The organism is Campylobacter sp. RM16189 (assembly GCF_012978815.1).
GTDB lineage: Bacteria > Campylobacterota > Campylobacteria > Campylobacterales > Campylobacteraceae > Campylobacter_A.
Genome location: NZ_LIWR01000007.1, coordinates 57,672 through 106,918, shown reverse-complemented (window position 1 = coordinate 106,918; position 49,247 = coordinate 57,672). Strand labels below are relative to the sequence as shown.

62 protein-coding genes and 2 pseudogenes (1 of these 64 only partly in view) are annotated in these 49,247 nt (G+C 36.6%); 23 read left to right on the top strand and 41 right to left on the bottom strand.

The window, feature by feature from the left end; genetic code table 11:
• The 5 genes and pseudogenes from CDOM16189_RS06765 to pgp3 form a co-directional block, all read right to left on the bottom strand.
• Nucleotides 1-620: pseudogene (locus tag CDOM16189_RS06765) on the bottom strand (sensor histidine kinase); the annotation flags it as partial.
• Nucleotides 589-1,251: a response regulator gene (locus CDOM16189_RS06760; protein ID WP_169975032.1), complete on the bottom strand. Its 663-nt coding sequence runs from the start codon at nucleotides 1,249-1,251 to the stop codon at nucleotides 589-591. The pseudogene CDOM16189_RS06765 and the gene CDOM16189_RS06760, both read right to left, overlap by 32 nt.
• 104 nt (nucleotides 1,252-1,355) lie before the next feature.
• Nucleotides 1,356-1,871 carry a DUF1104 domain-containing protein gene (locus CDOM16189_RS06755; RefSeq protein ID WP_169975030.1) on the bottom strand — a complete coding sequence of 172 codons (516 nt, stop codon included), beginning with the start codon at nucleotides 1,869-1,871 and terminating at the stop codon, nucleotides 1,356-1,358.
• A gap of 192 nt (nucleotides 1,872-2,063) precedes the next feature.
• Nucleotides 2,064-2,411, bottom strand: coding sequence for a DUF1104 domain-containing protein (locus CDOM16189_RS06750; protein ID WP_169975028.1), 348 nt, complete (start codon nucleotides 2,409-2,411; stop codon nucleotides 2,064-2,066).
• Between the two features lie 67 nt (nucleotides 2,412-2,478).
• Nucleotides 2,479-3,285, bottom strand: coding sequence for a peptidoglycan metallopeptidase Pgp3 (pgp3, locus tag CDOM16189_RS06745; RefSeq protein WP_169975026.1), 807 nt, complete (start codon nucleotides 3,283-3,285; stop codon nucleotides 2,479-2,481).
• A gap of 92 nt (nucleotides 3,286-3,377) precedes the next feature.
• On the opposite strand from pgp3, the gene CDOM16189_RS06740 reads away from it, so the two are divergent.
• Entirely contained in the window at nucleotides 3,378-4,034 is a 657-nt protein-coding gene (locus CDOM16189_RS06740) for a lipid-binding SYLF domain-containing protein (protein WP_169975024.1), read from the top strand.
• Nucleotides 4,035-4,058: 24 nt separating this feature from the next.
• Here the strand turns inward: CDOM16189_RS06740 and CDOM16189_RS06735 are convergent, their stop codons facing one another.
• Entirely contained in the window at nucleotides 4,059-4,268 is a 210-nt protein-coding gene (locus tag CDOM16189_RS06735; protein ID WP_169943090.1) for a hypothetical protein, read from the bottom strand.
• Nucleotides 4,269-4,448: 180 nt separating this feature from the next.
• Here CDOM16189_RS06735 and CDOM16189_RS06730 point away from each other — a divergent pair, with 180 nt between their 5' ends.
• The 10 genes from CDOM16189_RS06730 (at nucleotide 4,449) to modD (ending at nucleotide 12,319) form a co-directional block, all read left to right on the top strand.
• Nucleotides 4,449-4,883 carry a Fur family transcriptional regulator gene (locus CDOM16189_RS06730; RefSeq protein ID WP_169975022.1) on the top strand — a complete coding sequence of 145 codons (435 nt, stop codon included), beginning with the start codon at nucleotides 4,449-4,451 and terminating at the stop codon, nucleotides 4,881-4,883.
• Nucleotides 4,880-7,048 (top strand): heavy metal translocating P-type ATPase, encoded by a 2,169-nt coding sequence (locus tag CDOM16189_RS06725; protein ID WP_169975020.1) that lies wholly within the window; start codon nucleotides 4,880-4,882, stop codon nucleotides 7,046-7,048. The genes CDOM16189_RS06730 and CDOM16189_RS06725 overlap by 4 nt, the downstream gene beginning before the upstream one ends.
• Before the next feature lie 78 nt (nucleotides 7,049-7,126).
• Complete coding sequence (locus CDOM16189_RS06720) at nucleotides 7,127-7,465, top strand: HMA2 domain-containing protein (RefSeq protein ID WP_169975018.1); 339 nt, start codon at nucleotides 7,127-7,129, stop codon at nucleotides 7,463-7,465.
• Nucleotides 7,455-8,159, top strand: a complete 705-nt coding sequence (locus CDOM16189_RS06715; protein ID WP_169975016.1) for an aminotransferase — start codon at nucleotides 7,455-7,457, stop codon at nucleotides 8,157-8,159. Before CDOM16189_RS06720 ends, CDOM16189_RS06715 begins: the two co-directional genes overlap by 11 nt.
• Nucleotides 8,160-8,181: 22 nt before the next feature.
• A complete protein-coding gene (locus CDOM16189_RS06710) occupies nucleotides 8,182-8,508 on the top strand; it encodes a hypothetical protein (RefSeq protein WP_169975014.1) in 327 nt (108 codons plus the stop codon).
• Nucleotides 8,508-8,807, top strand: a complete 300-nt coding sequence (locus tag CDOM16189_RS06705; protein ID WP_169975012.1) for a magnetosome protein MamC family protein — start codon at nucleotides 8,508-8,510, stop codon at nucleotides 8,805-8,807. Before CDOM16189_RS06710 ends, CDOM16189_RS06705 begins: the two co-directional genes overlap by 1 nt.
• A 2-nt stretch (nucleotides 8,808-8,809) precedes the next feature.
• Nucleotides 8,810-9,154, top strand: a complete 345-nt coding sequence (locus CDOM16189_RS06700) for a YtxH domain-containing protein (protein WP_169975010.1) — start codon at nucleotides 8,810-8,812, stop codon at nucleotides 9,152-9,154.
• Nucleotides 9,138-11,213: a heavy metal translocating P-type ATPase gene (locus CDOM16189_RS06695; protein WP_169975008.1), complete on the top strand. Its 2,076-nt coding sequence runs from the start codon at nucleotides 9,138-9,140 to the stop codon at nucleotides 11,211-11,213. Before CDOM16189_RS06700 ends, CDOM16189_RS06695 begins: the two co-directional genes overlap by 17 nt.
• On the top strand, nucleotides 11,207-11,476 hold the full coding sequence (locus CDOM16189_RS06690) for a helicase (protein ID WP_169975006.1): 270 nt from the start codon (nucleotides 11,207-11,209) through the stop codon (nucleotides 11,474-11,476). The genes CDOM16189_RS06695 and CDOM16189_RS06690 overlap by 7 nt, the downstream gene beginning before the upstream one ends.
• A gap of 3 nt (nucleotides 11,477-11,479) precedes the next feature.
• Nucleotides 11,480-12,319, top strand: a complete 840-nt coding sequence (modD, locus tag CDOM16189_RS06685; protein WP_169975004.1) for a ModD protein — start codon at nucleotides 11,480-11,482, stop codon at nucleotides 12,317-12,319.
• Nucleotides 12,320-12,358: 39 nt separating this feature from the next.
• Here modD and glyS read toward each other — a convergent pair whose 3' ends face one another.
• The 12 genes and pseudogenes from glyS to CDOM16189_RS06630 form a co-directional block, all read right to left on the bottom strand.
• Nucleotides 12,359-14,386 carry a glycine--tRNA ligase subunit beta gene (glyS, locus tag CDOM16189_RS06680; RefSeq protein ID WP_169975002.1) on the bottom strand — a complete coding sequence of 676 codons (2,028 nt, stop codon included), beginning with the start codon at nucleotides 14,384-14,386 and terminating at the stop codon, nucleotides 12,359-12,361.
• A gap of 30 nt (nucleotides 14,387-14,416) precedes the next feature.
• Entirely contained in the window at nucleotides 14,417-14,539 is a 123-nt protein-coding gene (locus tag CDOM16189_RS09975) for a hypothetical protein (RefSeq protein ID WP_257792998.1), read from the bottom strand.
• Nucleotides 14,536-15,840 carry an endonuclease/exonuclease/phosphatase family protein gene (locus tag CDOM16189_RS06675; RefSeq protein ID WP_169975001.1) on the bottom strand — a complete coding sequence of 435 codons (1,305 nt, stop codon included), beginning with the start codon at nucleotides 15,838-15,840 and terminating at the stop codon, nucleotides 14,536-14,538. The genes CDOM16189_RS09975 and CDOM16189_RS06675 overlap by 4 nt, the downstream gene beginning before the upstream one ends.
• A 9-nt stretch (nucleotides 15,841-15,849) precedes the next feature.
• Nucleotides 15,850-16,317, bottom strand: a complete 468-nt coding sequence (locus CDOM16189_RS06670) for a tRNA (cytidine(34)-2'-O)-methyltransferase (RefSeq protein ID WP_169974999.1) — start codon at nucleotides 16,315-16,317, stop codon at nucleotides 15,850-15,852.
• A complete protein-coding gene (gene purU / locus CDOM16189_RS06665; RefSeq protein WP_169974997.1) occupies nucleotides 16,317-17,150 on the bottom strand; it encodes a formyltetrahydrofolate deformylase in 834 nt (277 codons plus the stop codon). The genes CDOM16189_RS06670 and purU overlap by 1 nt, the downstream gene beginning before the upstream one ends.
• Nucleotides 17,151-17,211: 61 nt before the next feature.
• A complete protein-coding gene (locus CDOM16189_RS06660; RefSeq protein WP_169974996.1) occupies nucleotides 17,212-18,324 on the bottom strand; it encodes a tRNA nucleotidyltransferase/poly(A) polymerase-related protein in 1,113 nt (370 codons plus the stop codon).
• Nucleotides 18,287-18,454 (bottom strand): annotated as a pseudogene (locus CDOM16189_RS10080) (CiaD-like domain-containing protein); the annotation flags it as partial. The gene CDOM16189_RS06660 and the pseudogene CDOM16189_RS10080, both read right to left, overlap by 38 nt.
• A 137-nt stretch (nucleotides 18,455-18,591) precedes the next feature.
• A complete protein-coding gene (locus tag CDOM16189_RS06650) occupies nucleotides 18,592-18,837 on the bottom strand; it encodes a hypothetical protein (RefSeq protein ID WP_169974993.1) in 246 nt (81 codons plus the stop codon).
• A complete protein-coding gene (leuB, locus tag CDOM16189_RS06645; protein ID WP_169974991.1) occupies nucleotides 18,834-19,907 on the bottom strand; it encodes a 3-isopropylmalate dehydrogenase in 1,074 nt (357 codons plus the stop codon). Before leuB ends, CDOM16189_RS06650 begins: the two co-directional genes overlap by 4 nt.
• A gap of 1 nt (nucleotide 19,908) precedes the next feature.
• On the bottom strand, nucleotides 19,909-20,385 hold the full coding sequence (locus CDOM16189_RS06640; RefSeq protein WP_169974990.1) for a 3-isopropylmalate dehydratase small subunit: 477 nt from the start codon (nucleotides 20,383-20,385) through the stop codon (nucleotides 19,909-19,911).
• A 128-nt stretch (nucleotides 20,386-20,513) separates the two neighbouring features.
• Nucleotides 20,514-20,690, bottom strand: coding sequence for a YgaP family membrane protein (locus tag CDOM16189_RS06635; RefSeq protein ID WP_169974988.1), 177 nt, complete (start codon nucleotides 20,688-20,690; stop codon nucleotides 20,514-20,516).
• 98 nt (nucleotides 20,691-20,788) lie between these two features.
• Nucleotides 20,789-21,430: a Crp/Fnr family transcriptional regulator gene (locus CDOM16189_RS06630; protein WP_169974986.1), complete on the bottom strand. Its 642-nt coding sequence runs from the start codon at nucleotides 21,428-21,430 to the stop codon at nucleotides 20,789-20,791.
• Between the two features lie 165 nt (nucleotides 21,431-21,595).
• Between CDOM16189_RS06630 and CDOM16189_RS06625 the strand changes: the two genes are divergently transcribed.
• Entirely contained in the window at nucleotides 21,596-22,561 is a 966-nt protein-coding gene (locus CDOM16189_RS06625) for an SLAC1 anion channel family protein (protein WP_169974985.1), read from the top strand.
• 1 nt (nucleotide 22,562) lies between these two features.
• On the opposite strand, the gene CDOM16189_RS06620 is transcribed toward CDOM16189_RS06625, so the two are convergent.
• The 6 genes from CDOM16189_RS06620 to CDOM16189_RS06595 form a co-directional block, all read right to left on the bottom strand.
• The gene (locus CDOM16189_RS06620; protein WP_169974983.1) at nucleotides 22,563-23,159 is read right to left on the bottom strand and encodes a LysE family transporter; all 597 of its coding nucleotides are present in this window, start codon (nucleotides 23,157-23,159) and stop codon (nucleotides 22,563-22,565) included.
• Between the two features lie 106 nt (nucleotides 23,160-23,265).
• Nucleotides 23,266-24,312: a type II asparaginase gene (locus CDOM16189_RS06615; protein WP_169974981.1), complete on the bottom strand. Its 1,047-nt coding sequence runs from the start codon at nucleotides 24,310-24,312 to the stop codon at nucleotides 23,266-23,268.
• Nucleotides 24,313-24,442: 130 nt separating this feature from the next.
• On the bottom strand, nucleotides 24,443-24,796 hold the full coding sequence (locus CDOM16189_RS06610; RefSeq protein WP_169974979.1) for a branched-chain amino acid transporter permease: 354 nt from the start codon (nucleotides 24,794-24,796) through the stop codon (nucleotides 24,443-24,445).
• Nucleotides 24,793-25,455 carry an AzlC family ABC transporter permease gene (locus CDOM16189_RS06605; protein ID WP_169974978.1) on the bottom strand — a complete coding sequence of 221 codons (663 nt, stop codon included), beginning with the start codon at nucleotides 25,453-25,455 and terminating at the stop codon, nucleotides 24,793-24,795. The genes CDOM16189_RS06610 and CDOM16189_RS06605 overlap by 4 nt, the downstream gene beginning before the upstream one ends.
• 148 nt (nucleotides 25,456-25,603) lie before the next feature.
• Entirely contained in the window at nucleotides 25,604-26,392 is a 789-nt protein-coding gene (gene flgG / locus CDOM16189_RS06600) for a flagellar basal-body rod protein FlgG (RefSeq protein WP_169974976.1), read from the bottom strand.
• Between the two features lie 82 nt (nucleotides 26,393-26,474).
• The gene (locus tag CDOM16189_RS06595; RefSeq protein ID WP_169974975.1) at nucleotides 26,475-27,287 is read right to left on the bottom strand and encodes a flagellar hook-basal body protein; all 813 of its coding nucleotides are present in this window, start codon (nucleotides 27,285-27,287) and stop codon (nucleotides 26,475-26,477) included.
• Between the two features lie 154 nt (nucleotides 27,288-27,441).
• On the opposite strand from CDOM16189_RS06595, the gene rpoD reads away from it, so the two are divergent.
• The 8 genes from rpoD to CDOM16189_RS06565 all read left to right on the top strand — a co-directional run bounded on the left by rpoD (nucleotide 27,442) and on the right by CDOM16189_RS06565 (nucleotide 32,975).
• Nucleotides 27,442-29,277 (top strand): RNA polymerase sigma factor RpoD, encoded by a 1,836-nt coding sequence (rpoD, locus tag CDOM16189_RS06590; RefSeq protein ID WP_502707258.1) that lies wholly within the window; start codon nucleotides 27,442-27,444, stop codon nucleotides 29,275-29,277.
• A gap of 260 nt (nucleotides 29,278-29,537) precedes the next feature.
• Complete coding sequence (locus CDOM16189_RS09875; protein WP_249321598.1) at nucleotides 29,538-29,813, top strand: TroA family protein; 276 nt, start codon at nucleotides 29,538-29,540, stop codon at nucleotides 29,811-29,813.
• A 5-nt stretch (nucleotides 29,814-29,818) separates the two neighbouring features.
• Entirely contained in the window at nucleotides 29,819-30,403 is a 585-nt protein-coding gene (locus tag CDOM16189_RS09870) for an ABC transporter substrate-binding protein (protein ID WP_349304339.1), read from the top strand.
• Nucleotides 30,404-30,574, top strand: coding sequence for a hypothetical protein (locus CDOM16189_RS09865; protein ID WP_249321596.1), 171 nt, complete (start codon nucleotides 30,404-30,406; stop codon nucleotides 30,572-30,574). It begins immediately after the preceding gene.
• Nucleotides 30,571-31,551: a FecCD family ABC transporter permease gene (locus CDOM16189_RS06580; protein WP_170000873.1), complete on the top strand. Its 981-nt coding sequence runs from the start codon at nucleotides 30,571-30,573 to the stop codon at nucleotides 31,549-31,551. Before CDOM16189_RS09865 ends, CDOM16189_RS06580 begins: the two co-directional genes overlap by 4 nt.
• Complete coding sequence (locus CDOM16189_RS06575; protein WP_170000872.1) at nucleotides 31,535-32,296, top strand: ABC transporter ATP-binding protein; 762 nt, start codon at nucleotides 31,535-31,537, stop codon at nucleotides 32,294-32,296. Before CDOM16189_RS06580 ends, CDOM16189_RS06575 begins: the two co-directional genes overlap by 17 nt.
• 42 nt (nucleotides 32,297-32,338) lie before the next feature.
• Nucleotides 32,339-32,485, top strand: a complete 147-nt coding sequence (locus tag CDOM16189_RS06570) for a hypothetical protein (RefSeq protein WP_169974968.1) — start codon at nucleotides 32,339-32,341, stop codon at nucleotides 32,483-32,485.
• Nucleotides 32,486-32,537: 52 nt separating this feature from the next.
• The gene (locus CDOM16189_RS06565) at nucleotides 32,538-32,975 is read left to right on the top strand and encodes a hypothetical protein (RefSeq protein WP_170000871.1); all 438 of its coding nucleotides are present in this window, start codon (nucleotides 32,538-32,540) and stop codon (nucleotides 32,973-32,975) included.
• Nucleotides 32,976-33,009: 34 nt separating this feature from the next.
• Here the strand turns inward: CDOM16189_RS06565 and ppk2 are convergent, their stop codons facing one another.
• The gene (ppk2, locus tag CDOM16189_RS06560) at nucleotides 33,010-33,831 is read right to left on the bottom strand and encodes a polyphosphate kinase 2 (RefSeq protein WP_170000870.1); all 822 of its coding nucleotides are present in this window, start codon (nucleotides 33,829-33,831) and stop codon (nucleotides 33,010-33,012) included.
• A gap of 143 nt (nucleotides 33,832-33,974) precedes the next feature.
• Here ppk2 and dsbD point away from each other — a divergent pair, with 143 nt between their 5' ends.
• Nucleotides 33,975-35,735: a protein-disulfide reductase DsbD gene (gene dsbD, locus CDOM16189_RS06555; RefSeq protein WP_170000869.1), complete on the top strand. Its 1,761-nt coding sequence runs from the start codon at nucleotides 33,975-33,977 to the stop codon at nucleotides 35,733-35,735.
• Between the two features lie 38 nt (nucleotides 35,736-35,773).
• Here the strand turns inward: dsbD and CDOM16189_RS06550 are convergent, their stop codons facing one another.
• The 8 genes from CDOM16189_RS06550 to CDOM16189_RS06515 all read right to left on the bottom strand — a co-directional run bounded on the left by CDOM16189_RS06550 (nucleotide 35,774) and on the right by CDOM16189_RS06515 (nucleotide 42,367).
• Nucleotides 35,774-36,130 (bottom strand): nitrous oxide-stimulated promoter family protein, encoded by a 357-nt coding sequence (locus CDOM16189_RS06550; protein WP_170000868.1) that lies wholly within the window; start codon nucleotides 36,128-36,130, stop codon nucleotides 35,774-35,776.
• Between the two features lie 67 nt (nucleotides 36,131-36,197).
• A complete protein-coding gene (gene kdsB / locus CDOM16189_RS06545; RefSeq protein WP_170000867.1) occupies nucleotides 36,198-36,911 on the bottom strand; it encodes a 3-deoxy-manno-octulosonate cytidylyltransferase in 714 nt (237 codons plus the stop codon).
• Nucleotides 36,908-38,374, bottom strand: coding sequence for a threonine synthase (gene thrC, locus CDOM16189_RS06540; protein ID WP_170000866.1), 1,467 nt, complete (start codon nucleotides 38,372-38,374; stop codon nucleotides 36,908-36,910). Before thrC ends, kdsB begins: the two co-directional genes overlap by 4 nt.
• Entirely contained in the window at nucleotides 38,371-38,679 is a 309-nt protein-coding gene (gene cutA / locus CDOM16189_RS06535) for a divalent-cation tolerance protein CutA (RefSeq protein ID WP_169974955.1), read from the bottom strand. The genes thrC and cutA overlap by 4 nt, the downstream gene beginning before the upstream one ends.
• Nucleotides 38,676-39,518 carry an acetylglutamate kinase gene (gene argB, locus CDOM16189_RS06530; RefSeq protein WP_169974953.1) on the bottom strand — a complete coding sequence of 281 codons (843 nt, stop codon included), beginning with the start codon at nucleotides 39,516-39,518 and terminating at the stop codon, nucleotides 38,676-38,678. The genes cutA and argB overlap by 4 nt, the downstream gene beginning before the upstream one ends.
• A gap of 36 nt (nucleotides 39,519-39,554) precedes the next feature.
• On the bottom strand, nucleotides 39,555-40,466 hold the full coding sequence (locus tag CDOM16189_RS06525; protein ID WP_169974951.1) for a tetraacyldisaccharide 4'-kinase: 912 nt from the start codon (nucleotides 40,464-40,466) through the stop codon (nucleotides 39,555-39,557).
• Nucleotides 40,459-41,592, bottom strand: coding sequence for a DegT/DnrJ/EryC1/StrS family aminotransferase (locus CDOM16189_RS06520; protein ID WP_169974949.1), 1,134 nt, complete (start codon nucleotides 41,590-41,592; stop codon nucleotides 40,459-40,461). Before CDOM16189_RS06520 ends, CDOM16189_RS06525 begins: the two co-directional genes overlap by 8 nt.
• 10 nt (nucleotides 41,593-41,602) lie before the next feature.
• The gene (locus CDOM16189_RS06515) at nucleotides 41,603-42,367 is read right to left on the bottom strand and encodes an NAD+ synthase (RefSeq protein ID WP_169974947.1); all 765 of its coding nucleotides are present in this window, start codon (nucleotides 42,365-42,367) and stop codon (nucleotides 41,603-41,605) included.
• Nucleotides 42,368-42,491: 124 nt separating this feature from the next.
• Here CDOM16189_RS06515 and CDOM16189_RS06510 point away from each other — a divergent pair, with 124 nt between their 5' ends.
• A complete protein-coding gene (locus tag CDOM16189_RS06510) occupies nucleotides 42,492-43,145 on the top strand; it encodes an MBL fold metallo-hydrolase (protein ID WP_170000865.1) in 654 nt (217 codons plus the stop codon).
• Nucleotides 43,146-43,157: 12 nt separating this feature from the next.
• On the opposite strand, the gene CDOM16189_RS06505 is transcribed toward CDOM16189_RS06510, so the two are convergent.
• Genes CDOM16189_RS06505 through CDOM16189_RS06475 form a run of 7 tightly spaced genes read right to left on the bottom strand, consistent with a single transcriptional unit; the run spans nucleotide 43,158 to nucleotide 48,630 of the window.
• A complete protein-coding gene (locus CDOM16189_RS06505; protein WP_169974943.1) occupies nucleotides 43,158-43,691 on the bottom strand; it encodes a PaaI family thioesterase in 534 nt (177 codons plus the stop codon).
• Nucleotides 43,692-43,699: 8 nt separating this feature from the next.
• Nucleotides 43,700-44,596: a tRNA 5-methoxyuridine(34)/uridine 5-oxyacetic acid(34) synthase CmoB gene (gene cmoB, locus CDOM16189_RS06500; protein WP_169974941.1), complete on the bottom strand. Its 897-nt coding sequence runs from the start codon at nucleotides 44,594-44,596 to the stop codon at nucleotides 43,700-43,702.
• On the bottom strand, nucleotides 44,597-44,767 hold the full coding sequence (locus CDOM16189_RS06495; protein WP_170000864.1) for a hypothetical protein: 171 nt from the start codon (nucleotides 44,765-44,767) through the stop codon (nucleotides 44,597-44,599). It lies immediately after the preceding gene.
• A 28-nt stretch (nucleotides 44,768-44,795) separates the two neighbouring features.
• Nucleotides 44,796-45,023, bottom strand: coding sequence for a hypothetical protein (locus tag CDOM16189_RS06490; RefSeq protein ID WP_169975106.1), 228 nt, complete (start codon nucleotides 45,021-45,023; stop codon nucleotides 44,796-44,798).
• A gap of 2 nt (nucleotides 45,024-45,025) precedes the next feature.
• On the bottom strand, nucleotides 45,026-46,054 hold the full coding sequence (locus CDOM16189_RS06485) for a DHH family phosphoesterase (protein WP_169974939.1): 1,029 nt from the start codon (nucleotides 46,052-46,054) through the stop codon (nucleotides 45,026-45,028).
• 9 nt (nucleotides 46,055-46,063) lie between these two features.
• Nucleotides 46,064-48,223, bottom strand: coding sequence for a flagellar biosynthesis protein FlhA (gene flhA / locus CDOM16189_RS06480; protein ID WP_169974937.1), 2,160 nt, complete (start codon nucleotides 48,221-48,223; stop codon nucleotides 46,064-46,066).
• A gap of 2 nt (nucleotides 48,224-48,225) precedes the next feature.
• A complete protein-coding gene (locus CDOM16189_RS06475; RefSeq protein WP_169974935.1) occupies nucleotides 48,226-48,630 on the bottom strand; it encodes an RrF2 family transcriptional regulator in 405 nt (134 codons plus the stop codon).
• A gap of 144 nt (nucleotides 48,631-48,774) precedes the next feature.
• On the opposite strand from CDOM16189_RS06475, the gene rpsO reads away from it, so the two are divergent.
• Nucleotides 48,775-49,047 (top strand): 30S ribosomal protein S15, encoded by a 273-nt coding sequence (rpsO, locus tag CDOM16189_RS06470; protein WP_169974933.1) that lies wholly within the window; start codon nucleotides 48,775-48,777, stop codon nucleotides 49,045-49,047.
• A 44-nt stretch (nucleotides 49,048-49,091) separates the two neighbouring features.
• Here the strand turns inward: rpsO and CDOM16189_RS06465 are convergent, their stop codons facing one another.
• Nucleotides 49,092-49,247 carry the 3' portion of a hypothetical protein gene (locus tag CDOM16189_RS06465; RefSeq protein WP_169974931.1) on the bottom strand. 39 nt of this gene lie beyond the right edge of the window, so the window shows 156 of its 195 coding nt (coding positions 40-195); the start codon falls outside the window, past its right edge; its stop codon occupies nucleotides 49,092-49,094.

Genomic DNA, 49,247 nt, shown 5'->3' with positions numbered 1-49,247 from the left:
TCAGTTTTAAATAGCTCTATACTCATCAAAATCACGCTTAAAGGAGTGTTTATCTCGTGAGTCGTATCGCGGATAAATCCGTCTAAAAACTCTATCTTTGCGTATAGCGGACGCAGAGATAGCCTGATGATAAGATAAGCTATTAGCAAGATCACAGCCAATACTCCAAGCGAAACGAGCAAAATTTGAGCCTTGAGTGCCAAGAGTTTAACCTTAACATCAGCGCGCTTAATGGCTACGAGATACTCGTTTTGACCCTTTTTATCATGGACTCTAAACTGTACGACATTTTCTTCGCCGTCCATGTAGTTACGCCCCATTCCCTGCTTTGGCTTAAAGTCATCTTGTATCACTTCGCCCGTTTTTAAATTTACGACATAAGCTTTCATATCGTCAAAGTCGTCGTCGTCAAGCTCGCCGTTGTTGTGAAGTTTTATCTGAAGTTCGCGCTTAAAATCCCTAAAATCAAATGCGTCCTTGTCCATTATGAAGTGTTTTTCTCTATCATAAAAAACTTTGCCGAAAAATACTAAAAACGCAACGCTGGTTAGAAAATAGAGCAAAAATATTGGCAAAACGTGGCGTTTTTTAAACATACTTGTATCCCAGCTTTGAGGCACTTACGATACGCTCCTTGCCAAGAATTTTGCGCAGTTCGGTTATATAAACGCGCAAACTAAGCTCGCTTGGACTCTCGTCATAGTCCCAAATTTGCTCATAAATTTCATCTCTGCTTATGAACCTATCTCGGTTTTTAAGCAGCAGAGTTAAAAGTTTGGCTTGTTTTTTAGGCATGGTTACTATCTCTTCGCCCTTATATAACACTCCTTGCTTCATATCAAAGCTGAAATTTTCATCAAGCATTTCAAATTCTCTTACGTTATGCACAAATGTTCTTTTAAGGATATTATTTACGCGCAAAAGCAGCTCTTTAAGCTCGAAAGGCTTTTTGATATAGTCATCACATCCGCTCAAAAAGCCCTTTTGAAGATCGTTTATGGTGTTTAAAGATGTAGTAAATATGCAAGGAGTAAGCCTTCTAGCCTCTCTTAGCTCTTTTAGTAGCTCAAAGCCGTTGCCGCCGATGATTTTAACGTCAAATATCCATAGGTCAAAGCTATTTTCATAGGCTAGATCCAAAGCCTCATTGTAGCTTTTGACACCCTCTACTTCAAAATTTTCGCTTCGAAGATACGAACACATCATATCAAGCAGCATCGCCTCATCTTCAACTACTAAAATTTTAGCCACCATTACTCCTTAAGCCAAATTTACGGATATTACTATTTTTGGTTTTAATAAAGCATAAATTTTAGCTTTAAGCTCTTGAGCCAAAGGACGCAATAGCCATAAATTTACTGCCACATACAGCCAAAGCCTGCACCATATCCCTGTGCGCCGTTTTTATTTATACCCATTCCTTGTGCTTGATTCATACCGCAATTAAAATTTTGATTGCAGTTTTGATAAGCTTTCGTCTTGTGTCCTTTGCCTGATTTATGATGCCAGCCGTGACCGCTACCTTGACTTCCGCCATAGGCGTAAAATCCCATTTCACGAGCCTCTTTTACGCTTAAAGCGTCTATTTTATCGCTCATCATTGCTCTATACTCTTGCATAAATTTTACTCTCTCATCAGGACTCATCGCAGACATCTTCTTTCTCATCTGCTCTCTAAAGTCGCCTCTTATATCCGCTATCTGCGAATCAAGCTTGCCTGCGCGCTTATGAATTTCAAACGAAATTTCACTTAGCGTCTTTGCGTCCGCACCCGCTATCATGCTGTTTAACTGCTCGTTTGAGCTATCGATAATCGAGCCTGCAAACAAACTTCCCGCGACTAATATTACGATCAAACCTAACTTTTTCATCTTCTCTCCTTGTGTTGAAATGTAAGTGAAGTATAAAGAAAAGTTGTGAAGAAAAAGTTAAGCAAAATTTATAAAATCGCCTTTAGTGTGAATTTAAATTTATCTTTTTAGTTAAATTTGGTATGTAAATTTAAGATTATAAGAAAGTCAAATTTGACCGAGTAGTTTCGGTCAAATTCTGTGTTGTTTAGATTAAATTTCTATAGGCTTAAGTGCCAGTTCGTTTGCCTCTTTAACGCTTAAATTTAAGACTTTTTCATTGTAGCTGGCGATAAATTTTTCTTTAAATTTCGCTTGCTCGTCTTGGCTTATAGAGGCTATTTTCTTATCAAACTCGGACTTAAAGTCTTGCTTTGAAGCCTCGGCTTCAACTCTTAGCTTAGCCGCTCTTTTATCTATCTCAAATGAAATTTCGCCTAAAGTCTTAGCATCGGCGTTTTTTATCATTTTGGCAAATCCGCACGACTGAGCCTTGTCAAATTTCGCCAATAAATAGGCTTTAAAAGCAACTAATATACTCATGATTTTTAATCTTTTCATATTTTCTCCTTAAAAGTTATGAAAAGATTTTAAAAAGAAGTTGTGAAGAAAAAGTTAAGTCGTCAAACTAAAAAAGAGCGTTTATCTTTTTGATGAAATTTATCGGATTTACCTGCACGCCGTTTACTATGACGCCAAAGTGAAGGTGTGGTCCTGAAACCCTACCGCTAGCTCCGCTTAGTCCGATTATCTCGCCCTTTTTTATCTTTGCGCCAAGCTTTACGTCAATCTTACTTAAATGATAATACTGCGTATAAATTCTCTCTCCGTGATCTATCACAACCGAGCCTCCAGCGTAGTATCTATCTTTTGCGATTACGACTATACCGTCATTGCTAGACACTACAGGAGTGCCGATAGCCGCACGAAAATCGGTTCCTGAGTGATAGCTCTTAACCAGATCGTTAAAAACTCTAGCGGTTCCAAAAGGGCTTGTTATAACCGAACTCATAGGAAGCATAAAAGCTGTATTAAATTTTAATCCGGGAGTGCTGGTTGAATAAATTTTATTAGCCTCATCCCTCTCCTCCTCAATTCTTTTTAATATTTCTTTAGGAGGTATAACCTTTGAGCTCTCGACACTTATCTTTTCTTTCTTGTATTGACCATTAATGACTTTAAAAACAATCTCATCTGTATCTCTATTAAAATCGTTTCTTAAGACTATTTCACCTTTTTTATAATACCCTGCAGTGACTATAGTAAATTTTACATTTTTATTAGCAGGATTAACAAGCCACTCTCTTTGCTTACCGTCTATTGTTAGCTTGCCTGCAAAATTTGATTCAATCTGGGCTATCTGTATATCTCCGTTTATTATATCTTGAGCCATAATATTAAGTGAGATAAAAATTATTAAAAATATACTTTTCATATAAATCCTTTATATAAAATTAAAAAAACGGTTTTAAAATTTAGTAAAAAGTAATATAATAGCAATTAAAGTTTATCAAAAAGGAAATACTGATGAATAAAATATTTAAGCTTATGCTTTGCATTTTGACACTATCTACATTTGCGCTTGCAGATTTTACACAGAGTCAGAAAGTCAAAACCTCACTAAATATACTTAACGACTTTGGAGTAAGTAAAAATAAGAAATTCAAAGGCATTACCGGTATAGCAATAATACCAAGCATGGTCAAAAGCGGATTTATAATATCTGGGCATGACGGAAAGGGAATTTTTGTAGCTAGAAACGATGATAACGAGTGGAGCGCGCCTATCTTTGTAGACTATAAAGGTGTTGGTTTTGGAGCGCAGGCTGGTTATAAATCAGTTGATCTTATTTTACTTTTTAAATCAAGCAGATCATGGGCTGGCTTAGTTGATGGTAAAGGTTCTATAGATATTACCGCTGATGCCGTTATATTAGGAGCCGGAGAGAAGTCCGGAGTCTCAACAGATCTTCCTGAAATTTCCGCATGGGTACTAGAAAGAGGAAAGGCAAAAGGAGTGTTTTTAGGAGTTAGCATAAACACTTCTATGATGGTAGTAAACAATCAAGATACAAATGACTACTACGAAAGAATTTACGATATCGCAGATATCTATCACAACTCTCCAAAAGATAGCAGATATACTCAAAAACTAAAAGAAGTATTAAATAAGTATTTTGAATAGTTAAATTTATGGTTTAGCTTAGGGCTAAACCATATAAAGTGAAACAAATCTTTTTTTATTTATTGGAGAGAATTGAGTCATATACTCAAAAGCCTCTTCATAATCTCCATCGGTATACTTTGCAACCTCTTCGATTAGCTCAAAAAGCTCCTCATCATCCATAGACTCAAAGCTACCTCTGTTCTCTAGAACTTCAAGCAAAACGGCGTCTAATTCAAGCTCGTCGTATGTCATTATCCTACCTTTGAAAGTTTTTTTGCGGAATTATGCCAAAAAAACCTTTATATTTGCTTATCAAATTTTCTTAAAATTTATAAAAATTTTATATAAAAATTGCAAATTTATTCGCAAATCAGCTTATTTTATTATAATCATGATAGCAATTATGAATTTAGAATAAAGAGTGGCGATTATATGCAAAATTTTGAAAATTTTTACTCAAAATTTTCTACCTTTTTAAAAGATTTTAACTATAAAAATTCAAGCCAAAAGGAAGGGGTTTTAAAAATCTTGTATATTAACGATGATCACCTTAGTGCTGCCGAGATACAAGAGAGGTTTCATCGGGAATTTAAAGAAAATATTAGCTTAACGGCAATATATCAGTTTTTAAATTTCTTGGAGGAAATTGGACTGGCGATATCTTTTGAAGAGAGTGGAATCAAAAAATTTGAACTAAATCTAAATTCGCATCACGACCACCTAATATGCACTAAATGCTGTAAAATCGTAAGCTTTTACGATGAAACCATAGAAAATAGACAAGACATAATCTGCGAAAATAAAAAATTTAAAATAGAAGGCCATACGATGATATTATATGGAATTTGTAAAGAGTGTCAAAAATGACACAAATAGTTGTAAAAGCTCATATAAGTGGGCGAATTAGGCTCAAATCTCCAGAATTTAATCCAAAAAATTTTGAAAAAATTAATAAAATTTTAGAAAAAAAAGTAAAAAACATAAGACTAAACCAATACTGCAACTCTCTAATAATACATTTTGATCAAAATATTATAAATTTAGATGAGATATTAACAAAACTGGAGAAAACTTTTGCAGTTGCTGGACAAAAAGAGAGTCAAAAAATCTCAAAAAAGATAGAAAAATCAAAGTCTTTAACAATTTCGACTCCGGCATGCAATGCCTGCTCGCACTGCTCTACAAATTTAGTGTCAGAATCTAGCTGGAGAAAAAAGCTACTAAATTTCGGCGCTCTTAGTTTAATAGCCGTAGGTGTTTTCGTAAAAGAGCATATTATGGCTACACCTCTTGGACTGCTTGCCAAGCTTGCCATAGGAGCTATTAGCATATACTCCGCAATTCCTCTCATAAAAGAGGGGCTAGAAGAGCTAAAAGAGAAAAAAATGAGTCTGCAAGGCTTCATTGCATTTGCACTTCTTATAGCGATCTTAGGTGGAGAGGTAACGGCTGCATTTGAGATAATTTATATTCTTAGAGGAAGTATGCTGTTTGAAGAGTATACGGCAAACAAATCACGTGCGGAAATTCATAAGCTAATCAGCCTGGATGTCAAAAAAGCCTATGTCTTACAAGGTGATTTAGAAGTCGAAGTCTCTTTAGAAGATCTCAAAGATGGCGATATAATAGTATGCAGAAGTGGAGAAAAAATAGTAGCCGACGGAGTTATAATAAATGGAAGTGCGGAGATAAACGAAGCTATAATCAACGGACGAAGCGAGAGTGTATATAAAAAGAAAAACGATAGCGTGTTTGCAAATACTTTAGTTGAAAAAGGCAGAATTTACATAAAAGTAAGCGCAACAGGAAATGAAACGTATATAGCCAGAATCATAAGCGAAGTTGAAAAAAATCTCTTAAATAAAAGCCAAAGCGAGCTAAGCGCTGATAGACTAGCTCAAAAAGTGCTAAAAATCGGCTCGGCTTTAAGTGTCGGGACATTTTTTGTGACTGGTTCATTTTTAAGAGCTTTTAGTGTCATGATAGTAATGAGCTGCCCTTGCTCTACGGTGCTTGCTGCAAGCTCCGCTGTAAGTGCGGCCATAGCAAGAGCCGCAAAAGACGGAATATTGATAAAAGGTGGAGAGTACTTAGAAAATGTCAGTCAAAGCGAAATATTTTGCTTTGATAAGACAGGAACACTTACTACAGGCAAACCAAAGATAGTAGGCTTTAAACTAATAAGCAAGATAACAAAAAAAGAGTTTTTTAAAATAGCTTCAAGCATAGAGCATCACAACACGCATCCTCTTGCCGTCTCTATTAACGAATATGCCAAGGGCTTAAACATCTCTGCAAATATCCATTTTAAAAGCGAAATTTTGCCCGGTCTTGGAGTCAAAGCTAAATTTGAAGATAGCGAGTTCTTACTAGGCAATCTAAATCTAATGAGAAAATATAAGGTAAAAATACAAAATTTTAAAATTCCTAAATTTACAAGCGAAAATACAATCGTATACCTTGCCAGGGATAGTGAAATTTTGGGAGCTATAATCTATGAGCATGAGATTAGAACAGGAAGCATAGAAGCCGTGAAGGCGCTAAAAGAGCGAGGTAAAAAAGTTGTACTATTAACTGGAGATGATGAAAAAGTAGCCAAAGAGTTTGCAAATAAATTTGATTTTGACGATATATACTTCTCTTTGATGCCTGACGATAAGGCAAAAATCATTGAAAAGCTTAAAAACTGCGGCAAAGTCGTAATGATAGGAGACGGAGTAAATGATACCTTGGCTATGAGTAAGGCCGATATAGGAATATCTTTTGCTAGCGGGGGAAGCGAGGCTGCTATAGAGATTTCAAACATAGCCATCACAAACTCTCGCCCTATTGACATAGTCAAACTTCACGATTTAAGCGCTTTTGCACTTCGTGTAGTAAAACAAAACTACAATATCGGCACAAGCACAAATATGCTAGGAGCGGCACTTGGCGCTCTTGGCGTGCTAAGTCCAGCCGGAGCGGGTCTAGTGCATATCGCTCATACCGCAGGAATCATTGCGAATTCAAGCAGAATTAGCATTAAAAAATGATAACGATATGCAAAAAACTTTAAGTTACAATTAAGCATACGAAGCCGATAATAACGCAAAGATAAAAAGGAGAGAACTTTGAGTGTAGCACCAAATTTAATACTACCGGATCTTATTGTAAAGATAACCTCATATTTTACGCCGATTCATCATACCTCAGGACGCCTTAGAGTAAGAGTCAGCGCAAAGATAAAAGACGAAGCCAGTAATCTAAATTTAGACAAGATAGATCAGATAATAAAAAAAATAGATGGTATAAAAAATGTAAAATTTAACCAGCTAATAGGCTCTGTAACGATAGAGTATGATTCCGCGATTTTTCCAAAAGATATCTGGGACGATCTATTGGCAGGTAGAAATTTAGATAAAATATCTCAAACCATAAATGAGCTTGCAAGGAGCGCATATGCAGGATGAAAACTTAAAAGAGATCGTAAAAGCAGCCTATATATTTGAGCTTAGAGGAATTAGGCTTTATGAGAATTTAAAGGATAAGGATCCGATTTTCGCTCAAATTTTAGCCATCAAAAATAGCGGCTTAATGCTGTTAAGCGGTTACGAATCAAATGAACCTGTAGAGTGTTATTTTGATGGTTTAAATAATCAAAGTCTTGAAAACTGCCTTATAAAAGCATTAAATTACGAGATAGAATTAAATGCTTTTTATGAGACGTTGACAGATAAAGTAGAAGATGAAAATTTAAGAGATATATGCTTTAGACTGTGGGCTACCTCTTATAACGAATATGTCGCAGCACTCAAAATAAGGCTTTATGAAGAGCTTGGCGCGACAAAACAAATAAACGCAGCAGATCAAGAATACAAAAAAGAAGATAATCACGATAATGACGAACAAGAGCATGCATACGATCAGCCAAAAAATAATAATTTTGGTTTTAATGAATTTAACGGCTTTAACCAAAATGCATTTGCCGAGATGAGTAAAAGAGTTGAGCGTATAGCCTCAGGAAGAGGCAGTCAAGAAGACATCGTAGAGCTTCTTAATAGCCCTCATTTCTCATTTTTTAGCGGACTTGCAGTAGGCGGAATGGCTGGAATTTTAATAAACAAAATGATAAACAAAGAGGATGAGAAAGAAGATGTTCAATAATACCAATGATAAAGGATTTAAGATGGCACTACCATTTTTAGCAGGACTTGCAGTGGGCGGATTAGTCGTTGTTGCTTTTAATAATAGAAAAAAGGTTAAATCTGCTTTAGAATGCGGATTAGAAAAGAGTAAGGAAGCAGCGAAGGATGTCAAAGAATTTGCGACAGAAAAATTTGAAAAAATTTCAACCGAAGTAAAACAAGAAGTGAAAAAAAGACGTAAAAGAAGAACGCCTGAAGAGATAGAAGCTGATAAAAAAGCCAAAGAGGCTACAAAGAAAAAAAGAGCCCCAAGAGCTAAAAAAGCTCCGGTTCAAACAACTCCAGAAGTAGCGGGCGGAGCTGAATAATGAGAGCATTGACTTCTACCGCAAGGCTTCCTATGGACCACCTTATAAGTGGTGCTCTAATAGCCGGAATTACAATTGGCGGGCTTACCTATAATGAATATAAAAAAGGCAATATAAGCTCTAAACAGGCAACCAAAAAAACTATCAAACTAAGTATTCAGGGCGGTTTAGCTACGGCTTGCGCTATCAGTGCATCAAATAGACTCGTTATGGGAAACTATATCGGTGCGGCAGTTAGTGCAGCTGTAGGAATTGGCGGCATAATACTAACCGAGAAATTAATAAATCCAGAGGAATAAAGATGAACAACCCATATATAAATTCGACTCAAACCGTCAATAAAATCAATAACGATGGAAGCACTACAACAACGACTACTACAGTTAAAACAACCGGTGCTCTAAGTGCTTTTGACAAGGGTATTAACGAAGCTTTAAAAGACTTCGTTCCTGAAAATTTCAATGCGGCAGGATTTTTAAAAGGCGCTTTGATAGGCGGAACTGTAGCTTATATATTAACAAATGAAAAGGCTCAACAAGCAGTGTTTTCAGCTATAGTGAAAGGTTCAAATTTGCTTCAAGCCGGATTTGAAGAGCTCAAAGAGCGATTTGAAGACGTAAAGGCTGAAATTGAGTCACAAAAATAAAATTTATATCGCACATAAGAGTAAAAATCGTGTAAGATTTATATGCGAAGATATAACCTCAGAGTGTGATGAGAGCTTTTTAGAGGCTCAAATTTCAGAATTTAAGTATGTAAAAAGCGTCAGGCTGAATAAAAAAGCCAAAAGCATAATTATAGAGTTTGATTCAAATTTTGATGAAATTTTTAAATTTTTAGAAAATTTAAAAATTAAAAATCTGAGCAAACAAAACGATAGCCCAAGCAAAGCGGGTATTTATAAGGCTGTTGCAAGCATAGCCATAACTCCACTAATAAATGGCAATATGCTAAAAACTGCAACAAGCCTGTACGCTTGCGCTCCGCTTCTTAAGGAGGGTGTAAGCGAGCTAATTAATGAAGGTGTTACCTCAAAAGTGCTTGAGAGCATGGCTGTAGGAGTAAGTCTGGCTAGACGCGACTATATGGCCGCAAATAGTACAAATTTAATGCTCGCAATCGGCGAATATATGGAAGAAAGCGCAGTTCACAGAAGTGATGATCTGGTAAAAGAGCTTGCAAAGCCAAATATCGAAGAGGTCTGGGTAGAAAAGATAGAAAAAGGCAAAAAAACCCTTACGAAAGTAGCCACCGAAAGCGTAAAGATAGGTGATATCGTAGTAGTGGGTGCAGGCGAGAGTATCGGCATAGACGGATATATCGTAGAAGGCGCGGCAAGCGTAAATCAAGTATCCATGACAGGTGAAGCCGAACCCGTGAAAAAAGAGCGTGGGGACCGCGTAATGAGCGGAACTGTCATAGAGGATGGAAGAATAAAAATTTGGGCAGAAGGAGTAGGAGAAGAGACCGCTACGGCACGCATCAAACAATATATTCAAAGCTCTCTAAACGAAAAATCAAGCATCGGATTAAGAGCTACAAAACTGGCAGACAAGCTAGTTCCAGTCACCCTCTCTCTAGCCGGAGTATCCTATCTTTTAAGCAGAGATATGACAAGAGTTGCATCAGTATTACAAGCTGACTACTCATGCGCACTCAAACTAGCAACTCCGGTAGCCTTTAAATCAAGTATATCAAAGGCAGGTAGAAACGGAGTGCTTATAAAGGGCGCAAAAGCCATAGAGGCTCTTGCAAGTGCAGATACATTTGTATTTGATAAGACAGGAACGCTAACTCACGGAAGCCTTAGCGTAGTAGAAGTTCATTCTTTTAAAAAAGAATTTAGCAAGGCTGAGCTTTTAAATTTAACCGCAAGTGCAGAGGAGCACTACTTCCACCCTGTAGCAGAAGCTATTGTAAAAGCGGCTCGCGAGGTAGGATTCCACCATATACATCACGATGAGGTGGAATTTATAGTAGCTCACGGTGTCAAAACACATGTAAACGGCAAAGAGGTCGTAATAGGCAGCAGGCATTTTTTAGAAGATGACGAAAATATATCATTTATAGAGCATGAAGACATTATAAGAGATGCCATAGACAATGGATTTACTCTACTTTACGTAGGCTACAATAAAGAGCTTTTAGGCGTTATCTCGATGAAAGACACAATGAGAGAAAACGCAAAAGATGCGCTTAATGCTCTAAAAAAACTGGGCGTAAAAGAGCTGGTAATGCTAACCGGTGATATCGAGAGCAAGGCAAATCAAGTAGCCAAAGAGCTAGGCATAGATAGAGTGTTTGCCAACTGCTTGCCTACCGATAAAGCGACGATAATAGAACGACTCAAACAAGAGGGTAAAAAAGTAGCCTTTGTAGGAGACGGCATCAATGACGCTCCAAGCCTAATGAGAGCAAATGTCGGCATAAGTATGCAAAAAGGAGCCGATATAGCCAAGGCTACAGCGGACATAAGCCTACTAAAAGACGACATCTACTCTGTCGTAACAGCAAAAGATATGGCAAATAAAACAATGAAGCTTATTAATACGAATTTTAATGCGACAGTTGGCATAAATTCGCTTATACTAGCAGGTGCGACATTTGGACTATTTAATCCTATTGCGACAGCTGTTTTGCATAACGGCACTACTATAGGTCTGCTTGCCAATTCGATGAAAGGTGTGAAAATAAAACAATGCTAAGCGGAGAACTTTTAAATCTAAACACTCATAGAAAAGCAGCAAAAGTTGGTATGAGCGTTACTCTGGCCACTGCTTGCCTTACGGCTTTAAATATGAAAAATAAACCCATAAAACAACTGCATGTAGCCTCAAGTATAGCCTTTGTAGGTTTTGCTCTATACCATGCCGGACTTTATGATAATGGGATATTTAAAAATATGATTGTAAAGGCTCAAAAAGACCAATCTGTTAAAAAACGTCTTAGCAAATCAAAAAAGAGTTAAGAGATGTTTTTTAGCGATAGTGAAATTTTAAGCTATATAAATGAAGATATACCGTATTTTGATCTTACTACTTCGCTTCAAAATATTGATAAAAATGCGATTTTAGAGATAAAAACAAGAGACGATATCGTAGTAAGCTGCATTGATATCTCTTCCAGAATCGCAAATTTGCTAGGTTGCGAAACTACAATTTATTACAATAACCAAAGTCTGGTTAAATCTCAAAGCGTACTTTTAAAAATTATGGGCTCATATAATGATGTTCATAAAGCTTGGAAGCTGTGCCAGATATTACTTGAATACACTTGTAAAATCTCTACATATACAAATTTGATGCTAAAACATGCTAAAAGCGTCAATAAAAAATGTGAAATTTTAGCAACCAGAAAAAGTTTTCCTTTTGCTAAAAAAATCTGCATTAAAGCTGTTCTTGAGGGCGGAGGTGGAATACATAGGCTAAATCTAAATGATAGTGTGTTGTTTTTTGAAAATCACATAAAAGCTTACAAAAATTTTGATGAGTTTTTAACTCAAATTCCAATTTTTAAAGCCAAGATGCCAGAGAAAAAAATATCAGTAGAGTGTGAAAACTTAAAAACACTTAATAAGCTTTTAGACGCCAATGTTGATATAGTGCAATGTGATAAATTTGATATATCAATGTTGCAAGAGGCTGTAAATTCAAGAAATCAAAAAAATCCAAATATCACCATAGTGGCAAGCGGCGGAATAAATCTAAAAAATGTCAAAGAGTATGCAAATACCGGAGTAGATGCTATCGTAACATCCGCAATGTATACTCAAGGAATGGCGAATCTAACTTCAACTCTAAAAGTTATCTAAGCAGATATTTACATTAAATATAAATATCTGCTCATAAAATTATAAACTTATCTCTTTGATATCTGCGATTTTTAGGAACTCTTTATAAATTTGACCTATTAGAGCTATACGGTTGCTGCGGATTTTAGCATCATCCACATTTATCATTACCTTATCAAAAAAGCTATCAATAACAGATTTTAATGCAAACAGATCATATAATCTCTCTTTAAAATCACTATCTTTAGCAACCACTTTTTTAAATTCGCTATTTAAATTTCTTTCTTGCTCGCTTTCAAAAAGAGCTTCGTCTACCGCACCAATATTCTCATCTTTGATAATATTTGCAAGACGTTTAAATGTACTAAAATTCTCTCTAAAATCGCTCTTCTCGCTAATCTCATAAAGCGCTTTTATAGCCTCGCATTGAGCTAAAATATCGCCTTTTTCACTTGCTAAGCAGGCTTTTATTATAGAAGCATTAGCATCAAAGAAAGTGTAAAGTCTATCAAATATAAAATTTTCAAGCTGTTTTAGATCAAATTTTGCGTAGCCATTTGCAAGACCTGATAAAATCTCTTTGAGATTAAAATTTAGTTTCTCGTTCAGTATGATTTTAATTATTCCGTTCGCAGCTCTTCTTAATGCGTATGGATCTTTGTTGCCGCTTGGAATTTTACCTACGCTAAATAGCCCCATTAAAGTATCTATCTTAGTTGCAAGCGCTACTACCGAGCTAAAAATACCATTTGGACATTCGCTCTTTTCACCACTTGGCAGATACTGCTCTTTAATTGCATTTGCTATAAATTCGCTCTCGCCCTTAGCCTTTGCGTAGTAATACCCCATTACTCCTTGAAGCTCCGTGAACTCATATACCATCTGAGTAGTGAGGTCTGCCTTGCTTAGCATTACCGCTCTTTCAAGCAATGCCTCATATTGCTCTCCCACTTCACTATTTAAGCGATTAGAGTAAATTTTAGCTAAAGCTTTTACCGCCTTTAGCTCTCTTAGCTCTTTTTCATAGATGCTTCCAAGCTCTTTTAAATATGTTATATTTTTTAGTTTTTCATGGCCAAAATCAGCCTTTAAATCACTCTGCCAAAAGAACATTGCATCACTTAAACGAGCGCGCAGAACCTTTTCGTTTCCTTTTATTATAAGGTTGTAATCATCCGCAATAGCATTGCTTACTACCACAAAATGATTGCTTAGCTTTTTATTTTTAAACACAGGGAAATAGCGCTGATTTTCCTTCATTGAAGTTATAATAGCCTCGCTTGGCACGTCCAAAAACTCGGCCTCAAATTCTCCAATCAAAGCAGTAGGATACTCTGTAATAGCCACAACCTCACCTAGTAGATTCTCATCTATCTCTATATCAAATCCGCTTTTTTGCTCTATATCTTTAAACTCTTTTAAAATTTTCTCGCGTCTTTTTTCTTGATCCAAAATAACGCCTATTTTTGACATTGAACCAAAATAGTCTTTAGCATTTTTAATGCTAAATTTGTCATAGCTTATGCTTCTGTGTTGATATATAGAATTGCCGCTATCTACATCAAATTTATTAAATTTAACCACCTCATCTCCTAAAATCACAAGAAAAGATCTTATCGGACGAATAAAGTCAAATTTCCCATCCCCCCATCGCATAGACTTGCCGAAATTTAAGCTAAGCAAAAATTTCTCTATCATATCGCCTAAAAGCTCTTTACTAGGTCTTCCGGCAACTGGTTTTTTATAGTATAAAACCTCTTTACCGTTTATTGTTTCAAATTTGAGCTCGCTCTCGTCTATACCGCATTTATTGGCAAAGCTAATCGCAGCCTGAGTAAATTTGCCGTCTTTAATAGCAACTTGTTTAGGAGCACCTATAAACTCACTAAATCCATCATCTTGTTTGATCTTAAAATTAGGATGATAAAAAACTATTCTACGAGGCGTATAATAAAATTCGCACTCGCTAAAAAGGCTGTTTTCCCTAAGAATATCCTGCCACTTTTCCTTGATATTACCAGACTCTTTTAAAAACGGAATGGCCGGCAACTCCTCAACTCCAATTTCTATTATTAACTCTTTTGTCATAGCCAACTCTTTTTTTGATTTTTTGTTATTTTAACTTTTTTTCTTTGAATTTCTCTCATCATTTCTCTCTTTCATCTGCAAAACAAATCCACGCACTAAAAATATCATAAAAAGCACAAAAGCGGAAAGTATTGCAAAGTCTAATATCTTCATTTCTCTATCCAAATTTGAGGCTCATTGTGATAAAGTACTACTTTAACCGCTTCAAATTTAGCCTCTTTTGTATCTTCCATCTTGCCCTTGGAGCTATAAATCCTAATATCGCCATAGTTGGTATATAGTCTACCTCTTTTAATCTCTCCGCTCACACTTCTTATAACGTCTCCCGCTCTAGCCTCTTTTATACGCTCCTCGCCTAGCATTTGAAGCTTAGGATCCATAAGCTTATCATATATCTTTGAGACATAGAGAGATTTTACCTCAAGCATACCCTTATATTCGCCCACATCATTTATAACCACATCCATTACACTGCCGACTAGATCGTCGTTTTTTGGCTCATATACGTAAATTCCACGCCCGTCTTTAGCTATCACAAAACCTTTTTTATCCTTATAAACCACCGTCACTCCGCTTATAACAAAAGGTGTATTTTTAGGATTTTTAAATATATCGTCTATATTCTTTTCTTGAATTTTGGCCTTAGTAACGGTGCTTATTTTAAATTTCAAAGGAAAGTGATCCGAATAAACATTTTTGCCCTGTTTATAGACTTCAAAACTTCCATTTACATAGCTTATTCCGCCGCCATTAACCATCCGCTTTGAAACAACTACATGATCAATAGGTCTTAAATTTATATGAGAATACCTCTTGTCACTTGGCATAAACTGCCAAAGATCAACCATATTTCTACTTATCAAAATATCATTTAGCAGTGATTCTTTACCGTAAGGTGTATTAAAATCCCCCAGTAATATTACATTTTCGTCGTTTTGTATAGAGCTTTTTAAAGACCTAAAAGCGCTCTCTCTACTCTTTAGGCTATTTCTTTGAGCCGGCATATGATTTACAAATAGACTAAACTCATGTCCATCAAGCTCAAATTTAACTTTTACAATATCTCTTGTCTTTACATTTGGAACTTTAAAAATTTTAGTCTCAACAGGCCTTATTTTAGATATCAATCCAAGTCCGATAGGAGATCTTTTGTCCTTTGAAAAGGCAAAATATTTATATCCCGAAGCTCTCATAAGCTCTTTTAAAATTTCCTCGTTTTCTATCTCTTGAAGCGCGATTATGTCGGCATTAAGCTCTTTGATTATATTTTTTATATTATTAAATTTAACACTGGCGGCCTTTTCGCTCCACTGCGATTTTCCTATCACAAAGTCTTGATATTCAGTGCCGTTATTTTTAGCATCGAATAGATTTTCAACATTGAAAGTAGCTATGCTAAGCTCGGCCGAAACCGCCAAAATAAAGCTTAAGCATAGCAAAATTATTTTTCTCATCAATCCTCTTTAAAACTCAAATTTATCAATATTTTGCCTAATTGCCTCATACGCGATTATGCCTACGCTAGTGGCCAAATTTAGGCTTCTACCCTGCTTTCCCATCGGTATCGTAATGGCGTTGGCGAAATTTCTTTGCATAAGCTGCATCGGAAGCCCTGTGCTCTCGCCTCCAAAAAATAAAAAATCGCCTGGCTGAAATTTAACGTCAAAGTAAAATTTCTTAGACTTTGTAGTAGCGTAAAAAAATCTATCCTCAATTTTTGCGTTCTCTTCTAAAAATTCGTCCAAATTTTCCCAAATTTTAGGATTTAACATCTTCCAGTAATCAAGCCCTGCACGTCTTACGGCCTTCTCGCTTAGATCAAAAATAGTAGGCTTAATAATATGCAAATTTAAATTTGCATTTACGCACATCCTGCCTATAGAGCCTGTATTTTGGGGAATTTGAGGGCTAAGCAGAACTATATTAAACATTAAAAGACAACTACTCTGTTTTTGTATACAAATAGCCTATCCTCAAGAGCCAGATCAAGTGCTGCCGCAAGAACGCTTTTTTCACAGTTTCTACCGGCTTTTTGCATCTGCTGCCAACTCATCTCATGATTTACGTTTATTACGTCTTGAACGATAATAGGCCCTTCATCCAGATCATCATTTACGAAGTGAGCCGTCGCCCCTATGATTTTTACCCCTCGCTCATAAGCTTGCTTATATGGATTAGCTCCGATAAATGCAGGTAAAAACGAGTGATGTATATTAATAATCTTTTTTGGATAGTGTTTTACAAAATTTGGCGAAAGAATTCTCATATACTTTGCAAGGACAGCATAATCAAATTTATACTGACCCATTATTTCAAGTACCTTTTCTTCATGCTCTTGTCTATCTATACAATCAGAATTTACATAGTGAAAAGGGATATTAAATTTCTCAACCAGCTCTTTTAAAACTTCACGATTTGCAATAACTGCTAAGATATTTGCATTTAGCTCTCCGCTATGATGCTTGATTAGCAAGTCTCCAAGGCAATGCGCCTCTTTAGTGGCCAGTATAATGATATCTTTTTTGGCTACCTCCACACACTCTATAATAGCGCCTTTTGGCAAGAAGGCTTCAAGCGTACCTATAAATTCGGCCGTATTTATATCGCCCATAAGAGAGGCGCGCATAAAAAATCTATTGTTGTCCTCATCGACAAATTCATTGTTTGTCTCAATATTTAGGTGATATTTAAATACTACGTCGCAAATTCTATAAATGAGCCCCTTCTCATCCTGACACTCAATTTTAAGAATATATTTTTTCATTTTCATTGCCTTTTATCTTTTAAAAAGCTTTTATTTTAGCCAATTTGGACTTTTATAACCATTAAAATTTATTTTTCAAAAACTCATCTATCGCCAAATTTTGCCGTCTTAAAATTTCAGCCCCTATAGCCTCATTTTTAAAGCCTGCTCTTAAAATCTCTTCAGTATCCACAAAGGGCTCAAACCTACTATCGTATAGACCAAATTTTTTAGCTCTTCTTATCAAGCTTGCTGAATTTAATCCAAGCCAATCTTTTAAAGGCATCTTTATGGCGATACTCAAAAGGGCTTTATCGCTGACTCGCCCTTTTAAAAATGGCTCTTTAAAAATAGACATAAAGCTGTTTGGCAAATTTAGATCCTTTATCACTCTCTCTTTTAGCCCAAATTCTCTAAGCAGATACAAAAATTCCCTTGGATCTTTTTTAAATTTGCCAACACTTATAAGCTTTTTTTGAAAATCAATCAGCTTATTTTTACTTAATTTTAGACCAAATAGCTCTTTAAAGAGTCCAAGCTTATAAAGATATTTAGCCCCTGTGCTTTGAAATTTAGCATTAAAAAGCTTTAGCATTTCACCGCTTATCCTATCTTTGCTTAGATCTTTTAGACTTATTGTTTTCATCAAATTTAGTGTTTTTTGTGAGATTTTAAAATCAAATCTGGCGCTAAACTGCACACCTCGTAAAACCCTTAAAGAGTCTTCGCAAAACTTCTCATCATCAATATGTCTTAAAACGCCTTTTTTAATATCGTCCAAGCCGCCCCAAAAATCAAGTATTTTGCCGTCAAATATATTTATCATGATAGAATTTACGGTAAAATCACGTCTCATAGAGGCGCCTTTTTCATCATTGCAGTAGTTTACATCAAAGGCCTTATGACCCTCTCCTACTTTATTTTCAGTTCTTGGCAAGCTAAGATCAAAGCCATTTAGTTTATAGACAAAATAGCTCTTACCAACTCCGCTGGCTCCATGATTTTTCATTATTTGATCAAATTTGCAAGGAGAGATATCGTAAATTTCTATATCAAAATCGGTTATTTTTCTTCCAAGAAAGATATCGCGAACCGAGCCGCCCACGATATAAGCACGTTTAGTATAGGGTCGTAGTAAATTTCTTACCCAGTTTAGCTCATTTAGTTTTGAGATTATCAAGCCTGTTTTCAACATTGGCAAGTACAAATTCTAAAAATTTCAAAGTAAGCTCTAATCTATCCTCTAAATTTTCTCTACTTACGACATTTAACCCTTCAAAAAGTACCAAGATTCGCTCTTTTAAATTTTTTAAAAATATCTCTTCGCCGTTTATATTAAATTTTTCTGCTTCCGGCTCATCTTTAATCTGCTCATTTTTAGTTGTATGATGTTCGATAGAGCTTATCTCTTTAAGTTCTGCCGCAACCTCATCTATGGCCATTTTTGCAATATCTTCTAATTTCATAATCTTATCAGCCACCTTTTAAATTCTATTATCTCTTCATCGCTTTTCATATTTATAAAGAAATCACGCATCTGCTCGTTTAAATTAGGATCTCGTTTTCTAAGTCCGCTAAGCCTTCTAATCGCACTTACAGCATCTTTGTTGCCGGGCTCATTCTTTAATATATTTCTATAGACTAAAAGAGCATCGTCTTGAAGCCCTTGCGCCTCATAAATCAAAGCTTCCGTGATAGTATTTTTCACTGTTTTCCTATAAATTTAGCTATTATTCCGCCCATCTCGCTTGTGGTGCATATCTCTTTAGCGCCAAAATCAGCGATATCCTTTGTCCTATAACCCTCAGCTAAAGCCATTTTAACTGCATTTTCTATACTATTTGCGGCCTCTTTTTCGCCCAAAGAGTATCTTAAAAGCATAGCGGCACTTAAAATAGTAGCGATAGGATTAGCAATTCCTTGTCCCGCAATATCCGGAGCTGAACCATGAATAGGCTCGTAAATTCCAACCTTACCCCCTATGCTAGCGCTTGGAAGAAGTCCTATAGACCCGCATACCATACTAGCCTCGTCGCTTAAAATATCTCCGAATAAATTTTCAGTCAAAATAACGTCAAATTGGCGCGGACTTCTTACAATCTGCATCGCTGCATTATCTACATACATAAAATCAACTTTTACTTCAGGATAGTTTTGAGCTACTTCATTTACAACTTCGCGCCATAGCTGACTCGTCTCAAGTACATTTGCCTTATCAACTAAACAAACCTGTTTTTTACGTAGCATTGCACTATCAAAAGCAACCTTTGCTATACGCTCAATCTCAAATTTGGAATATGCCATAGTATTAAATGCGCTATCGTCTTTTTTTTCTCTAGGTTGGCCAAAATATATGCCGCCTGTTAGCTCACGAACAACTATAAAATCAACGTCTTGAAGAACTTGCGGCTTTAACGTGCTAGCGTCGACAAGCTCATCAAATATCATTGCCGGGCGTAAATTCGCATAGGCTCCAAGCTCTTTGCGTAGTTTAAGCAAGCCACTTTCAGGACGCTTATCTGTAGGAAGATTATCCCATTTTGGACCGCCTATTGCCCCAAAGAGCACTGCATCGCTTGAAAGGGCTCCATTTAAAGTCTCACTCGGCAGAGGTTCGCCAAATACATCTATAGCAGCCCCACCCATAAGGTAAAAATTGTAATTTAACTCAAATCCATGTTTTACACTTGACGCATCCAAAACTTTAATAGCCTCATCAACTATTTCAGAGCCTATTCCGTCGCCTTTTATTACTGCTATATTATAAATTTTTGCCATTTTATATCCTCGTTTTTGCATATTCTATTAATCCGTCACTTTTTAAAAGCTCTTGCATAAATGGTGGAATCGGGCTAAATTTATACTCTTTTTTTGTAGTTAAATTTAAGATAACACCATTATCAACATCTATCTTAAGTTCATCACCCTCATTTATCTCATCTGTTTCATTTATCTCTAGGATTAAAAGACCCGTATTAAAGCTATTTCTATAAAAAATTCTTGCATAAGATTTAGCTATAACAGCACCTACTCCAGCCGCTTTAAGCGCTATAGGAGCATGTTCTCTAGAGCTTCCGCAACCAAAATTTTCACCAGCTACTATGATATCGCCTTTTGAGATTTTAGTGCTAAAAGCAGGGTCAGCATCTTCCATGATATGTTTTGCCAACTCATTTTCATCGGATGTGTTTAAATACCTTGCGGCAATAATTATGTCAGTATCGATATTATCGCCAAATTTCCAAACTTTATTCATTATAATGTCCTATTTAAATTTTATGGATTTTAGCAAAATAAAGCTAAATAATTTATCAAATAAATTTTAAAAAGAGTGTGTTTAAGTAGAGTAAGTAGATGAAAATTTAGGCTAAAACTAGCCTAAATTTATCTTTTTAAAGAGCATCTGCCAAGAAGCGAGCATGCTGGGCAAAAGCCTGTAATACCAACTATGATAGGTATTAGTCCTATTAAAGCCCAATAGCTCTTAAAGAAAAACCAGATACCCGCCATCAACAAAACACCCAAAACAACTCTAATAATTCTATTTTTTTTACTTAACATTTTATTCCTTTCAAGACTAAAAGCATTTCACTTTAGTCAATTTATTTAAATAAAATAATATCACAAATAATGATTTAGAATTGCAACAAAGTTACATTTTAGTTACTTTTAAAAGTAATTACCCCTCTTTTTTGAACTATTTCACCCTCTTTCTCCATCTCTTTTAGTACTCTTGATACGGCTTCTCTAGCACTTCCTATATGATTTGCAAGTTGTTCGTGAGTAATTTTTATATTTGAATTCTTGGCATTTTGACTTAAAAAATTTCTAATACGCTCAACCAGAGGAGAAAACAAAGCCTGCTCCATCACATTTATAACACTTGCGAATCTAGTTGACACAAGACTTAAGGTATAGTTCATTACATCTGGATATTTATCTCTTAAAATTTTATAAGTATCTACAGGAATTAAGATGATACCAGTATCCTCATAGGCCTGTAAATTTATCTCTATTTCAAAAGAATCTTTAACACAAGATGAGCACAGTATACAACATTCATTTTCATTTAGGCTAAAAACGGTTATCTCTTTAAAATTACTTGATGCTATATATGCCCTTAGATTTCCGTTTTTTAGCATTATAAAGCCTTTGCATCCATCTTTAGTATATATAATTTCATCTTTTCTAAAGGTTTTTACTATACTTCTTTGAAATATAATCTTTTTGTCATCTTCACAAATTTCAAACTGAGAAAGAAAATTATCATCTAAAAATTTACTATCTTCTTCATTTAGCATATCTTCTCCTTTTTCAGAGTGTAATGTCGTATTGTATATAAAAATATTAAAAAAATTCTTATTTAAGTATTTTTTAAAAACCAAAAAACATTAAATATCGTGATATTGTCACTGATAAATAGATCTATTTAAAGATAATATTGCAAAAAAAATTAAAGGAATTTTATGGATCAAGCAGCTATAACAAAAAATCAAATTTCTAAAATATCTAATTTTCCAATTATGCTATATGCCATTATTATGGGACTTGGAGGACTTACGTTAGCATACGAAAAACTAAATTTAGTAGTTCAGATATCTGATTTTTTATTTGAAATTTTACGCTTAACGACAAGTCTTATCTTTGCCATTATCACAATAATTTATAGTATTAAAATAATAAAATATAAAGAAGAGGTAAAGGCTGAAATAAATCATCCTATTAAGATAAATTTCTTTGCCGCATTTGCAATATCATTATTTTTATTAGCCGCTTTATGGCGTGATATTGGCACTTTACACTATATTTTATTCTACATAGCGCTTATATTTCAAACATTTTTTACATTTTATGTGATAGCCTTTTGGATAAACAAAAATATGCTCATCAACCACTCAAACCCGGCTTGGTTTATACCTATAGTAGGAAATTTAATAGTTGTGATAGCAAGCGAGAGTAAAAGCGAATTTTTATGGTATTACTTCTCCATAGGAGTATTTTTCTGGATAGTCTTATTTACTATTATATTTTACAGAATTATCTTTCATGATCAGTTAGCTCAGAAATTTATGCCTACTTTATTTATATTTATCGCCCCTCCAGCTGTGGCATTTTTAGGCTATATGAAACTAGCCGGGAGCTTTGATACGTTTGCGCATATACTTTTAAATTTGACACTATTCTTTGTGGGACTTATATTTTTTATGTATAAAAATTTTATGAAGCTTAAATTTTTCCTATCATGGTGGGCATTTACCTTTCCTACAGCGGCTGCCAGTATAGCATTTATAAGGGCTTATGAACTTAACAAGGGCGATATTTTCTTATGCTTTGGGATTTTAGCCTTTATATTCTTGTTATTTTTTATAGGAGTAGTTAGCTATTTCACGGTCAAAGCAATCAAAAATAATGAAATTTGCGTAGCTGAATAAATCAGCCTACAATCATCCAAATTCCGATGCTGCACATTAGCAAAGCTGTAAAAATTTCTAAAATTCTAAGATGATTTAAGAGCAGTCTTTTTAGGACTGCTCCACCAAGAGCATATATACTAAGAGATATAAATTCTATAACCAAAAGCAATGCGATAATCAGATAGATTCCGCTTCCAAAGGGATCTTGCCTATCGATAAACGGTGGTAAAATGGCAGCAAAAAATATCCAAGCTTTAGGATTTGATATACTAATAATCATTCCATGTATAAACAAAGAAATCTTACCCATCTCTCCATTATATCGATATAAAGCCAGCTTGCCTCTACTAAAAAACAGCATTATGCCAAGATATATGATATAAATAGCACCGCAAATTTTTATAATTATAAATATAAATTCATACTTCATCATAAGAGCAGCAGCACCTAAAATACACAAGAAAGCAACAATACCAACAGATAAGAGCTGACCCAAAATCATAGGTAATGCCCTAAAGTAACCTACGCTAAGACCTATGCTTAAAGCTAAAGTCATATTAATACCAGGCATAAAACTAATAGGAAAAAATGTGGCTATAAACAAAAGATAGTTCACAAACAGCCTTGTGGTTTAAAAATTGGCAAAATTTTAAAAGAAAGTGGATAAATTTAAGATAAAAATTTAAAAGCGGCAAAATAAATTCGCCGCCTTTTTCTAAATTTTAATGAGTATAGAAGAACTCTTGAATTTTTTCTTTATCGTTTGTTTGTGTAAGGGCTAGCATTAACAATACTCTAGCTTTTTGAGCGTTTAGGTTATCACTTGCCAAAAAGCCGTATTTTGTGTCATCAACTTCTCCGTTTAAAGTAGTCTCACCACTTCCTACACGTGAATCACGAACTACAACTACACCTTTTTTAACACCTTCACCAAGAACTTCAAGAACTGTAGGGAATGGATTTCCGTTACCCATACCGGCGCTTATTATACCTTTTGCTCCATTTTTGATAGCAATATTAGCAAAATCAGGATTGTCGTTTGAATGACTATAGATGATATCTACTCTAGGAAGCTCTTTGATTTTTGTGATATCAAAAGCTGAATTTACAGTATGTTTGCGAACCGGACTCATATAGTATTTTACATTGCCATAAAATACTGTTCCTATTTTACCTGCATTTGGAGATTTAAATGTCTCAACACCTGTAGTGTTTGTCTTGGTAACTTCGCGAGCTGCGTGAATTTCATCATTCATAGTTACCACTACGCCTTTGCCTGCTGTTTCTTTATTGATAGCAACATTTACAGCATTAAAGATATTAAGAGGACCGTCTGCACTAAGTGAACTACTACTTCTCATAGCACCAACCATTACGATAGGCTTGTCACTTTTTACGACTAAATTTAAGAAGTATGCAGTCTCTTCCATTGTGTCTGTTCCGTGAGTGATAACTACACCGTCAGCTTTGCCGCTAGTTAGAAGCTCGTTTACTCTATTGGCAAGTTTGAACCAAACCTCATTATTCATCTCTTGAGAGCCGATATTTGAAATTTGCTCGCCTTTGATTGTAGCAATCTTGTTTATTTCAGGCACCGCGGCAATTAGCTTATCAACAGTAACAGTTCCTGATGTATAGCTCGTATCAAGAGCACCTGAACCACTTCCGGCTATCGTTCCACCGGTTGCCAGTATGTAAATCGTAGGCTTAGCAAAAGCCATCGTAGCACCAAAAATCATCACAATAAGCACCTTTATTGAAAAACGCATATAAGTCTCCTTTGAAGTTTAAGTTTCAAACCGACAAGATCTTGTATTTTGAAATTTCAGCTTGAATTATACACTTTAAACTATATAAAGTCAATTAATATTATTTTTTTATTATTTTTTAATTTTTCTACTAAATTCTCAAAAGAAACATATAAATAGCCGTTGAAAAAACTATGCTTAAAAGCGCATTTTTAAATTTAAGATGAATTAATATAGCACAAACAGCAGAAACGATCTCGCGTCCACCAAAAGGAAATTCCTTAAAATTGGTATCCTTAAGGGCGTAAAAGACCAAAATAACCATTATAAAAAGCCCCATATGTCGCTCAACGCTTAAAAGCCACTTGCTTGGCTTGTCCTTTTTAAATATCCAAAACGGCGTAACTCTGGTTAAAAACGTCGCAACCGTAGCGGTTAGCACAACTAAAGACATAACAAGCGGGCTTGAGTTTAAATTTATGCCTGAAGTTAAGATATCGCTCATTTGACCCTATCTCCTATGACAATAACCGTAAATCCGATGAAAAGCGATAGTAAAAGCATATATGACGGCGGGAAAAATGCGGTTGCAAACACACCCAGTCCAAGCGAAAAGAAAAGAAGCTTGTAGTTTTTATCATCCTTAAACATCTCGATAGAAAGAACGATAAAAAGCGCCGTTAGACAAAATTCAATCCCGCTATAATCAATCCTAATGCCCTTGCCGACTAAAATTCCAAGCAGAGTGCCGACCACCCAGTAAGTTTGAGTAAGCAAATTTATAAGCGTGTATGCTTTGTCCTTTTCTTCTTGCGAATTTATCTTAAGCGTCTTAAATATCGCAAAACTTTCATCGGTTAAGGCAAAGATGTTGTAGTATTTAAACTTAAGCCCCTTAAAGTCCTTCAAAAGGGCGAGCGAATAAAAAGTATGGCGCAAATTTATAACATAACTTGCGATAAAAATTTCAACCAAACCCGTACCCGCACTAAGCATCGAAAGCAAGGCAAATTGCCCTGCTCCGGCATATACTATCAAGCTTAAAGCCATGGTCACAAGAGGAGCTACGCCTATATTTTCAGCAAGCAATCCAAAGGCTATACCAAGCGGAATAAAACCGAGCATAACAGGAATTGTGATCTTAAAAATGGTATAAAAGCTCAATATTAGCCTTGCGATTTAAAATTTAAGGCGAATATTACTCAAATTTTATTAAATTTTATAGTCCTTTTGAACTCTCGCCAAAGTATATCGCATCAAACACCCAAATTCCAAGGATAAGCGCGATTATCAAGATAAGATATATCATGGCTTATCTCTTAAGATTATTTACGATTTGAAGCATGTCATCGCTTGTCGTTATTGCCTTTGAATTGGCTTCATACGCACGCTGACCGGTGATAAGATCAGTCATCTCTTCAACCAACTGAACGTTACTCATCTCGACAAATCCTTGCTTGATCTGACCAAATCCGTCAAGTCCTGCCGTTCCTACTACCACATCGCCGCTTGAGCCTGTAGGAAGGTAGTTGTTATCGCCCATCGCGTGAAGCCCGCTTGGATTTATGAAATTTGCAAGCTCAATTTGACCTATCTGCACCATTTCCGTGTTTCCGGACTGAAGCACAGATACGGTGCCATCAACCCCTACAGAAATTTGAGTTGCATTTGCAGGAACACTCATCTGAGGAAGAAGAATATATCCGTCGGAATTTACTATAGTTCCCTCACTATCAAGCTTAAAAGCCCCGTTTCTTGTATAGGCCGTAGTGCCGTCTGGAAGCTGCACTTGAAAAAAACCATTGCCAGCTATTACCATATCTAAGTTGTTGCCAGTCTCTTTAAAATATCCTTGAGAGAAAATTTTAGTTATCGCAGTAGGGCGCACTCCAAGACCGACCTCTATACCAGTTGGACTCTTTGTAGTAGTGCTTGAAGCCGTACCAGCATACTCCATCACTTGATACATAAGATCGGCAAATTCAGCTCTGTTTTTTTTATAACCCATTGTATTTACGTTTGAGATATTGTGTGAAGTTACGTCTATTTGGGTCTGCTGCGCTATCATACCGGTTGCAGCTGAGTAAATTGACCTCATCATAGTCTTAAATTTCCTTTCTTAATTTTCTTATAATTTATAATATAACTAACTAGCAAAATACGTTCCAAAAACCATAAATAAACTAAGCCTTAATATTAGCCAGTTTACTGATGGCATCTTGATTAAGATCGTCCATATGGCTTCTCATCACTTTTTGATACATATCAACTAATCGGTTTGTCTCTATAAGTCCAACCATCTCGGTTACGGCATTTACATTTGAAATTTGAGTGTAACCTTGAGCGACAGCATCCACATCATCGCCAAGATCCCTTAGCTCCTTTAAATCAGGCAAAACGTATAGATTATCGCCCTCTTTTGTGAGGTTTCTCATCTCTTTTGGCTGAGCTAGGTAAAATCTTGCGATCTGCTCGTCATTTGCGTAGATATTTCCGTTTTTATCGACACTTAGTCTCTCATCTTGAGGAATCTGTATCCCGTTTGCCCCGCCTTCAAAATAATTGCTCGGAAGCACTCTAAAGCCTTCTTTTGTCACTAAAAAGCCCTCGCTATCAAGGCTAAAAGCTCCGTTTTTAGTAAGTCTAACCTCTCCGGTTTTAGTTTCAACCAAGAAAAACAGATCCTCGCGCTTTATAGCAAAGTCAAGCGTATTGCCCGTAAATTTCATGCCGCTATTGCTAAAATCAACATACTGCTCTGAAATTTGAGGCACTCTATCGATAGTTCGGTTTAAAAATTTAGCAGCCTGCTTTGTGTGATTTTCAAGCGGTAAAACATCTCTAAACTCTTGAAAAATTCTCTCAAAATCCCCCACAACCACATCATCACGCTTAAAGCCGATTGTGTTTATGTTTGCAAGATTGTTTGAGATTACATCAAGGCGGTTAAACTGCGTAACCATCGCACCCGTTGCTTGATAATATCCGTTTTGCATTATAAATTTTCCTAAAATTTGATATTTAAAACAAGATAAAGCAAGATACGTTCCAGATTACCTTTCAGACATATTTAAATAAATCTGAGTATAATAAGTCCCTTTTAGTAAAAAATAGCGGCAAAGGAATCCACTGATGAGCGCAAAAAAAGAGATGTTGTCACTTATAGAAGAACTGTTTCAAGAAAACGCCAAAGGCTATGTAACTTACGAAAAACTTATCAAATTTTTTGAAAAAGCACCCACTGGTGCAATAGCAAAAAAAATAGAAGCCTTAGCCAAGACCCACAAAATTAAACTCATAACTGCAGCAGAAATCGCCAAACTAAAAAATATCGAAGATGCTAAAAAACGCCGCGAAGAGAGAGAGAGGCTTCAAGACGAAAGCCTAGAGGACGAATTTGATCTGGCAAGCGAAAATGATCTACTTGAATGGTCACGCTCTGATAGTCCTGTCAGGATGTATCTGCGCGAAATGGGTCAAATTTCACTTCTTACAAAAGACGAAGAAGTTGAAATAAGCAAAAAGATCGAACTAGGCGAAGATATCATTATCGATGCGTTTTGTTCGGTGCCATACTTGATTGATTTTATACTTGACTATAAAGAGCCTCTTATAAACCGCGAAAGAAGAGTCAAAGAGCTATTTAAGAGCTTTGACGATGAAGATAACAGCGAAAACGAAGAAGAGGAGGAATTTGACGAAGAGGCGGAATTTGAAGAGGAAACCTCAAAAAAACCTTCTAAAAAAGAGGACAAAAGAGCCGAAAAGGTTATAGAGAGCTTCAAAGCGCTTGAAAAGGCTAAAAAAGACTGGATGAAAATGGCTAACAAACAAAGCGATGTCGAGCAAGAAGATGAGCTTTTAGCAAAGCTGACATTAGCCTTTAAAAAGAAAATTCTAAAAGACAAGCTAATGGATCTTGGCCCCACAAGCAAGCTTATAAGCGAAATCGTAAAATCGATAGAGACAGCCCTAAAGAGTGATGATGAGTTTGATAGAGAGCTTAAAAGACTTGAGTATAAACTGCCTATGTTTAGCGACGAGCTTAAGAAAAATCACAAAAGCATACTAAAAGACATCATTAAACTCAGCAAAGAAGATATCATCGCTCGCGTGCCTGAGGCTACGATGGTTTCAACCTATGTCGAGATCAAAAAGCTATTTCAAACAAAAGAGGCGAGCAAGCAAGGATTTGACCTTGATCCTGTCCAGTTAAAAGAAATTTTAGAGCAGATAAAACGCGGTAAGAAAATTTCAGACGAGGCAAAAACCAGAATGGCCAAGTCAAACTTGCGTCTTGTCGTAAGTATCGCCAAGCGCTACACAAACCGCGGTTTGCCGTTTTTAGACCTCATCCAAGAAGGAAATATCGGTCTTATGAAGGCGGTTGATAAATTTGAGTATAAAAAAGGCTATAAATTTTCAACCTACGCCACATGGTGGATACGCCAAGCCATAAGCCGCGCGATAGCCGATCAGGCGCGCACTATCCGCATACCTATCCACATGATAGAGACTATAAACAGGATAAACAAAATCAACCGCAAATACCTACAAGAAGAGGGAAAAGAACCTGATGTAAGCATCATCGCCAAAGAGGTTGGTTTAAGTGTGGATAAAGTTAAACAAGTTATTAAGATAACAAAAGAGCCTATCAGCCTTGAAGCGCCTATTGGCAACGAAGAAGACGGTAAATTTGGTGATTTTGTCGAGGATAGAAGCTCGCTAAGCCCGATGGATCATATCCTTAAAAACGACCTTAAGGAGCAAATCGACGAAGTTCTTGATCAGTTAAACGAGCGCGAAAAAGCAGTTATTAGGATGAGATTTGGCTTGCTTGAAGATGAAAGCGATCGCACACTTGAAGAGATCGGCAAGGAGCTAAATGTCACTCGCGAGCGTGTCCGCCAGATAGAAAGCTCGGCGATCAAAAAGCTAAAACATCCAAAAGTCGGAAGAAAGCTTAAAAACTACATCGAGGGCTAGTTTATACTAGCCTCTCACGCTCTGCATTTATACGAATTTACACATCAAAATTCACCGCTCAGATATCAATAAATTTAAAATTCCACTCAGATACATACAAATTTCATTCTTGTGTTTTTAACCCAAAAATTTTTCTAAATTTCAGTTTTTGTATAAAATTTACTCATTATGATTTATAATATATAGTTTTATATTTTTAGTTTTAATCCCTTAAATTTAAAGCTTTACAAAATATATTCTAATAATTTAAAGGAGAGAACATGAGTAAAATTTCAACTCTTGTATTAAGTCTTGCGCTTTGCGCTTCATCTTTATTTGCAGACCGTGTCATCACCGATCAACTGGGCAGGGACGTAACTCTTCCTGATGAGGTTAAGCACATAATCGTACTTCAGCACCAAAGTCTAAACGTGCTTAATCAAATAAACGCCATGGATAAGGTCGTTGGCGTGCTTGAAACTTGGGAAAAAGCGCTTGGCAAGAACTATGCTCGCCTTGCTCCAAGCCTTAAGGATATGCCGACCCTGGAGACCTAAAGGTCATAAACTACGAATCGGTTCTCAAGCTAAAGCCTGATGTCGTTATAGTAACCAATTACATCCCAAGCGAATATATCGCAAAAATGGAAGAGCTTAAGATACCAGTTGTTGGCATCAGCTTTTCAAAAAGAGAGGATAAAGAAAAAGACAAGCTAAATCCTACGCTTGAAGACGAAGCCAAAGCTTACACAGAAGGCTACTATGAAGGCGTTGAGATACTTGGCAAAGTGGCAAACCGTGAAAAAGAAGCGGCTGAGCTCATTAAATTTGTAAAAGATCAACAAGCCTTCTTAAAAAGCAAAATGGATAGCCTAAAGATAGACAAAAAAGTTAGAATTTACATGGCAAATCCCGATCTTACTACCTATGGAAGCGGCAAATACACGGGAGTGCTGTTTGCAAGAGCGGGCGGAGAAAACGTGGCTGCAAAAGATATCAAAGGCTATAAGCAAATTTCAGCCGAAAATTTAATCGCTTATAATCCCGACATGATATTTGTCCAAGAGCGCTATCCGCAGGTCCCAAACGAGCTTAAGTCAAACCCTCAGCTTGCAAACGTAACGGCTATCAAGATGAATAAAATTTAAATGTTGCCTGAATTTGCCAAAGCTTGGGGCTATCCTACGGCAGAAGCCATGGCGCTTGGCGAGGAATGGCTGGCTATAAGGCTATATCCTGAGCATTTTAAAGGTGTAGATTTTGATAAGAAAGTTGAGGAGTTTTATCAAAAATTCTACCGCACATCATACTCTAAATGAGACTTTCCACTCTCATCGCCATTTGGATTATAACCTGCCTCGTCTCGCTTGGGTTGGGGCAGTATCACATCGAATTTAGCGAAGTTTTAAGCATTTTAATAGGTAGTAGCGATAATGAAACGGCTAAAAGCGTTATTTGGGGCATTAGAGTGCCTAGAATTTTGCTTTCAAGCCTTTGCGGCGGAGTTTTGGCGCTTAGCGGGCTTAGCTTGCAAGCCGTTTTTAAAAACCCGCTCGTAGGCCCTCATATCGTAGGAGTTAGCACCGCAGCGGCATTTGGCGGAGCGCTTTGCATACTCATAGGTTTTGGCTCATTTTACATCGTAGGTTTTGCCTTTTTCTTTGGAATTTTAGCTCTTTTAGCGCTATTTTTCCTAGCTAAATTTGTCTCCAAAGCTGACATTTTCTCTCTCATCTTAGCAGGTATCGTCATAAACGGTGTATTTGCCGCACTTACAAGCCTAGTGCAGTATCTTGCCGATAACGAAGAAGTTTTGCCAAACATCATTTACTGGCTACTTGGAAGCTTCGTAAGCGCAAACTACGATAAACTCACGCTTTTAGCCGTTATCAGCCTGCCTTGCGCGACACTTTTGATCATGCTTAGATATAGATTTAACCTGCTTAGCCTAAACGATGATGATCTTAAAGTTTTAGGCGTAAACATCACGCTTCTTCGATCATTCATACTGATCCTTTGCACTCTTCTTATCGCCGTGCAGGTAAGTGTAAGCGGAAATATCGGCTGGATCGGACTTGTCGTGCCTCACATCGCAAGGCCCATATGCGGAAGCGACCACACTAGCTCGATGCCCGCTTGCTTCGTTATAGGAGCTATATTTATGCTGTTTGTAGATGACTTAGCTAGAAGCATAAGCAGCGTGGAAGTGCCTCTTAGCATACTTTCAGCACTCATCGGAAGCCCAGTTTTTGCGATACTCTTAAAAAGGAGCGCGTCAAATGCAAAATCTGCTTGAGATAAAAGATGCTGGATTTTACTACGAGGAGCAAAAATTTCTCTTTCGCAGGCTAAATTTCGCCCTTGCCAAAGGCGAAACACTAGCGATACTTGGACTAAACGGGCAAGGCAAAAGCACGCTTATGTTTTGCATGATGGGAGTTTTAAAGCTCAAAGAGGGCGAAGTAAAAACACAGGCCAAATTCGCCTTTTTACCGCAAAATTTTAGCGTTGCGTTTGACTATAGTGTGCTTGATATAGTTTTGATGGGGAGAATTCGTGAAATTTCGCTTTTTTCAAAGCCAAGCAAAGAGGATGTTAAAATTTGCGAAGACGCACTTCATAGCTTAGAAATTTCACATCTTAAAAATAAAAGCTTCAACTCCCTTTCAGGCGGACAAAGGCAGCTTGTCCTCTTCGCTAGAGCGATTGCCAGCAGAAGCGAAGTGATGTTTTTAGACGAGCCTGCAAGCGCACTTGATCTAAAAAACCAAGATAGGGTTTTAACGCTGATTCGTAATTTAAAAAAGCAAAGCAATGCAAGTATCGTCTTTACCACTCATCAGCCAAACCACGCTCTAGCCGTAGCTGACAGCACTCTCATCCTTAAAAACGACCTTAGCTATGTCTTTGGCAAAAGTAGCGAAGTGCTAAACGAAGAGAATTTAAGCTCTCTTTATGATGTGGATATAAGGGGAGTGAAATTTGATATAGAGGGCAAGCAAATACCAAGCATAACGCAAATTTTTAGCACGCAAAAGTAAATTTTATGTATGATTACGCCTAGCTTAATGAAGGAGAATTTAATGCATGATAATGAAATTTTGGTTGAGCAAGATGAGAGGCTAGCAAAGGCTAGAAGAGACGGGATCATATCAAGCGCTATCATGTTTGCTAGCTTAGCAGTGCCGTTTCTAATCGGATTTTTCATCAAAATCGAATATCCAAGCTAAAGACTTGCTTTAAATGCGCTTTTGCTCATAGCCTCTAGCCAGTGTTGTATATATGTGGAACGCCCTAAAAGCCATTCAGGATATCTCTCAAAACGAGGTATTTGACATCTTTAAAAAAAGCATTATGGCGACATTTATCATGGTGGGTTTAGCCGCCCTAATGCTTTTTACTAAAAACAACGAAGCGATTTTTAACATCTTAGGTTTAGCGGTGTTTATTGTGCTGATATACGTCGCAGCAGCGTGGTTTAGGATAAATTTAAGACTAGCCAAAATAACGCAAAACGGGCTTTTTAAAACATACATTTTCGTCTCTATTTTTTGTTTTATAGTGATAATGTTTTTAAGGACTCTGCCTAATTTTGGCTTGGGATATTCGCTGCAAACACTCATATTGCTCTATATGGCATCAGAGATAATAATGATGATACCGCCACTAGTGCAAATTTTTGCGTGGAGAAAGGTAGAAAAAGTAATTAGAGATATTTAGTTATCTCTAATTAAATATCTCTTAAAGCGTCAACCTAGCCCTTCATTTTAGAGAAGTTATCGCTCTTTAAATTTACCTCCATCAGCCTTATCTCCTCTTCGCCGCTTCTTACGATATCAGGGTCGCATTCAAAATTTTTCGCGTCTATCTTTTTTGGATATTCGACATTTGCCAAAATATGCCTAAATATATTTATCCGCGCGTGCTTTTTGCTATCAGACGCAACTATCGTCCATGGGCAAGCAGGCGTGTTTGAAGCAAGCAGCATGGAGTATTTGGCGATAGTGTATTGATCCCAAAGCTCTTGGCTTTTAGCGTCTACTGGCGAAATTTTAAACTGCTTAAGCGGATCGGTAAGGCGCTCTTTGAAGCGTTTTTTCTGCTCCTCTTTTGAAACCGACAAGTAAAATTTAAAGAAAATTATGCCTGAGTTTTTTATCATCTCTTCAAATTTTGGCACCTCGCGCAAGAATTCTTTATGCTCTTCTTGCGTGCAAAATCCCATCACAGGCTCAACTCCGGCTCTGTTATACCAAGAGCGGTCAAATATCACGATCTCTCCTGCGCTTGGAAGGTGCGCCACATATCTTTGGAAATACCACTGCGAGCGCTCCACATCGCTTGGTTTTTCAAGTGCGACTATGCGACATCCGCGCGGGTTTAGATGCTCGGTTAGGCGCTTTATGCTTCCGCCTTTGCCTGCCGCGTCACGCCCCTCAACGATGATAAGCACTCTTAAGCCCTGCTCTTTTACATGGTTTTGAAATTTCAAAAGCTCGATCTGAAGCTTTCTAAGCTCGTGTTCGTAGTCGAATTTATCGTGGTTATGCTTATCTTCTTTTTTATGTTTTGACATGAGGCTTCCTTTTAAAAATTTCATATATCAAATGCTACTTTTTAGATTCTTAAATTTAAATTAAGCACGCTATATTCCTGCATATTTAACACTGGCTTTATATTATTTTTGTAAAATACGACCAGAAATTTTTAAGGACAATTATGTTTAAAAGAGCGATTTTTTCTATATTTTTATCTATTATCTCAGCTTTTGCCGATCCGCTTTCGGTCGCTGAAGCTTTTGGACTGAGCGCAAAAACCGATAGCCAAAATGTCGAATTTAGATTTGATCTCGCCAAAGATATTTACGTATATAAGGACACTGTAAAGGTTCTTAGCGGTGGTAAACTCCTAAACGATCAGCTAAATTTGCCTAAATTTACAAACGACGGCACATTTGATATTTACCCTGAGAAATTTAGCCTATTTGTGCCGATAAATCTGCTTAAAGATATAAACCAAAACGATAGCTTTGGCTTAACGCTTGAGTATCAAGGCTGTGCAAAAGACGGTATCTGCTATCAACCGCAAGTAAATAACTATAACGTATCAAAAGGTTTAAGCGGATACAAAATAGCCCTCGTGCCAAAGGATGACGATACGCCCGCGGCTTCGAGCCTACCTAGCGGCAACGAGCTTTCAGAGCAAGAGGGGATCGCTAAAAATTTAAGCGACAAAAACTTCATTCTCTCGCTTATTACGTTTTTTGGTTATGGAATTTTGCTTTCGCTTACCCCTTGTATATTTCCTATGATACCAATACTTTCAAGCATTATTGTATCCAAATCAGGAGAAAAATTAAGCGCAAAACGAGGATTTTGGTTCTCGCTCGTATACGTGCTTGCCATGGCGCTAGCTTACGCGGTGGTGGGCATCATCGCAAGCGTCTTTGGCGCGGGGCTTAGCGGCATGCTTCAAACTCCTGCCGTGCTTATCGGCTTTAGCTTGGTCTTTGTCGCTCTTGCTTTATCGATGTTTGGACTTTACGAGTTTCAAATGCCGTTAAAAATACAAAATTTACTTAACAAAAAGGCTGAAAGCAAGGACGGGGTCGCCGGAATTTTTATCATGGGATTTTTATCGGCGCTCATAGCAAGTCCATGTGTCGCAGCTCCGCTTGCAGGCGTGCTACTTTATATAGCGCAAAGCGGAAATGTGCTATTTGGCGGATCGGCTCTATTTATCATGGGGCTTGGTATGGGCGTACCGCTTCTAATCATCGGTGCAAGTTCCGGCAAGCTGCTTCCGCGCCCGGGAATTTGGATGGATAATATAAAAAGACTCTTTGGCTTTATCATGATATTTATGGCGATATGGCTTAGTGCGCGCGTACTTGGCTCTCGTGTGGAGTTTTTGCTGTATGGTGTTACGGCTGTATTTATGAGCGTATTTTTCGGAGCATTTGATAGCACAAGCGAAAATACAAGCGCAGGCAAAAAGATTATAAAATCGGCTTCTTTAACGCTTTTTATCTACGCTTTTATACTCATTATCGGCTCTTTTACGGGAGCAAAATCCCTGCTAAATCCGCTGGCAAATTTTGGAATTTCAAGTAGTGGTGCGAGCAAAGAGGCGAAATTTATCAGCGTATCAAACGTAAACGAGCTTGAAAATGCTATAAAAAGCTCAAGCAAGCCTGTGATGATAGATTTTTACGCTACTTGGTGCGTAAGCTGCAACGAGCTTGACGAAATAACATTCAAAGACGAGGCAGTGCTTAAAAGGCTTGAAAATTTTACTCTTTTAAGAGTCGATGTGACAAAAGGCACGAGTGAAGATAACGAACTAATGAAAAAATTTGGACTCATAGGACCGCCTGCTCTGATATTTTACAAGGGCGAAGAGGAGCTAAAAAGCGCAAGAGCTATAGGATTTTATGAGCCTAAGAAATTTATAGAGCACTTGGATAAATTTGTATTTTGAATTGCTACTTTTGCATAAATTTAAGATACGTGATGTTGTTATGAAGCTAACCTAAATAGTTTTTTAAGTTTCGTAAGCCCAAGCTTCATGCCGCTATATCTCATTATCTTTGCCATCTGTTTCCATCTGCTTTTTTCGTAGCACGGATGAGGGCATTTTCTGCAGCTTGGTTTTATCTCGTGCGGGCATTCGCCAAGCCTTTCATGCGAGTAGTAAAACAGCTCCTCGCACTCTTTGCAAAGCGTTGTAGAGACGTTAAAATTTAGATCCTCTCCCTTGTAAGATAACCTTAAATTTATATCTTTTTTAGGCGCACCCGAGTGATTATCTTCGCAGTTTGTCTTCAAAAACTTTGCCATTGTGCTAACTTGCTCTATAAATTTTTCTTGCGTCATTTTGTTTCCTTTGGCGTAAATTTAGCAAATTTCATCGCACAAATCGTTAATTTAAATCAACGCAAGATTATTTATCGCAGAATTTATCTAAGGCTCTTTTTAAATCCTCTTTGCAGTCTATTCCTATGCTGTCGCTTTTAACTTCAAGCATTGCAATCTTTTTGCCGTTTTCAAGGGCTCGTAGCTGCTCAAGTTTTTCTATATTTTCAAGAAAAGATGCTTCAAAGCCGCAAAACTCGTTAAGCGCTTTTACACTGTATCCGTATATGCCAAGGTGGGCTTTATAGGTTTTGCATTCCGAGCGGTTAAACGGTATGCGCGAGCGAGAAAAATACAGCGCAAAGCCGTCTTTATCGGTTACTACTTTAACTAAATTTTTATCATCGGCATTTTCATCGCCAACACTCTTATAGCATGAAAACATAAAGGCTTTTTGGCTATTTTCCTGGCAAAATTTCTTAAATTTGGCGATATTTTCAGGCTCTATGAAAGGCTCATCGGCTTGAACGTTTATGATGATTTCATCTTCACTCAGTTTTAAAATTTTAACCGCTTCATTTATGCGGTCTGTTCCGCTTTGATGATCTTTGCTTGTCATAACCGCCTTAAATCCATGCTTTTTAGCTATCTCAAGCACCTCTTCATCATCAACTGCGATTAAAATTTCATCTACATTTTGCACTCTTTTTGCAGTCGCGATAAACATCGGCACGCCGTTTATGGGCTCTAAAATTTTGTTATGAAACCTCGTTGAAGCAAGGCGAGCGGGTATAACTATCATCTTTTTATCCAGTTTAGAATTTTTTCCTCTATCTCATCTTGTTTTGCGATATCCGTGTGGACGGCTTGTGAGCTAAATAGCGATTTTATCGACTCTGGGACGATATCGCTAAACTCTTTTGCCAAGGCTTCAAGCCCTAATCTTTCGTCTTTTAACTCCTCGTTTTTACACGCTTTAAACATACTTGGCGCAAATTTTACCCAGTGAGCGGTAGAGGTTATCACATTTGGACGAGTTAAATTCGAGCTCATCTTAAAGCAAGTGGCTGTGTGAGGATCAATTATGACGCCTTTGCTTGCTTGTTCTTTAATTATCTCTTCGCACTCTTCATCGCTGCAAAAATCAGCCTCAAAATCTTTTTTAAGCTCTTCTAACTCACTTGAATTTAGGCTATAAAAGCCGTTTTGAGATAAATTTTGCATAAGCTCTTTTGTTCTAACTGCTCCAAATTTATCAAAAAGCAATCTCTCGACGTTTGACGAGATCAATATATCCATAGCCGGGCTTATGGTTTTTACAAGAGTTTTGCCCCTAAGATCATAAACGCCGGTGGTAAAAAATTCGGTTAAGATATTGTTTGCGTTTGAGACGATTTTGATTTTGTCTATTTTTGCGCCCATTTTTTTAGCGTAGTATGCTCCAAGCGCATTGCCGAAATTTCCGCTTGGTACTATGATGTCAAAACTCTCTTGCGCGTTTAAAATACCTGTTTTTAGCAGATATACATAAGCGTAGACGTGATATATGATCTGAAATAAAATTCGCCCGAAATTTACCGAATTTGCAGCGCTTAGAGATACTCCAAGTTCTTTTAGGGCTGTTTTGAAATTTTCGCTAGCCAAAAGCGTTTTAAGCGCTCTTTGTGCATCGTCGAAGTTGCCTTCTATGCCGATAACTTTTAAATTTTTAGCGCTTGCGTTTATCATTTGAAGGCGCTGAACCTCGCTTGTGCCGTCTTTTGGGTAGAGGCAGACTACTTTTATATTTGGCACATCGCTAAATGTTTCAAGCGTAGCAGGACCCGTATCTCCGCTTGTAGCGCACATTATGAGGTAGTTTTCGCCCTTGTTCTTAGCAAGCTCACTTAATATAACTCCAAACGGCTGAAGCGCCATATCCTTAAAAGCGCGTGTAGGTCCGTGATAAAGCTCGTTTATGTATAAATTTTCGCCGATTTTTCTTATCTGAACGGGCTCGTTTGGCTTGTCAAATTTCAGATATCTTTTAAGGGCTTTTTCAAAGACATCGTTTTTAACGTCAAATTCAAATTTTTTAATGATCTCAAGCGCGATTTGCTCGTAATTTAACTCCTGTGCTTGCGCGAAAAATTCATCATCCAGCTTAGGCAGCTTAAGCGGAGCATAAAGTCCGCCATAAGCCGAGCTTGGAGCAAGCAGCGCCTCGCTAAAATTTACCGCGTTTAAATTTTCATTTTCATTGGCTCTTGTTTGGTGAAGTTTCATTTTTTGCCTTTTGTCGATTTTCTAACCCATTTTGCGTATTTTTTAAGCGCACCGTCAGCTTTTATAAGTGCGATTTCAGGAAGCTCGTAGCTGTGGTTGGATTTTATAAATTTGCTTATTTTTTTAAATTTTTTATCCGTTTTTATGAGTAAAATTCTCTCTTTTTCGCAGCAAATTTCCCCTTCCCATACATAGGTACTTTTAGCTTTTATCACGCTTACACAAGCTGCGAATTTACGCTTTATGAGTTTTTTTGAAAGTTTTTTTGCGCCTTTTTTATCGCAGGAAGTTATCACAAATTTCATCTTATCATCGTTCCTATTCCGTCATCGGTAAATAGCTCAAGAAGTATGGAGTGGGGCAGTCTGCCGTCTATGATATGTGAGTTTTTAACTCCGCTTTTTACGCAAGCAAGTGCGGCATCTACTTTTGGTATCATGCCTCCGCTTATTACGCCTGAGTTTTTAAGCTCATTTATGCTTGCTTCATCAAGCTTGCTTATAAGATTTTTTTCTCCGTCTAAAATTCCTGCCGTATCCGTTAAAAACATTATCTTTTCGGCTTTTAGTTTGCATGCTATCGCGCTTGCGCAAAGATCGGCGTTGATGTTGTAGCTGTTTGCGTTTTTATCGGTTGCGATAGGCGCGATAACGGGCACAAAGCCCTCTTTGAGCAAATTTAGCACGATATTTTCATCTACATCGGTGATATCGCCCACAAAGCCGTATTTGCCGCTATCTGACTTGACCGCATTTAGCATATTAGCATCCTTGCCGCTTATGCCTATGGCTTTTGCGCCATGCTTGTTTAAAAGAGCGGTTATCTCTTTGTTTATTAGCCCGCTTAACACCATCTCGACTACTTCCATCGTCGCTTCATCGGTCACTCTTAGTCCGTCTACAAATTCGCTTTTGATATCAAGTTTTTCAAGCATGGAGTTTATCTTTTTGCCTCCGCCGTGCACGATCACCACTTTTATGCCTACTAAATGCAGTAAGGCTATATCGCGCGCGAAGTCGTTTTTTAGCTTTTCGTCTATTTGCGCTGCGCCACCATATTTGATGACGAAAATTTTATCTCTAAATTTTTGTATATACGGGAGTGCGGATACGATAATTTCGGCTGTTTTGATATTTTTTTGCAAATTTGATCCTTTTTGGGCGATTATAGCAAATTTTGCCTAGAGAGTAGCTTTGATAAGCTCTTTAAAATCGCTTGAAAGAGTCGTTTTAAGAGTGATTAGAGATATCGGCAAGCCAAATTCCTCTATCTTTACGAAATCTTTTTTAGTAACTAGTAGCGAAGTGGCTTTATAACGCTTTAAAATCGCTTCAAGCTCGCCTTTGGTAAAGCTATGATGATCCTCAAAGAACTCTCGCCCTATGCACTTTTCATAAAACGGGCTAAGTCTTGCTGGATTTGCTATGGCGGTAACTAAAACCATCCTATCGCTTGGGTTAATAATTTCGCTTTCTCGAGTGAAATCAACTCCTTCTTGCACGATACGGTCTGCAAATTTATAAAAGCTCTTAGGATATCTATAAGCACCGCTTGGTATAACGAAATCAAAATATGGCTCGTGCGAGGGCTTAATGAGGATGTTAAGTTTTTTGATGTGAAATTTAGAAAAGCCGTCATCAAGCAAGACGTATCTGGCTTTAAGACTGCGAGCTAAATTTATGGCTTCATCGCGGTTTTCGCTTACGATGACATTTGCGTTTTTAACGCTTTTTGCATACTCCATCGCCTCATCGCCGCTTGTTTTGACATCGGTTAGAATTTCGCCGTTTATGCAAATTTTTTTAAGCCCTTTTGAGGCGCGCTTATATCCTCTAAGGATGATAAAACCGCCCTCAAATTCGTTTGCTATAGCCATACAAAGAGGAGTTTTTCCGCTTCCGCCTAGGGTTAAATTTCCGATGCTTATTATCGGTATATGAAAATCTTTCTTGGAAGCAAGCTTAAATTTGAGCCAAACAACGACAAGGTAGAGCAAACTAATAGGCAAAAGCAGTATGGCAACGAGTTTGCAGGGCAAATTCGGGCTATAAAAATACCGCTGCGCAAAACTATGCGCAAACCTCTTAAACACGGTGCTTAGCTATCTCTTTTATAGTCTCGCAAACCCTATAAACCTCTTCATCTTTTAATGCGTTATAAATAGGTAAAGAAAGTATCTGCTGATAAGATTTTAAGGCATTTGGATAAGCATTAACCTTAAGAGCGTATTTATTTTTATAGTAGCTTAAAAGATGTATAGGAACATAGTGTAATGCTGTATGAATGCCGTTTTCAAGCATCTCTTTAGCAAAACTATCGCGATTTTTATCAACTTTTATTATATATTGAACATAAACATGGTCTCTTTTTTTAATAGGTGTCTTTATATGAGGGCAGTCAACTAGCTCTTTATCATATATGGCTGCTATCTCCTGACGTCTTTTTATAAATTTATCGTTTTTGTCAAACTGAGCCATAGAATATGCTGCGCAAAGCGCCGTTATATCATATTTTACACCAATATCTACAACATCATAGATATATCCTAAATTTCCATCTTTATCTATACCATCTACTATCGCATGATTTCTAAGAAGTCTGGCGCGACTTGCTATATCATCATTGTTTGTCAATAAAAATCCGGCAGTCCCTATAGGGTTTACTAGCCTAGAATATATGCAAAAGCAAGATATTGTAGATTTTTCTATAGAGCCTATTTTTTGATCATTATACCTTAACCCTGCCCCTTTTCCTACATCATCAAAAACCTTTACATCATACTCTTGGGCAATCTTATACATCTCGTCCATATCGGACGCTTGACCCGCCACATGATTGACAAAAATTCCTTTTAATTTTTTATGATGGTGAACCTTTAACACCTCTCTTAAAGAATTTGGATTTATATTAAAATCATCCTCGTTAATATCTACGAATATAGGCTCGGCATCAAAGTGTCTAACAGCTTGAGCAACGCTTGGTATGGAGTTTACAGAGCATATTACTTTATCCCCTCTTTTTAAATCCATTGAGCAAAGAGCGAGATGATGTGCGGCGGCTGAATTATTTGTAGCGATAGCATGCTTAACGTTAAAATAATTTTTTATTCTATCTTCAAGCTTTTTAACTATAGAAACACCGCTCTCTTTAAAAGCCTCTTTAATAGCCTCTATTTCCTGCTCATCTATTGATGGCTTATAAAAAGTAATCTCCTCCATACGCAACTCCTTAGTTAATATTCAAATCCGCAATTGGCGGCATTTTAAGTTTAAATTCATTTGCTCTCATTCTAGAAAATACGGTGTCAACCAACTTTTCATCAAAAATTTTACGCAAATCTTCCTTATTTTTCTTTAAACATATCTCTTTTAATACCATATCAATCTGATCATAGCTATATCCTATGTCAGCTTCATCACTTTGATTCTCCCAAAAATCGGCAGAAGGTGCTTTGCTTATTATACTATCATCTATATTTAAAAATCTAGCAAATTCAAAAATCTCAGTCTTAAAAAGCTCTCCTATAGGATTAAGTGCATATGCCATATCACCATATATCGTTCCATAACCCAGCATCCTCTCACTCTTGTTACTAGTGCCTACTACTATGGCATTAATGCTGGCAGAATAATCATAAAGAAGGCACATTCTAACCCTTGCTGTTAAATTTCCCATTCTTATCTTTGATATATCCTCTGAAATTTGATCTACAAAGCTCTGAATTATAGGTTCTATATATATTATTTTGTAATTTACTTTTAGCCTTTTGCAAAGATTTAAAGCATCATTTAGATTGTTTTTACTTGAAAATTTAGTTGGCATTATCAGGGCATGGGTATTTTTTGGCTTAGCTAGTGCACAAAGAGTCAAAACCACAGCGGAATCAAGTCCTCCGCTAACACCCACCAAAAAGTTACTTGCGCCACTTGTCTTTAAATAATTCACTAAAAAGTCTTGTAATTTAATAGTAATTCTGCTATAATCCGCGACCATTTTTATTTTTTAAACACTTTAACTTTAATTTTTCAATTAATATTATACTAAATTTTAAGAAAAAATTTCTTTTAAGGTTAAAAATTATAAAATATGAGTCATAATTTTTTTTAAAGAGAACTATATGAAAATAATATGTAACACTTGTGGCAAATATCAGACAAACTGCTATATAGTGTCAAAAAACGGACTCGATCTGATTATAGATCCGGGTGAATCAGCATACGAATTTGTTATTAAAAATGCAGCTAATCCTGTTGCGATTCTTAACACTCATGGACATTTTGATCATATTTTTTCAAACTTTGGCTTAAAAAAATTTTTTAATATTGATGTATTTATTCATAAAGAAGATAAATTTATGTTAGAAAATGACGTTTTTAGGTATGGATACAAAACTGTAGATGATGCTATAGGTATAGGTGGAGCAAAATTTGAAGATGTGCATTTCAAAATAGGAGATTTTGATGTTACTTTTTTACACTTTCCGGGTCATACTCCGGGAACTTGTATGATAAAAGTAGACGATGCGATCTTTAGTGGCGATTTTATATTTATGGATTCAATAGGAAGATACGATTTTCCTTTTTCAGAAAAACATAGTATGAAGTTAAGCCTTGAAAGATGCATGAAAATAGATGGAGATTTTATTTTATACCCCGGTCATGGTGAGAAAACTACTCTAAAATACGAACAAAAAAATATGGGCTATTGGATTGATATGATTGATGGGGGGGGTATTAGTGAGTTAAATTATACGACAAAGTTAAATTATTAAGCTATTTATATCTTAATTTTTTAGACTGGTCTCTTTAGCTCTTTCTTCGGCACGTCTTGTTGTAGCTTGTTTTTGTATATTTTCTTTATAAATTTTTAATATATGATCTTCCAAAACAACCACTTGGAAAGTTCCTTCAAAAACCTTTATATCTTTAGTTTTTCCAATAACTCTAACCTCTCGTTTTTTACTCTCTCCAAAATGTGCATGCGCATCAAATTCTATCATCTCATTGACCATAGTCGGAGCATAGAAGTGAATTTTAGCCCCTATCATCACACTATAAGTCTCGTTGATAGAGGCAAGCGCAGCATAACTAGCCGCAGAAAAAACAAATCCTCCATGTATAAGCCCCTGTGCATCACACACCATCTCGTTAGTCGCGAAAAAATTGGTCTTAGCGTGATTTGGACCTAAGGCTACTACACTGCCGCTTAAACTTAAATTGATATGCGGAGAAGTTTTAAGCTCATTGCGAAATGGATTTTCATCCTCAGGCAAAATCACACTCTCTTGCATACTATCATCAAAAATATTATCACTCATATTATCCCTTAAATTTTTAGTTTCAAATAGACACGTCTTGGAGCGGGGTAGCCCTCTATAGTTAGCTTTGGATTATTTAGATCAAGAAAATTTTCAAGACTTTGTCCCAATATCCACTCGGTCTTTCTCTGCTCTTTAAAGTCTGTCTCTTTAGTAGCTAAAATTTTTATATCCTTAAAATTTGCACGCTCGCACCAGTTTATGAGCGCACTAATCGTAGGAACGAAATATATATTTGAAATTTTAGAATATGTCTGCTTTGGAGTAAGCGCAAAATCTCCATCCATATCTATATACATCGTATCCAAAAACAGCTCTCCGCTCGGATTTAAAGATAGCTTTAGATCCTTTAGCATTTTTACAGGATCGCTTCTATGATAGATCACACCAAGACAGAATAAGGTATCAAATTTATGTTCATAATATGGCAGATGCTCAACTCCAAGCAACTCATAAGATATATTGGAGCGCACAAAGTGATTTATAAATTTAAACTGTAAAAATGTCATAATGCCAGGATCAAAGCCCACTAGCTTCTTGGTGCCAAATGGCAACATTTTAAAGAGATAATATCCGTTATTGCAGCCTATATCACCTACGACTTTGCCCTCTAAATCAAGATACGGCTTTAAGATATTAAACTTAATAAAGCTTCTCCACTCAGCATCGATAAATGTATCATCTATCCTAAAAGGTCCTTTGCGCCAAGAGCGTAAATTTAAAGCCGTTTGCAGTATCTTTTCTCGCTCTTCTTGGTTTAAATTTGTATCTATTTCAACAGCATCTGCAAATTTTACAATGCTTTCACAAGGCGCAAGCTCTGAAATCTCTTTTATAATGGGTGCGTAAGCCTTTCCTTCAAGCTCTTTCAATTTCACAGCTCTAATGCTCTGCAAATCAACCATTTATTTAGACCAATCAATTAAATTTTTTGGACAATCTTTGCGGTAGGTACCGGTGGCGTCATAATACTCTTTACAGTCATTGTAATAATTAGTAGATATTCCACGCTCATTAACAAAAATACATCCGTTTAAAAAAAATAGCATCATTATCAAAAGTAAAATTTGTTTCATAGCCCTGATTTTATCATAATTTAAGACGTTATTTAAAAAATTTAGAGTGTTTTTTCTTCATATACTCTATCACCTCTATCACCTCGTCAACACCCTCTGCATCGCTTCCCTCAAGAGCCTCCTCTATACTCTCTATATAGGTCTCTGCCGCATCTTGAAGCTTATCTTTTTTAACTCCAGCATAATAAAGCATGCCCTCAAGCATCACAGAAAGCTCATAGCTTAGCTCGTCTATACTTAGCTCTTCTTCCCTCATCATCATATCTCCTTTTGTTCTTTTTCTAAAGTTTTTTTAGTTATCAGATCTACCATCTGAGCCTTAATATTCTCATAATTAAAGCTATCTTTAAAGCCGGCAAACATCCCTCCGCTGGCATTTACATGTCCGCCTCCGCCGACTAAATTCTTAGCCATTTGGCTTACGTCAACCTTTCCGTTTGCACGAAAACTAAGCGTTTTTTTGCTAGTAACATCGATAAAAAAGTCAATATCGTTATTCTCCACCAAAAAGTCGTTTCCGATAACGGACGTATTTCCGATATTATAAGTTAAAATTCCTCTGAATTCATTATATTTTATCTCAAATCTCTCTCTGTTTTTAGTGAGTAGATTTACAACATAATCCGATATTAGGTTACTTAGCGTATCATCTTTTTGGTTTCTAAAAAAATCTTTTTTAAATTTAAAAACAGCCTCATCAAGCCCTATATAGTCGTTTTTACCGTTAAAAAACTCGCGCGCCCTTTCAATCAGATAAAACATATATTTGGTGCTCTGTTCCTCAAACATCACCTTGTTTATCTCTTTTGCATTTGCTATAAGACCTAGACAAACCTTACCCATCTCAAAATCTTTATCGTCTTTTAGCCAAATATCGACAGCATTTACTACATCGCTAAATTTTTTAAGCCTCTCATCCACTCCATAAATAGCGGAGAAAAAATCATGAGTTATCTTTGTGGCACATCTTGAGCTATCCAGAAAATACCAGTCAAATTTGCTAGCGCATTCGGCTCCGCTTTGGTGATGATCAAGCAGTATAAGTTTAGCATTTTTACTCACTAAAGACTTTTCAAACTCTTCACATTGAGCAAGAGTTAAATTTAGATCCGTTATTAATATTAAGGATTTTTCATCGCCTAAATTTGATAAAATTTCACTAAATTTTTCATCTATCTCTTTACCATAATTTGAATTATAAAATTTTATATCTTTAAAATAGTGATTTGTTATTGTTTGTGCGCCATATCCGTCTAAATCGGTATGCGACAAGTGGTAAATTTGCATATTTTTCCTTTATAAATTTTCAATTTCAATAGTACCGACAGTTTCAAAAGGTGTGTTTGCAGATACCTCAGCAAAGCTTAATACCACGATATCGATACCAAAATTTGTGCATATATCTGCTATAAATTTTCTCAAACTTGGCTCTACACAAAGAACCATTGGGCCATATTCTGATATCGGACGCTTGGTTCTTGCATCACGAAGAGCCTGCACGATAGCGGAAGTTTGAGCCACATTTATCATCAGATGATATACGCCATCTTTATACTGCACGGCGTCAAGAAGCTTTTGCTGGGAGGCTGTCTCAAGGATATAAAATCTAAGCTGTCCATTTTCGTCAACATATAAAGATGTAATAACGCGAGAAAGACTTGCACGAACATGCTCTATTATCATATCCATATTTTTACTCACTTCGGCAATATCGCTAAGCGCCTCTAGGATACTTAGCATATCCTTAATTGGAATGCTATCTTTTAAAAGTATTTTTAAGACCTTTTGGACTAGCCCTATTGGAGCAATCCTTAAAGTATCTTCAACTATTATAGGATAATCTTTTTTAAGTTTATCAAGCAGATTTTGAACCTCTTGACGAGTAAGGAGCTCTGCTGCATTTTGTTTTATAAGCTCACTCATGTGAGTTGAAATTACGCTTGCAGGATCAACTATAGTGTATCCGCTTAAAATCGCATCTTCTTTTACGTTTGAGTCTATCCATAACGCATCAAGACCAAACGCAGGCTCTTTAGTAGCTATTCCTTGTATACTATCGCTTACCAGTCCGCTGTCCATGGCAAGAAATTTATCCGCATAAATTTCACCCTGACCTATCACTACGCCCTTAAGCTTGAAACGATACTCATTTGGAGGAAGTTGCAAATTATCGCGAATTCTAATCTTTGGCATCAAAAATCCAAGCTGAGTCGCGATATTTCTTCTCATCGCTCTAATTCTCTCTATCAGATCGTTATCCGCTAGTTTTAATAATCCATACCCAAGATCAAGCTCTAAAATTTCAAGTTTTAATATATCATTTATCTTGGCTTCTTCTTCTCTAGCTATCTCTTCATCGCTTTTTTTAGGAATTTTTTGAGCTTGAGCCTTTGCTTCATTTTGGACTTGCTCTTCTGTTTTTTTAGCTTGAGTCGTAAACAATTTGCCCTCTTTCGTCTCTTTCATTATATAGCCAATTCCTAAAAACAAAAGCCCCATAAACCCGAGCGAAAGAGTTGGAAGCCCGGGCACTAAGGCAAAGACAAAAAGTATAAATCCAACTATCAAAAGAGTTTTATACTCGCTTAAAAGCTGAGTTAGCACACCTTCTGCGAAATTCTCTTCATCCTTGCTCGCTCTTGTAATGATTATAGCGGTTGCAGTAGAGGTAATAAGGCCTGGAATTTGACTAACAAGCCCATCTCCTATAGTTAAAATAGTATACATCTGAGCTGCGCTAGTCATATCAAGTCCATGCTGAAATGAGCCTATCAAAAATCCGCCAACTATATTTATAATAGTAATAATAATACCGGCTACCGCATCGCCTTTTATAAATTTAGACGAACCGTCCATCGCACCGTAAAAATTTGCTTCCGCTATAATGGCTTCGCGGCGCTCTCTTGCGGTTTTTTCATCAATCAATCCCGCGTTTAGATCGGCATCTATCGCCATCTGCTTACCGGGCATCGCATCAAGAGTAAAGCGGGCTTGAACCTCTGAAACACGGGTTGATCCCTTAGTTACAACCATAAAATTTATAATAACCAAGATGCAAAATACAATTACCCCGATTACATAGTTTCCGCCTACAACAAACTGTCCAAAGCTTGATATTATCTCGCTTACCGCATCCGGACCATTGTGTCCCTCGCTTAAAATCATACGAGTAGTAGCTATATTTAACGATAATCTAAAAAGGGTTATTATCAGTATGAGCGTAGGAAAGGTGCTTAAATCGGTAGGTTTTGGTACATATACCGAAATTAATATAATAAGCACAGAAATAGATATCGAAAGCGCAAGAAAAAAGTCAAGAATAGCCGGTGGCAAAGGTACTATTATAATAGCAAGTATAGCAACTATAACCGCTACTATAACCAAGCCCCTTAATCTAATAATAGGCTCTAAAAAAGGTGCCACCAGTGTTAAAATATTACGCTTTTGTTTAGCCAATACTACTTCTTAATAATATCTGATAGTTTTATAGCATCTAAAAAATCATCAAGCTGAATCTGCAAGGCATTAAAAGTAGACCAAATTTGACATATAGCACCCTTATTAGTAGGGCAATCATCATGAGATATAGAGCATTCAAACACTGCCGTCTTTCTCTTTTCGGCGCTCTCAATAATTTTTTTTATACTGATATTTTCAGGCACATCAGCTAATAAAAATCCTCCGTTTGCCCCCTTAAACGAAATCAAAACACCTTCTTTTGCAAGACTTTGTAAAATTTTTGCCAAAAAGCTCTTTGAAATTCCAAGCTCGTTTGACATCGTATCTACATCCACGGGAGAGCTCTTTTGTGAAATATAGATAAGTGATAGCATAGCGTATTCACTGGCTTTTGTAAAAAGCAAAAAGTTCTCCTTATGTAGTTTTCTTGGTATTTTATAAAATTTTATCTGCAAATTTGATTAAAATTAAAATTTGAGCAATTTTGATTAAATTTTTAAATTTTATGATATAATCGGGTTTTTAATTTCACCAATCAGGAGGTCATCATGGCTTTGGATTCGGCTAAAAAAGCAGAAATTGTTGCGAAATTCGCTAGAAAAGAGAACGATACAGGTTCGCCTGAGGTTCAAATAGCTCTTCTTACTGCAAGAATTGCGGAGCTTACAGAGCATTTAAAAATTTACAAAAAAGACTTCTCCTCACGCCTTGGCTTACTTAAATTAGTAGGTCGCAGAAAACGTCTTTTAAAATATCTTAAAGAAAAAGATTATACAGCATACTCAAAACTAATAGCTGAGCTAAATCTAAGAGATAAGTAATCACGAGCCCTTTTAAATAGGGCTCTTTATTTTTTTTCCTAAAACTACTTTCTTTTTAAACTTATATTTTTAAATTTAAAAACTTTATAATTTATCTTAGAAGTAAAATTTTTAGTATTTAGGATTATCTTTTTATAAAAAACTCTATAAAAACTACTAATTTTAGACTCTCTATCTGCATAAATAGCTGTAAAAACATC

Coding starts and splice junctions, on each gene's coding strand:
- CDOM16189_RS06615 (WP_169974981.1), bottom strand. CDS start 24,312: ATGCGTTTTTCAATAAAGGTGCTTATTGTGATGATTTTTGGTGCTACG.
- CDOM16189_RS06510 (WP_170000865.1), top strand. CDS start 42,492: ATGAAAATAATATGTAACACTTGTGGCAAATATCAGACAAACTGCTAT.
- CDOM16189_RS06575 (WP_170000872.1), top strand. CDS start 31,535: ATGCAAAATCTGCTTGAGATAAAAGATGCTGGATTTTACTACGAGGAG.
- CDOM16189_RS06750 (WP_169975028.1), bottom strand. CDS start 2,411: ATGAAAAGATTAAAAATCATGAGTATATTAGTTGCTTTTAAAGCCTAT.
- CDOM16189_RS06495 (WP_170000864.1), bottom strand. CDS start 44,767: ATGAAACAAATTTTACTTTTGATAATGATGCTATTTTTTTTAAACGGA.
- rpsO (WP_169974933.1), top strand. CDS start 48,775: ATGGCTTTGGATTCGGCTAAAAAAGCAGAAATTGTTGCGAAATTCGCT.
- CDOM16189_RS06565 (WP_170000871.1), top strand. CDS start 32,538: ATGTGGAACGCCCTAAAAGCCATTCAGGATATCTCTCAAAACGAGGTA.
- CDOM16189_RS06700 (WP_169975010.1), top strand. CDS start 8,810: ATGAACAACCCATATATAAATTCGACTCAAACCGTCAATAAAATCAAT.
- rpoD (WP_502707258.1), top strand. CDS start 27,442: ATGTTGTCACTTATAGAAGAACTGTTTCAAGAAAACGCCAAAGGCTAT.
- CDOM16189_RS06715 (WP_169975016.1), top strand. CDS start 7,455: ATGCAGGATGAAAACTTAAAAGAGATCGTAAAAGCAGCCTATATATTT.
- CDOM16189_RS06505 (WP_169974943.1), bottom strand. CDS start 43,691: ATGAGTGATAATATTTTTGATGATAGTATGCAAGAGAGTGTGATTTTG.
- CDOM16189_RS06630 (WP_169974986.1), bottom strand. CDS start 21,430: ATGCTAAATGAAGAAGATAGTAAATTTTTAGATGATAATTTTCTTTCT.
- cmoB (WP_169974941.1), bottom strand. CDS start 44,596: ATGGTTGATTTGCAGAGCATTAGAGCTGTGAAATTGAAAGAGCTTGAA.
- kdsB (WP_170000867.1), bottom strand. CDS start 36,911: ATGATAGTTATACCCGCTCGCCTTGCTTCAACGAGGTTTCATAACAAA.
- CDOM16189_RS06735 (WP_169943090.1), bottom strand. CDS start 4,268: ATGACATACGACGAGCTTGAATTAGACGCCGTTTTGCTTGAAGTTCTA.
- CDOM16189_RS06595 (WP_169974975.1), bottom strand. CDS start 27,287: ATGCAAAACGGATATTATCAAGCAACGGGTGCGATGGTTACGCAGTTT.
- CDOM16189_RS09875 (WP_249321598.1), top strand. CDS start 29,538: ATGAGTAAAATTTCAACTCTTGTATTAAGTCTTGCGCTTTGCGCTTCA.
- CDOM16189_RS06490 (WP_169975106.1), bottom strand. CDS start 45,023: ATGAGGGAAGAAGAGCTAAGTATAGACGAGCTAAGCTATGAGCTTTCT.
- CDOM16189_RS06710 (WP_169975014.1), top strand. CDS start 8,182: ATGGCACTACCATTTTTAGCAGGACTTGCAGTGGGCGGATTAGTCGTT.
- CDOM16189_RS06705 (WP_169975012.1), top strand. CDS start 8,508: ATGAGAGCATTGACTTCTACCGCAAGGCTTCCTATGGACCACCTTATA.
- thrC (WP_170000866.1), bottom strand. CDS start 38,374: ATGAAACTTCACCAAACAAGAGCCAATGAAAATGAAAATTTAAACGCG.
- CDOM16189_RS09865 (WP_249321596.1), top strand. CDS start 30,404: ATGTTGCCTGAATTTGCCAAAGCTTGGGGCTATCCTACGGCAGAAGCC.
- CDOM16189_RS06610 (WP_169974979.1), bottom strand. CDS start 24,796: ATGAGCGATATCTTAACTTCAGGCATAAATTTAAACTCAAGCCCGCTT.
- ppk2 (WP_170000870.1), bottom strand. CDS start 33,831: ATGTCAAAACATAAAAAAGAAGATAAGCATAACCACGATAAATTCGAC.
- CDOM16189_RS06520 (WP_169974949.1), bottom strand. CDS start 41,592: ATGGAGGAGATTACTTTTTATAAGCCATCAATAGATGAGCAGGAAATA.
- CDOM16189_RS06550 (WP_170000868.1), bottom strand. CDS start 36,130: ATGACGCAAGAAAAATTTATAGAGCAAGTTAGCACAATGGCAAAGTTT.
- CDOM16189_RS06725 (WP_169975020.1), top strand. CDS start 4,880: ATGACACAAATAGTTGTAAAAGCTCATATAAGTGGGCGAATTAGGCTC.
- leuB (WP_169974991.1), bottom strand. CDS start 19,907: ATGGCAAAAATTTATAATATAGCAGTAATAAAAGGCGACGGAATAGGC.
- CDOM16189_RS09975 (WP_257792998.1), bottom strand. CDS start 14,539: ATGAAGATATTAGACTTTGCAATACTTTCCGCTTTTGTGCTTTTTATG.
- CDOM16189_RS06625 (WP_169974985.1), top strand. CDS start 21,596: ATGGATCAAGCAGCTATAACAAAAAATCAAATTTCTAAAATATCTAAT.
- CDOM16189_RS06690 (WP_169975006.1), top strand. CDS start 11,207: ATGCTAAGCGGAGAACTTTTAAATCTAAACACTCATAGAAAAGCAGCA.
- CDOM16189_RS06730 (WP_169975022.1), top strand. CDS start 4,449: ATGCAAAATTTTGAAAATTTTTACTCAAAATTTTCTACCTTTTTAAAA.
- CDOM16189_RS06675 (WP_169975001.1), bottom strand. CDS start 15,840: ATGAGAAAAATAATTTTGCTATGCTTAAGCTTTATTTTGGCGGTTTCG.
- CDOM16189_RS06660 (WP_169974996.1), bottom strand. CDS start 18,324: ATGTTGAAAACAGGCTTGATAATCTCAAAACTAAATGAGCTAAACTGG.
- CDOM16189_RS06755 (WP_169975030.1), bottom strand. CDS start 1,871: ATGAAAAAGTTAGGTTTGATCGTAATATTAGTCGCGGGAAGTTTGTTT.
- CDOM16189_RS06580 (WP_170000873.1), top strand. CDS start 30,571: ATGAGACTTTCCACTCTCATCGCCATTTGGATTATAACCTGCCTCGTC.
- CDOM16189_RS06740 (WP_169975024.1), top strand. CDS start 3,378: ATGAATAAAATATTTAAGCTTATGCTTTGCATTTTGACACTATCTACA.
- modD (WP_169975004.1), top strand. CDS start 11,480: ATGTTTTTTAGCGATAGTGAAATTTTAAGCTATATAAATGAAGATATA.
- CDOM16189_RS06485 (WP_169974939.1), bottom strand. CDS start 46,054: ATGCAAATTTACCACTTGTCGCATACCGATTTAGACGGATATGGCGCA.
- CDOM16189_RS06670 (WP_169974999.1), bottom strand. CDS start 16,317: ATGTTTAATATAGTTCTGCTTAGCCCTCAAATTCCCCAAAATACAGGC.
- purU (WP_169974997.1), bottom strand. CDS start 17,150: ATGAAAAAATATATTCTTAAAATTGAGTGTCAGGATGAGAAGGGGCTC.
- CDOM16189_RS06640 (WP_169974990.1), bottom strand. CDS start 20,385: ATGAATAAAGTTTGGAAATTTGGCGATAATATCGATACTGACATAATT.
- pgp3 (WP_169975026.1), bottom strand. CDS start 3,285: ATGAAAAGTATATTTTTAATAATTTTTATCTCACTTAATATTATGGCT.
- CDOM16189_RS06635 (WP_169974988.1), bottom strand. CDS start 20,690: ATGTTAAGTAAAAAAAATAGAATTATTAGAGTTGTTTTGGGTGTTTTG.
- dsbD (WP_170000869.1), top strand. CDS start 33,975: ATGTTTAAAAGAGCGATTTTTTCTATATTTTTATCTATTATCTCAGCT.
- glyS (WP_169975002.1), bottom strand. CDS start 14,386: ATGACAAAAGAGTTAATAATAGAAATTGGAGTTGAGGAGTTGCCGGCC.
- CDOM16189_RS06515 (WP_169974947.1), bottom strand. CDS start 42,367: ATGGTCGCGGATTATAGCAGAATTACTATTAAATTACAAGACTTTTTA.
- CDOM16189_RS06570 (WP_169974968.1), top strand. CDS start 32,339: ATGCATGATAATGAAATTTTGGTTGAGCAAGATGAGAGGCTAGCAAAG.
- cutA (WP_169974955.1), bottom strand. CDS start 38,679: ATGAAATTTGTGATAACTTCCTGCGATAAAAAAGGCGCAAAAAAACTT.
- flgG (WP_169974976.1), bottom strand. CDS start 26,392: ATGATGAGGTCAATTTACTCAGCTGCAACCGGTATGATAGCGCAGCAG.